Raw genomic sequence first — 53,610 nt, 5'->3', positions numbered from 1 at the left:
GTTTGTTGAGGCCACAAACGGCTCAAAACAGCAAGCTATTTGTAATGAGCCGAAAGCACATTGTAGTTGGAAGTGATTGTTTTATAAGGATCGACCCGATGAAAGATTTCCACCTTATTATAATTTTGAGCTTGCTTTCCGTTTCGATGGCACTGTGGAATATTGCCGACAAAAAACCAAGCCAAGACGAAGTAGTTGCCGCCAAAGTCCAAGTCATTCAAGCAGCTGAAAATAGCAACTCAAGCGAGGTGCAAGCAGCTGCTAAACAAGCCAAAATGGAATTGCAGAAAATCCAGCAAGAAAAGCAATACAAGCAGGAAAATAAAAATAAAGACATTAAGGTTGGCTTTTTTGTTTTTGGTGCGTTGGTGCTGGTTTTGGTGCCATTGATTCACAGTTGGCATACTGGCAGACAGCGACGCTTTTAAAGATTATTTGGAATTAGCAGGAAAAATTTGATTTGCCACAGTGACCCAAAATGAAACCAAGTAAAAAACAAGTCAAAAAAGCAGGCGAGACATTGGCAGCTGATCCGAAAGACAGCACCGCAATGGAAGTGCTATCGCAGTGGCGCAGCTTGCACGCCTACCCAATTAATGCTTTTCAGCCACTGATTCGCAAGCACATCAGCAAACTTGGCTTGAAAGAAACGACTGTTGCCCAACGCCTCAAACGCACGCCATCAATCATTAAAAAAATCCAACGATTTGATGGCATGAACTTGGCAAGAATGCAAGACATTGGCGGGCTTCGGGTCATCGTTAAAACCATAGATGATGTTTATCGACTGCACAACAGTCTAATATCTGGCAAACATCAGCACAAGCCACTTTTGCCACCAAAAGATTACATTAAGCAGCCCAAAGCCGATGGCTACCGTAGTTTGCACCAAGTTTTCAAATACAGTGCCACCACGCACAGTGAGTCAGACGAGCTAAATATTGAACTGCAAATTCGCACGCAGTTGCAGCACTATTGGGCTACTGCCGTGGAAATCTTAGGTTTAATTGAAAATGCATCAATCAAAACTGGCGGTGGCAGTGATGAACATAAACGCTTTTTTAAGCTTGCCAGCGTGCTGTTTGCTAAGCAAGAATGCACCGTCATTGACGATGATTTTACCGATGTGCCAACCGAAACCATCATTCAAGAAATTAAAACAATAGAACAAAAATTGCAAGTTTTTCAAAAGCTGCAAAGTTGGGTTGTTTCTTCTAAGCACATCACCAGCACCAAAACCACTGGCGAGAACTATTATTTAATGCAGCTCGACACTGTCAATAAAACCCTAAGCTTGACGCCATTTAGCAAGATGCAAGCTGATCAAGCCGAAAACATCTACAAGCTGTTGGAAATTCAAAACGTTGATCGGCCACATATTGAATTGGTTTTGATTTCAACCAAAGACCTTAAGGAAATCAAAAAAGCTTACCCAAACTATTTCTTGGATAGCCATAAATTTATTAAACATTTAAAGCAACTTTTGTAAATTAAGTGAATTAATCATGACATTAGAAGTTTTTAGCACCTATAAAAACGGCTTTAGCTTTTGTTGCAATGCCGAAAGCCTAGCCATCAAAGAACCATTACCGCTGGTTGTTAGTGATGATACAGGCGATCTTTGCACGGTTTATTTGGACCTAAAAAACAGCAAATATCTGCGGTGGGCAGAAGTTTTTTCAGAAACCTTTGCCGAAGATGAAAAATTTCGCCAAAGAATTATCAAGCGCTGTAACAAAAGCAAAGTGGTGCATACCAAAATCTACCTACCCGCCACCGATGATGAAAAATACGAAAGGGCCTGCAAGCTAGAAGAAGACATTGAGCGGCTGATTGATCTTGGTGATAATGCCAGATTTTCAGATTATGCCAATCTAAGATCGGGTCATGATGAGTTTTCTAAAATGAAAACTGTGGAAGAATTGGAATGGCATATCGACAGCCTGCCCTGCTTTGTTTCTTTGCTCAAAGATGAATTTGAAGACGAAAAAGACATTGTCAAGGTTTTGCGTTGGTTGGCTCGTGGTCTGCCCGAAGATATGGCAATTTCCAAAGTAAGAATTGATAACATGGCCGCTGATTATGCCAGAAATCGCTATAAAGAGCTGGAAGAATCTCGCAAGAATAAGCCAGTAGAAAGCCATGATCCTAATGATTGGGCTTTGCCTTGGTGAGTTTGGTAAGTCGGCACTTGCCATATCAAATATGCTATAATGGTAAAAACAACCTAAACAGGAGTTTTTATGCCAAAAAATAACATGCAACTTATTTACAAAAAACTCATCGCTTTAGGTTTTAGCAAAAACCAAATCAAAAAACAGCTACCAGACTGGTGGTGCGATGAGATTGCCACCACGCCTGCTGGTTTGCAACAAGCCGAGCTAATTACTGCTCGCACTTTTGGCTTGGAATTTTCAAGTTTGCACGACAGTCTTCAAGATGACAGTTTGCCCAAGTTTCGCGTAAGCCAGCACCAATTCAAGCACAGCAAAAACTTGCAAAAAGACAGGTTACAACCTGCTGTCGCAACAGCGATGTTTGCAGCTGATATTACCTTATCGGCTTTTGACCAACCTGTCGGCAATCTACCTAAAACAGCCATGCAAGTTCGACAAACAGTATTGACAAACCATCAATGGGTGGATTTTTATGCCTTGGCGGATTTTTGTTGGTCTGTTGGTATTCCTGTTATTCATCTGGCAAATCTGCCAACGCCCAAGATGGACGGCTTGGCGTTTATTAAGCAAAATCGCCCTGTCATCGTGCTAACCAAAAAGAACAAGCATGGTGCATTGGTTTTTGACTTGGCACATGAGCTTGGTCACATCTTGCTTGGCCATGTTCAAGAAAAACAAATCATTTTAGATAAAAAGATTGATAAAACTGATGACAGCGACTTGGAACAGCAAGCTGATGCTTTCGCTTTAGAATTGCTGACAGGCGATCCAAAGGCACAATTTGCCACCAGTAAATCCTACTCACCACAAGGTTTGGCGCAAGCAATGATTGCCAAAGGCCTAGAAATGCAAATTGATCCTTTGCATATGGTGCTTAACTATGCCTACGTCAATCAAAAATTTGCTTTGGCACAAACTGCTCTAAAAATTATGACCAAAAAATTGGTCAATCAACAAACAGACCAGCAGATCGCTCAATCGTTATATCTGCATTACGTGGATATGCAAAGCATTGACGATGACGAAATTGTTAAATATTTGATCGGCGTTGAATAATGATATTGATTTGTGACAACGATATTGTGATCAAATTGGTTGGCTGCGAACTGTTTGATCATATGCTGATGATGCTATCTGCCACAAGAAAAGACATTTTGATTACGCCAACAGCTCGGTTTTCAATCCAAAAATATGCCAAAAAACAAATCACCAATGAAACAGTGCGTGATTCGTTGGTTGCTTTGGTTAATGGCCTTGCCACCGTGTCAGACCAAGACCACCAACAGCTTGCTCACCTATCCAGTTTTGATGGCTTAGATGGTGGCGAAAACCAGTTGATTTTAGCAGCTGTCAATATGCCACATTCTACTTTCTTAACAGGTGATAAGCGCTGTCTTTCTGCTTTGGTTGATAATAGCGATGACAAGCAGATTAGCACTATCACCAAACAACTGGCAAATCGCATTTACTGTTTTGAACATATCTTATTGCAGCTGATTGATTGTTTTGGCTTTGATGTGGTGAAGAACAAGGTTTTGAACAGGTGCGTCAAAGATGGCATGCTGGATATTGTTTTTCGTGTTGGTAAGACCGAGAACGATGTCAAAGATGGTTTGTGGTCTTTTGGCCAGTTATCCAAGTTTTCACCACTATTGGCACAGCCAAACAAGCCAGCCAAAGCACACGCAGTCTTAACGACATTGATGGCAAACTACTCACAAGAACAACTGCAAGCACTGGCTGATATTGAAATTTAATGGCTTACCACAACAAATGCAACTTGCCATTGAAACTTTTGCCATATATTGTAAAAGTTTAAAGTATGGTTGAAACTTTTTCTCGGCTGCAAACAAGCTTATGGCGCAGCGACAGCAAAACATGGGCTAACGCCCTGCCAGTAAGGGCTTAAGGTGACGTTTTGCGTCTGCTTCGCTTTTTTACACTATCCTATTCCTACCACTACCAATCGGAGGAATAGATATGAACCTAACCAACATTCAAATAGATGAAACTGGCATCGTCTGCTACCACAATGGCGATAAGCTGTTTTTGGAACTACCAGATATGCCAAACAGCCAGCATTTCATCAACCACGAACCACTAAAAGATGTCACCTATATCAAGCAACTGCAAGCACAGCTTGATGAGTATTTTGGCAACGGTGATAAAGTGCTGGCTCGCTTGTGCTATGCTGGTGGTAAAACCTACCACAGCTACGAAGAAAGTAACGGCATTTTTACCACCGACAATGGCGATACTTTCATTGAGGGCTCTGCCAGCGATTACTACAATGTGCTTTACTTCCAGCCATTTGATAACATTGATGAGCTTGACGAGAAGTCAATGTAAATCTAAGTAAAGATGGTTGCCAGCTCACCTGCTTTTTCATACAATATCTACATCAAAGATTAAATATCTTTGTAGGAATTGTTTAATAACAAGCAGGAGCAAAAAAAATGAAATTAGCCATCAAAATCGCACTGGCAATCATCACAGTTGTCATCGAACATTACCTTGATGAATAGGTAAAAATGGTAAATTCTGCCCATATTGGCAAAGATGTGGGCAGAAAATTAAAAAAAATCACCCACATTGGAAGCAAAAAATGCCAAAAGTTTACCAAGCAATGGACGTCGCCAATTACATCGTGGTCAAAGCCGCCGAGCGACACAATCCAGTTACCAGCCTAACACTACAAAAATTGCTCTACTATGTTGTAGCAAAATATGTCAAACTGTTCAATGCCAAGTTGATTGATGAAGATATTGTCAAATGGCAATATGGACCTGTGGTCAAATCGGTTTATGGTTACTTTAAAATCTACTGGGAGCCAATCAGTGAACCTGTGGCTTACTTAACATCAAGAGGCATCGGCAATATCCGATTTGCTGATGTTGATGATATTGTCTTTCAAATGAGACAAGATGCTAAGCTTACCAAGGTGGTAAAACAAGTCCTTGATGAATTAGGTTCGTTTTCTAATAATGAGCTATCTAAACGGACGCAACAAGAAGCTGCGTGGGCAGATAACGAGTTTTTGATTTTGTATGGCCCTGAACAAAGCTATTCAATATCAGAACTGCGAGCCGCTAACATATAGCTTGTGGTAAAGCCGGGCATGTATGGCTAACGCCCTATTCATAAAGGCTTCGGACAATATTTTGTTTCTTGTCCCTTCTTATGCCTATAATAAACCCATCAAATCAATCAACAAGGAATTGACTATGCTACCTACATATTCAGCAATCGAATTAAATTTTTGGCTGAGCGAAGATTGCACACAAGCCATTACAGTGCCAAAATGCCAAATGCTCTACAAAGCCGACAATCGATTTTTGATGTTGGTGACAAATCAGATCTTTGCTGATGGCGAAAAATGGTATAATAATGCTTTTGCAGATGTCATTGAAAAATACGATGCAGGCGAGCCGCTTTTTATTGATGTTGCACCATTTTTTGATAATGCTGATTTGCGAGCAATCGAACAAATCAGTTTTGTTCCAGCAGTTGATTGTGGCTTGTACATTGAACCGTACCGCGCCAACCCAAATGATATTTATGATATGATTTTTGTAGAAATTGAATTTTCAAGTAAATCATAACCTAACGAACCAACCTTTACCTATGGAGAATTAATGAGATGATAAACCGTGTAACCCTTGTAGGCAACCTAGGTGCCGATCCTGATGTTCGTGCAACCCCAAATGGCGGTAAAATCGTCGCCCTATCACTGGCCACTTCTGAACACTGGCGTGACAGTAAAAGCGGTGAATGGCGTGAGCGTACCGAATGGCATCGTGTCAAAGTGTTTGGCAAGCAAGCGGATATTGCCGAGCAAACGCTGGTCAAAGGCTCTATGGTTTATGTCGAGGGTAGTTTGCACCAAAACACCTACACCGACAAAAATGGTATTGAACGCCAATCTTGGGAAGTGCAAGCTGGCATGATTAAGCTGATTGGCGGCAATCGTCGCGAGCAAAACAATGGTTACAAACGTAATCCAAATGCTCAATACCAAGGTCAGCCACAACAGCAATATCAAGGCCAACAATATGGCAACCGTGGTCAAGCACCACAGCAACAGTACCAAAGACAAGGTGGCTATCAAGGACAACCACAGCAGTACCAAAATCAGCAATACGGCCAACAGTTTTCCCAGCCAAGCCAGTTCCAGCAAGGACAGAATTTTGGCGGTCAGCAGGCGCGCCAGCCACAGCAAAAGCCACAACCACAACCGATTAACGCTCAACAAGCAGGCATTGGCAAAGAAGAAATTCCATTTTGATTACATTTTTTCCTAGGGAAAATTTGGTAAAAATCGCATTTTTTCTAAGGAATGCGATTTTCTTAACTGACAATAGGATTGAACCATGACTACTCAAAACTTACTTGCAAAAATGCAGCACCTTGAAACCGAACAACCAAGCATTACTCGACTGTTCAACAATGCCGAGCTTGGCCAACTGTTAGCACAAGTGCAAGCTGCCGCCATTGCTGATAACGACCAAGCAGTTGATGATGAAACTGCCAATGAAAACCTGTCTCACTTTCTTGATCGCTTGCTAAGCATTGAAACAGTTCGCAAGCAGCTGTTGGAAAAATTGGATATTGTCGAAGTTGATTACTACGAATCGCTGGAAGATCTGGCTAAAGCTCAAGGCTTGGGCAAGCTTAAATATGAACATGAGCAGTGATTAGCAGGCTGGTTGGAACAAATATGGAAAACTTTCTAAACAAGAAAAACAAAATGAATGGCTTGGATTTGCTCAAGCAACTGCCAAGCGAAAGCATTAAAATTGCTTTTTTTGACCCACAATATCGTGGCGTGCTAGACAAACTGTCTTACGGTAACGAGGGCGTGTCTCGTGGTAAAGAACGCTCTGCTCTACCACAAATGGACGAACAAACCATTCGTGATTTTATCATTGGCATTGAAAAAGCCCTTAAACCAAATGGCTACCTATTTCTATGGGTGGACAAATTTCATTTGGTTGAGGGGGTCAAAGGCTGGTTTACACAAACGCCAAGCTTATCAGTGGTTGATATGATCACTTGGGACAAAATGAAGATTGGCATGGGGTATCGTAGCCGACGTCGCAGTGAATACCTTGTTGTCGTTCAAAAACACCCTAAAAAAGCCAAAACCACTTGGGTACTGCACAATATCCCTGATGTTTGGGCGGAAAAAATTGGCAAAAAGAACCACACGCATTCAAAACCTGTTGGATTACAAAAACAATTGATTTTGGCGACGACAGTAGATGGCGATATTGTTCTTGATCCTGCTTCGGGTGGGTGGTCTGTTTTTGAAGCGTGCCAGCAAGTAGGGCGTGATTTTGTTGGTGCAGACTTGGTTCATGGAGAAGATTGAATGAGCAAAATTTCAGCAGCCAAAGGCCGCAAAGATGGTAACTCTGGCTATGTTCGCGTGATTGGTAATGTCAAGCTAGGACAGTTGTTGTCTCGTGTGCAAGCGACAGTGATTTCCAATGGCAGCGAGCTTGAGCGCATGATTGCCGATCGGTCCCAAGTGATTGAGGATTTGGACCTGTTCATAGACGATACAACAGCAAATAAAGTGCCAAGCGGTGCTTATTTGTGCTTGAAAAAGACCTTGAAAAAGTCTCGCTATGCTCAATTGGTCAAAAAGATAGAACCTGATATGTTGATTTTTGTGGTTGAGCAGAATAGAATTTGTAAAATCATTGAATTGAAAGATGGCGATGCGTTCGACACCAAAAAGTCAGCAGCTGAACGAAAAAATCTTGAAACCTTTGCCACTGTGTTTGGCGCAAAAATTCCTTTTGTCACAGATTTCTTTATTTGCAGCTTCAATCAAGAATCTAAAGAAAAGATTTTTGAGGGCTTTAAAGGTTGTTTTGACCTCGATCATATTCTGACTGGCAGTGAATTATGTGCTATTTTAAACATTGATTATAATGAAATCAAAAATATTCGCACCGCTGATGCTAAAGAAAATTTTTCTTACTTTATTGATGAGTTGTTGGCAATTCCTGAGGCGAAAGAACAAATTGAGCGAAAATTACAAGGAACAGATAAACAGCCAAATTTGTAATTTCACCACAAAACAAAAAGCCTCAGTTTTACGCTGAGGCTTTTTGCTAAGGAAAACTCTCTGTGAATACATCTACAAAGTCGTTGTGCTGGTTATTCTAGCACAACCAAAACTTTTGTCAAGCAAAAATTGAAAATATTTTTCAAACATATATCAAACAAACCGACTGTACGGTTTTTATCAAAATTGCAGGCTAAAAGTGGCAAATTCATTGGATTGGCTGACTTTCGCTACCATGCTTTGACAATTGTCAATAACAAGACTTATCGAGTTTTTGAGCAAAAAGTCCTGTTTGTGGGCAGGATTTTAATATTTTGGTTAGTGGTTTGAGCTTGACTTTTTACGACTTAATGGCATAATAAAAAGCGACTGGTACTCGCCTTAGGTGGTTATTATTACCAAACCTGTTGGCTTAATAGTAGCAAAGTGATGAAAATGTAGGTTGTTTTGAAGTCACCTTGATGACATAACCACAGCGTGGTGGAATCCATGCTGTGGTTTTTATTTGCCAAAATTTTAAATGCTTTTTTTTGGCAAATCCTCAGCAATCGCAAAAAAACGATCTCGGTGGTGCTAAATATCCACCGCCTAAAGTTGGTTGTTGATAAATATTCATAAATCAAGCCGCTGTTTAGCAACCTGAAACCATGTTTTATCTTGCTCGATGCCAATAAACTGTCTGCCCAATCGGTGGCAAGCCACACCTGTACTGCCAACGCCCATGAATGGGTCTAAAATCAACTCATTTTCGTTTGTGTGAATTTGTATAATTTCACTCATGAGAGCGACTGGTTTTTGAGTTGGGTGCTTGGTGCGTTCCTTGCCAAGCAAAGTTGGTGTTTGAAAAAATCCACGCTGATAAGGTTTGTCAGTAGGTTTGTTAAAAATCCATTTGCTAGTTTTGCTTTTGACTGCCCAAATCATAAATTCCATATCCTGCACATACCTACGGTGGATATTTCGAGGCATGGGGTTTTGTTTTTGCCAAATCATCACATCTTTGACCACTCCACCCAATTGTTCAATTTTTTGGGTGATTTGGGATATAAAGCGATAAGAACAAAAGATAACCAAAGAGCCATTTTTGTGTAGAAGTGGAAAGGCAAAATCCAGCCATCTTGCAACATCAAAATCTTTGTCCCACTCGCCAAAATCCACACCTGCTCGAGGATTATTCATACTATGAAAATTATTTTCACTGGAAATATTATAAGGCGGATCAGTGATGATGTGATTAACCACAATGTTTTGTTGTTGCAAGCCTTGCATGGTTTCAATGCAATTATTATTGAATATTTTAAAATCGCACATTTGTCAATTCCTGAATTTCAGCAAGTAGCCACTAAATGAGCAGCTAATTACTACTGTTTCATTAACTTGATATTTTACTATAACTAAAATATAATGTGCAATAAAAATTAAATAACTGCATTCAAAACCAGTAAGATTGTTTTGGTGGCGCGCCTGCAAGGTGCGGTAGAAGATTAGTAAGGCTAACGCCCTATCATAAGGAACATGGGTAATGCTTGTTTGCGTCTTTCTCTCTCCGCTTTATAATGTTCCCATCAACTTAACCAACCAACAGGAATTTAAAAATGGCAATATTTAGAGTGGGCGATAAGGTGTATGCACCGTCTTGTTCCAATAAAGTCTATGTTTTGACAGAAACAAACGGCAGAAAATATTCGTTACGTGCATGCCGCAGCGACGCTGGGACTGATGCTGGTTGCAGAGCGTTCTCTCACGGCAATATGCCAAAGCTTTTTCACGCAACAGATGAAAATTGCGAGTTGCTCAGTAAACTGTACGGCATAGAATTTGAAAAACCAGGACCAAGTCCATTAACCAGTTTTGAGATTGTCAGGCACTTATTAATAACAGGCAAACAAAAATTTGTACCCTGTTATGTAAGTGACAGCGAAGAAAACCCAACCAATGCCACAGCAAACACCGACACCGTTTGCATCATGCACTGTGATAGAGATAGCGACGACGAACCTGTCTTTTTCTCGTTTCTTGGTGGCTGGAATTACGCCACGCCGTTTGATGTGGTAACTGGTGAACCGATTACTAAGATTGATGGTGATGATAATGCTTGAAGAAATTACAGCAATCTGGCATCGTAAACAGCTGTTGGTGCCGACAGTGACTGATGAAATCATTAAAATCAATGAGCAAATCGCACATAAGAAAAAGCTTTTAGATGTAATGTGCTTCGTCTCTTGTTCTAGGGCGGAGAAGATAGGCAACCGCAGTGGCGCCTATCTTTTGGGCGGATTGTTTATCTTTTTTTTCAGCTTGGTTGCAGCAGGAGAACTGGAGAAAGCGTGGCCGAACCCTCCCAAAGAATTTATTTTGGTTTGGTTAGGTTTTGTTATTTTAGTTTTTGGCTTTGGCTGGTGGTTGAGTGATCGATGCGAAAAAGCAATGAAAAGATCTCCATTGCCTGACAAAGTTGTCCTGCCATTGCTTGACATTGCACCGCAATATAGCGACCACCCACTGATTAAAAAGCTGAAAACTGAGCAAATTAGTTATAATGAATTACGCTCTGCCATAGATTCTATCGAAAGTGAAATTGATGCTTTGGAATATGACTTGATTGCTTTAAAAAAGCAAGCGATTGGTGAATAAAAAGGTGAAGCTATGAGAGTTTTTGTTAGAACATTGTCCGACAAAACAGAACAGCAAGGCTAACGCCCTATCGATAAGGATTTAAGGTAATGGTTGGTTGTGCTGTTTCTCTCCTTGTCTATAATAACCCCATCAACCAAACAACACAGGAAACCATCATGCAACGCCAAACCTTACCAGTCTTATCACTCATCGGCTTTGCTGGACGAGTTGCCAACGCCACCACTAAGGCTCACAATAACCCCGATTTTAGCAGCGACAGCACCGCCAAGCTGTGCATTAACGCTGTTTACAAGCTATATCATGAGCAAATCGAGCTACTAAACAGCCATGCCGATGATAGCAAGCTGGTTGCCAGTAAGATGGTTCAGCATTACAAAAACTTTGCTGGTGGTGAAATGTCCGAATGGCTTGGCGATTATTCTTACATCACCACCGAAATGCGTCATTTTTGGTTTGATGAGTTGCCAACCCAAATCCGCCAACAAATCGACAATGCAGGCGAGTTTGGCTATGCTTTGATTACCGTCATGGACGAATTGTTTTTTGATATGGGATATTTTCAAGGCATGCAAAACAAGCCAGCATAAACCAATATTTAACTTATCACAGTAACCAAAAGGAAAAACCAATGCCTAACATTTTTGAACTTAAAAGCGAATTTCTTGGCAAAATCGGCACTATTGAAACTACCAACCAAACCATATTCAGCGAAGTTAGTGAAATCTATAGTTCATGGTTAAAGTTTGAGCAACTGAAGAACGCCAGTGAACAACAGAAAATAGCTTTTGCTGAAGCATTGTATGGCGTGATTTCTCATGCTTATTACAGCTACGAATATGAAGATATGGATATTATGGGTTTGTTGATGACCGATATAGCCTTTGATAACACGATACCAGCCGATACGCCGCTTTATGAAATTGATTGGGATGTCCATTGCAACTTTGCCCACGACCAAACCAATTTCCAAAAACAGCTTAGAAAAATCTTTGCTTGATGTTGTTGGTTGATAAGCCTTGCCGATTGGTGGGGCTTTTTAATGCCACGCCTGCAGGCGAGATGGTGGGCAGAGAATAGGTTAGTAAGGCTAACGCCCTGCCATAAAGGCTTTAGATAATATTTCTTTTAGTCCCCGTCTTGCTTTATAATAGCCTGTCAACTCAATAAGGACAATCCTATGGCTAACTATGTAGAAACTATTATCTATTTTCAAGGTGAAACCGAGAATATTCAAAGAATGCTGGGTGACCTAGACCCACACGGTTTTGGCACTTTTAGAATCGACAAAATTAACCCTATGCCTGATGAGCTGGTCAAGTTTGATGGTTTTGATTTGGGAGTCTCAATCGTGCAAGAAAACATTTTCGCAGCTTTGATGGTTTGTTCTGATAACAGTTTAACCATTGGCAATGAGGAGAACGCAACCATTTGCAGTGAGGACAGTTCGCCCATCGACTACTTACAAAAATATGGATTAGAGGAATTGTCAGAATTAGGCATCACCCCACAAACCACCATTGGTGAAGCCAAAAAGCAAATTAGAGCCGTGCCTAAGTTCGCTGAACATGTTGCACTTTTTGACAAATACGGTGCTTGCAATTATCTTGCATGGGCATCAAAAAACCTTGGTACATCAAGCTGGGATGCTAAGTTTGAAATTAGCAAAGTTAACCAAAATTGCATTTGCATTAATGGCGCCACACAGTGGTCTAGCCCTGAGATTGTCATTAAACAAATGGCAAAACGCTACGATGTGCAAGCTCATGGCTGTGCTGTCGAGGAAACATTGCAGTTTATTGGGGATATTGAAACCGTAGATGGCGAAGTCAAATTCACTTATTATGAGGACGAAGCTGATGTTGTCGCTGTTTTGAAAAAACATGGCATCGCTGAAAAATACAAGGCCTACTTTGATTGATGTTGTGTTGTTGGTTGATGCTCCACTACGGTGGGGCATTTTTTTCATATTCGCAATTTCGCAATGGTTTTTGTGGCTCGCCTGCACTATGCCAACAATGGACTGTGACGGCTAACGCCTTATCTTAAAGGGCTTAAGATAACAAACACTTTCTGTTCGCTTTTGCTGTTTATAATAACCCCATCAACCACAACAACAAAGGTGATTATTATGGCAAAATACATTAGTATTGAACAAAGCGAAAAACGCTTGCAAGATTTGGCGGATTTGTTCGTTGGCGGCGTGTCGGTTTTAGTTCTTGTTTTTTTGGTAGGCTTGCACTATTACGAAAAACAAACCGCCGAAAAATCAAAGGCTGAATTTTCTACTTGGTTGGCTCAACATGAAGCCAAAAAAGAATTAGCCCAGCTTAAAATCAATGAGCAAAACGAACAAATCAAGGTGGCAAACTATGAAAACTAATATCAAAAAATGGCTTATCATTGGCGGTGCTGGTGTACTGTCATTGGCGAACCTTACAGGCGGTTTATTGGCTTACGGATTTTATGGCGTGGCTCAAGAACAAAAACAGCAAATCAAGTTTATGCGGTTAATCAATGAGCAAACAAACGCCCAGCTAGAACAAGGGCAAGATGAACTAAACCGCATTAAACAAGTGATTGAACATGGCATCACAACCGAAAAACTGATTTTTAAGCAGCAACCACAGCCGCAACCACAACAGCCAACACAGATTGAAATTTAGGGGGTTAAAATGATTGTTTGGAATAAGACAGCGGCGATGGTTTGGGAAGCGTCAGTTAATGAGCGAAGTTTTACCATTCTACCTATTAATGATGTAACTTACTTATTTATCGACGCCAACAGCGATAAAGAGCAAATCAAAACCTTTAAGGATTGCCCCAGTGCTATCCGATTTGTTGAAGCTCTAGCCAGTTTTGACAAGCACCAGCAACAAGACTAAATTAGATTTAAAAAAGCCCTGCCGATTGGTGGGGCTTTTTGTTGTGGGGTGCAGGCGTGGGCTTGTGGGTGGCAAACAAACTGATAAGGCTAACGCCTTGTTAAAGGTTGGGGGTAATGTTTGTTTTCTTATTTTTCTCCGCTCTATAATAACCCCATCAAGTCAATCAACCCAGCCACAACACGAGGATTTTGCTATGGCTAACTGGATAGATGTGCAAGTTACTGTTACAGCACCAAAAACGAACATTAAGAACTTTATTGCATCATTGGGCGACAAGCAAGAAAATGGGCATAAGTTTTTCAATCTTAGCGATATTATCCCAATGCCAAGCGATATTCAAGCCACAGAGGGCATGGAATTTCCAACCGCCATTCATGCCATTTTAAGCAGTAAAGACGATAACCGCCCTGTTGAAATGCTGGGCTTGTCTGCTAAACGCTTGCAAGAGCTGAAAAAAGCGGGCATCAGTGGTTACACGACTACCCACCAAGCCAAACAACGCTTGCAAAATAGTAATGATGAAACCATCAAATATTTTGTGGATTTATTTAATAAGTATGGTGCGGTGCATATTGAAGATTGGGGGTTTGAGCATTGGGGAACTCTTGTTGATGTGCCGATTTACTATCAAGAAAACGAGTTGGACAATGGCGAAATTTCAGTGGCTTTGGGTGCGGACACGGCATACACACCGCCAACCGCCCTGTTGCTACACCTTGCCAACAAGTTTGGTTTAGCGATGAATGGCTGTGCGGTTGATGATGGTGCAGATTATGGCGTCAGAATTGAGACTGTAGATGGCGAAGTTTGCTTTACTTATTATGACTGTTTGAGCCAGTGGAATGAGTTGAAAAAACTACTGGTAGAATATGACATTTACGAAAACTACTTTGAGGACTGATGTTGTGTTGTTGGTTGATGCCCTACCTACTACGGTGGGGCATTTTTTTCCACGCCTGTGGCGGCATGGGAAACAGATTAATAAGGCTAACGCCTTATCGTAAAGGGCTATTGCGGATTGTTTTCTTGCGTGTTTGGTTTCCGTCCTATAATAGCCACATCAACCAAACAACACAGGAACTCAAATCATGAATATCCAAACAATCAAAGCCCAAGCCCTAGCCAATTTTAACCAAGTGGCAATCAATAGCCAAACCGCTCAAAAATTACACCAAACCCGCAGCCGTAACAGTGCTTACGATTTGTTGGGCTTTGACCCAGTGAGCTTGTCAGCGGTTTATATCACCGAGCGTGGCGATGCCAGTTCTGTTTTGATGTACTCACGCAAGACCATCAAAAACCCGCAAATTCACACAGTGCGTGGCGATAATAGCAAGCTGTTGCAAATTGCCAATGATTTTATCAATAAGCACAAAGAACTTGCCACTGCTAAAAAAGCAGCCAAAACCTCCGCCCCATCAGCAGATGCAATGTTTAAAATTGGGGATGTTTTTGCCTACTTTTACGGTTACGAATGCACCAAATGGGACTTTTTCCAAGTTGTTGGCTTTAGTGGCAAGCAAACAATTCAATTGCGTGAAATTCATGCAAAATTGATTAAGCAAGAACGCCACGGCGATTATATCGCCCCCGCTGTAAACGATTTTAAAAGTGATAAAATCATCAGCAAAAAAGCCCAAAAATTGGAATTTGGCAACCGCTCGCATGTTTACCTTAAGATGGATAACCATTTTGCCAGAGTGGTAGATGCAAACGATACTTTTTTAGAAACACCCTACTAAGAACCGCCAAACCCAAGCCCCACCAAGTGTGGGGCTTTTTTTCACGCCTGCGATGGTGCAGTAGGGTGCAGTAGATAGATTAATAAGGCTAACGCCTTATCGCAAAGGTTAAAGGAGCTGTTTGCTTTGTTTTCTGTTCCTGTTGTTACAATAACCCCATCAACCACAACATAGGTAAATTGCTATGAAAACCAAACAAACTGTTCTATTCTCTTTTGAATGCTCACTCTATCACTCTACTGATTTGATGGATATTGAATGTCAAGCTTTCGAGAACAACGCCAGTGGCTACAGTGCTAATCTGATTTTTTGCAACCGCCGTGGCGTCGATTATCTTGTTTTGTTTGAAAACGAACAACAAAAAAGTGAACCTTATTTCAAAAAATCGCATTTGCAAAAAATGCGAAAAGAGCCCCAACTAGACCTTGATTTCCTAACAATTCCTTGCTATAATTAGCCATTATAGTTAAGAAAAGAGCAAACATGAACCACTATCGCCCTCATCAATTCGCTAAGATTATTGGCGTTTCTGTCTCAACCTTACGCCGTTGGGATAATGAGGGTGTTTTACCTGCCAAACGCACAGGTTTTAATCAGCGTTATTATACTGATGATGATATTGCCTTGGTGCGTCAAAGAAATGGCGTTGTCCCTGAAGATAAAAAGATTGTGGTTTATTGTCGTGTGTCTTCAAAAGCCCAAAAAGACGACTTAGCCTCCCAATTGTCTGCCATGCAACAGTTTTGTTTGGCTCGTGGCATTGCCGTTGATGAATGGCATGAAGAGATTGGCGGTGGCTTAAACTTTAAACGCAAGGTCTTTTTATCCTTGATGTATCGCATTATTGATGGTGAGATTAAACAACTGTATGTAGCCCATAAAGACAGACTGGCTCGTTTTGGTTTTGATTTTTTTGAAGAGATGGCACAAAGACAAGGTTGTCAAATCATTGTTGCCAATCAAGAACAGTTATCTCCCCAACAAGAAATGGTTGAAGACATGCTAGCCATTGTTCACAGCTTTAGCTCAAGACTGTATGGCTTAAGAAAATACAAAAGCAAAATCAAAAATCTGATTGAAGATAAACCATGACCCAAATCACCACCCACACCATCTATTCTCTGCCTTTGAGCCAAGCAAAACTGGCTCAAATTCAGCAGTTATGTGCGTTGTTGGGTGCTTTACGCGCCAGTATTTGGCATGAGTTTGGCTCAAAACCTAAAAAGCTTAATCACAGACAAATCCGTGATAACTGGCTGGCTTGTCAAGACGAGCGAATTAAAGGCATTCCTGCCAGATTATGGAAAGCCACGCTACAAGATGTGATTGGTGATATTAATGCCAGAAATGAGGCTTGTAAGACATTACTGGTTAAAAAACTGTATCAAACACTGGGTGTAGAATCTGCCAAATCTTTGCTTAAACAATACCCGTTTGACAAACAAGCTTATCTTGACCACCCCTTATTACACAGATTGGTCAGAAAGCTAATGCCACGTGGCAGAACCAAAGTCAATAACCAAATTGTGGTTGATACAGGTTGCTATCGTTATTTTGAGCATAACGGCAGAAGTTATCTTGCCTTACAAGGTTTAGTCAAAGGCAAACGCATTGTTATTCCCCTAAATTGCCTGCACCCAACAGCGATTGACAGCACCATTCGTTTAATCTTGGTTCGACAAAAAGGTAAAGCGGTGCTAAAAGTTTGTTTATGCAAACAGGTAGCAAGCAAACAAGATGAGTTTGTGAGTGCAAATAAACCCAATCAGATTATCGGTATAGACAAAGGATACAGCGAAGTTTTTACCGACAGTAACGGCAATCGCTATGGTGAGAATTTGGGCGAGTTGTTATCTGCCCACTCTGACAAATTAAAACCCAAGTATCAAAGACGCAATAAGCTTAGAGCTTTAGCGGAAAAATACGAAATCAGCAATCCTGCCAAATCCCAACGCATTAAAGACAACAATTTGGGCAGACAAAAACTTGATGCTCAAAAACAAAGACATCAACAACAGGTGCAAACAGTGGTTTATACTGCTTGTCATCAGTTGGCAGGGCAAAGCAATGTTATTGTGGCAGAAGATTTGTCCGCACCCATCAAATCAAAAAATTATGGTAAAAACCAAAACAGAAGATTGTCTGCTTGGGTAAAAGGTACAATCCAAGCAGCATTACAAAAGACATCTCAGCAGTACGGTGTACTGCTTAGTTTGGTCAATGCCGCCTACACTTCGCAAGGTGATAGCCAAAACAATGGTCTGTTAACAGGCAAGCGTGTTGGTGATCGCTTTTACCGTGAAAACGGGGAAGTGTTGGATGCAGACACAAACGCAGCAAAGAACATCTTAGCAAGACATTATGACGATGAGATTAAGTTGTGGCATAGCAAATATAAAGTGAAAGCCATCTTGCAAGATAGACTTCGCCAATCGGTTGAGACTGTCCAACCCGTGCTCCAGTTGCACCAGTCAACGGAGCGTGAATTACTAAACAACTGCTCATTGGTTAACAATAGGTAGGGAATTTGGAACAGGAATTGTGGGGGCTTTGTCGGTTTTACGGGGGTTGGTATCCACACGACGCCGACGCCTACACAAAAGCACAGCTTATCGATGACTTGCTAACAGTGGATTTTGAACAGCATTACACTACTGTTTACAAAGAAAATGACTGGTGCGAGTTGGAATACGATTATACTGTGCGTGGCTATTGTCAAGGCGATGCTATTCAGGTTAAGGATTTATCTACGCATAAAGTTTGGGATAAGCAAAGCTTACAAAATCTGTTTTTTGATGTACCTTTGACTGGTTCGGTAACAGTTTACAAAGACAATCAAGCGATTGCAGATATTTATTTTGATGAGTTTTTAGACCCATATTGCTATTGGGACGCTGATGAAAAAGCCAAGCTGATTGAAAAAATTGGCAACAGTTGCCAAGGCGAGGAATATCAAAGCCCACTGATTGCGTTTTTGGAACAAGCATTGACAACTGATTGTGTGGATGTGGCCGCCTAATTTGAAATAAGCCAACCAATCCTCCGCTAAGTGCGGGGGATTTTTTTTGGAGATTGGGGAGGCGTGAACAGATTAGTAAGGCTAACGCCTTATCATAAGGATTAAAGGTAGTATGTGATTCCGTCGTTTCTCTTTACCCTATAATAACCCCATCAACCAACACAGGAGATTTACCATGAACAACAATATTCCACCACTGTTTCAACATGCCTATCAGCTTGTCCCAGTCGCCAAAGCATGGATTGCCGAAAAAGGAAGATGCGTTGATTACTTCTTGGCTCAAGCGTTCTTTGAAGTTGATAAGATGGAACAAAAGAATATTGTCAATTATGACGATAAGAACAATTTAGAAATTGTTCTAACAACTAAAGTGCTAGATAAGTTAAATGTAGATTGGTTCCACGACTTTGGCGAATTTTTGAGCCCAAGATTGATGGATTTGCACAACTACGATGAATGGAATAACCAAAACAATCTAAGAATTGCCGCTAGAAATGCATTGTTTGATATGGTAACTGATTTTGTTACCACTGATGATGATATTGATGATTTTGAAAACAGCGAATTGCGAGATTTTAGTGGCTGTTACCAAAATCAACGCTTTGAAAATATTTTTCAGTTACATGATTTGGTTTGTTCTTAATTAGTAACCAACAAGTCAATGCACAAGCTGCGGTTTGTGCATTGACTGGCAAAATCGATAATTTATTTTTCAATCAATAAGGAGTTTTTATGTGCTTAGTAAAACAGCAACAAATTGAAATGGCAGTTGAGTTGGCAGACAAAATTTTGCCTCTGCCCCACTTACGCCACGATACTGAAAAAAATGTGGTGCGTTATGGTTTTGTTGAAAATGGCGAAAAATACGAGTTCGATTTGAACAATTTCACCACCACCATCAATCTGTTAAAAACCATTGTTAAAACCAATCCCGAAGTGGCCGATGTTCGGGTGCTTTTGACCTATCGAGTTGCCGACAACCAACGCTCAACCATCAGCGTCAATGGTAAAACTAAAACAATCAAGCGAGAATTGGCAGATTTTTTGTACCAGCAAATCATGCAAGCAAAAACCTTGGAAATGCTGTCTTATAGCTTGCACAAGCAAGATGTTGATATAGCGTTTCGGTTTATTTGAAAAAGGAGCGGATTGTGAACGGTGTTAAAGCAGCGTCGATTATTGGCTTGTTGCTTACGACGATCTTTTGTTTTTACTTAGCAACAGTAATGAATTGGCATGCAGATGTGGCATGCCGAGTGATAAAGGGCATGCTAAAGCTTTTAGGCTTGGTGACTTTCATAATAGCAAGCGTTGTGACGTACTCCCCTTGCTAAACTGCGGGGCTTCCTACAACTAGCGTATCACGTCCGATACGGAGAATGTTCTTGGCTGCATTGACATCTCTGTCATGCGTGGTGTTACAAGCACCACAAGTCCATTCTCTTATTCCTAAACCTATTCTACCTTTCGGACTACTGGACATATCGCCACAGCACGAACAGGTTTGGGTTGTAAATTGTTCATTAACTTCTGTAAAAAGACAGCCTGCATGCTTGCACTTATATTCCAACTGTTTTTTGAGTTCAAACCAGCTTGCGTCATAGACAGACTTAGCCAGTTTGGTTGAAGTGAATGCGGTGGACTTTAGTTTGCCAATCACAATCAAAGCATGGTCTTTGATTAATTTGCTGGTGAATTGATGAATGGCATTAAGTCTTGAATTTTTGATTTTGGCATGAATGTTTTTAACTTGCTTTTTCTTATTGGCTCGTTGAGCTTTGGCAAGTTTTTGGGCATATTTGGCAGTGAACTTCATGCTAAGTTTATCACCATTGCTGGCAGTGACGCTGTCTTTTAAGCCCAAATCCAAGCCAACAGATTGTGTGCCACAGTTTGTTTTGGGATAGTTTTTCACGGTAACGCAGGCATACCAATGCCCACGACTGTCTTGTACAATTTCACAAGTGTTGATGTCGTATTGTGACAAGTTGTATTGGTCAAAGACAGTGATAATAAGTTTTTCACCACCGCCAAGTGATAATTGTAATTTTGATTTTAGTGCGGTTTTGTTTGTTTGATAGGTTTCAATAAGCTTAATGGCAGAATGTTTAAATGGAATCCAACCTAAGGATTTTGTTTTTGCAGTTTTGTTATTTGTTCGCCATTTTAATTTGGCTTTTTTAAATTGCTTACGGTTTTTGGCATGCGTTTCATTAATGGCTTGAATGGTTTGAGAATGCAAACCAAGTAATGCACCACTACCTGTGGTATATTCGTTTAAGTCATAGGCAGATAAAAATTTACCTTTGCGTTGCAGATAGTTATAACTCAACTCATTCACATAATTCCACACAAAATTCACCGAACTTGAGAGCTTTGCAAGTTGGTGTTTGTGTTTATCGTAAATGCGTAACTTGAGTGTTTTCATGGGTTATGGTATGATATTTATAGCTTAATTATACATTGGTCTAATTATATGTCAAGTCAAAAACCCGAAATAAGACGAGGCCGTCATGTGGTTTACAATCTTCATGTGCATTTGGTCTTTGTTACCAAATACAGAAGAAAAGTCTTTACCAAAGAAATTTTAGATGACATGCAAAGTATCTTTGAGCGGGTTTGCTTTGAATTTGACAGCACTTTGGTTGAATTTGATGGTGAAGAAGACCATGTACATTTGCTTGTACATTATCCACCAAAGGTGAGCATATCCAAATTGGTAAACAGCCTTAAGGGAGTGTCCAGTCGCAAACTCAGGCAAAAGCAATATGCAAATATTACCAAAAATCTTTGGGGCGATGCCCTGTGGTCCCCAAGTTATTTTGCAGGCAGTTGTGGCGGTGCGCCAATTGAAATCATTCGACAATATATTGAACAGCAAAACACACCACAGTAGTAAAAGCCACCTTATATCCACCACCTGAAGTTGGTGGTTTTACGGTGGCGGGGATAATCATTAAGTAAACAGCAGCCTGCATTCAAAGAATGCAGGCTACTACAACCAACAACTGGTAAGGTGATTACCAGCGACTTTATTATAGTGGATTTTTAGTGCTAAGACAAGGCATAGCCATATCATAAGTTTGAATAAACATTGTCCCTTTTGCCAACAGTAATGACAATGATAACAATTTCATCGTCAAAAACTTGGTAAAGTAAGCGATAGCCATCACTTCTCAACTTGATTTTGTAAAGGTCTTTACTACCACTACCTCTGAGCTTGTTTTTGGCTATCCTTGGGTTTTCCAAGACGTTCGCCAACTTTTTGCGGAATTTGTCTTTAATGTCTGGACCAAGTTTATCAAATTCTTTTTTGGCGCTTTCTTTAAATTCCAACTTATAAGTCATTTAAATCTACTCTTATTGTTGGTTCGTTTTTACGCTCTTCTGCGATTTGTGCAAGTTCGTAATCTTCAATAAGATCAAGCATTTTTTCATACAGTGCCGCTGGGACACAGTAAAAAGCTGGCTCATTTCGGTTTAGCACGGCAACGGCTTGACCGTCAGCAGTATTTAAAGCGTCCATTGGGCTTTTTTTGAAATCGCTAATACTGGAAATATATCGGCTATGGATAACACTCAACATGTACACTCCTTACTTTTGATTTATGGTGCTATTAATAGTACCATTAAAAGTACTATTTGGCAACCATTTAATGTACAAAACAGCACCCCGATAACAAAGACGACCAAGCACGGCTAACGCCCTGTTAATAAGGGGCTAAAGATAGTAATTGGTTTTGTGTTTTCTGCTGCGGTCTATAATACCCCTATCCACTTAACCACTACAATGTGTGTGAGTAACCAAGTCAAAACACCACATATTGTACTTTTGCTTAATATCGTTTATGATATTATCAATAAATAGTAAACAAGGGGGTAGAAATGACAACCTTAGCCCAAAACCAAGACTTACTAAGCCAAATCGCTGAGCTTGCCAAAGCCTGCTTGCAAGACAAACAAGATGATATGGACACCCTGCAAGGCTCTTACAAGCAAAAGAAATGGGCTGTTGAAATTCGCCAGCGTTACTTAAAAGCGGTGGGCATTATGGCTGCCGATAAAAAACGCAAAGCCTATGAGTTGCCACTTGCCAAACAAGCCAGCTTTTGGATTGAGCTGCGAGATTGTACGCCTAAGCAAATCAGTGCTGTGCTTGATGGCAAAATAACTTTTGAATCGCTACTAAACAACCAGTAAACCGCAACCAACAAGGTGAAACCTATGAACTTAATCGACATTATCAAACAAAAGAACCCAAATTTTGAGCAGTTCACGCCTGCCGTGCAAGATAAAATCCATGCGATTGTCAAAGCCTATGAACAAGCTGGCAAGAATGGCTACCGACAATTGCCATCAGCTTGGTGGCCTTGCGATAAAGACCAACTCAATATTGAAATCATCGGTGATGATGTTGTTCTTGGTGTTGGTTTGGGTGGTGATGAGCCACGCCATTTACTAGGGCTTTATGACTATGGCGTTGATTATTTGCACCATTTGCCATTTGCCAATAAATTGGGCAACCTGCCAGAATATGCCAAGGATTTTATCAGTTGTGCGGTACAAGATGGCGAGCTGTTGCCATACAATCAAATCCCAGCTTATAATAGCCGTGATTTTGATGTTTTGTTTTACTATCTAAACTATGGCATTTCAGATTACTTGATGGAGCCTGCCAGTCCACAAGCTGATATTGACTTGATGTACCGTGCCAAAGAATTGATTTGGCAAGTTTATATTAACTGGAACATGCCACAAATCGTAGCTTTGTTTAGAAATAAAAAGTTTGCCTATGCTTTTGACCAATACGATTTTGTAGATAGTGCTGAGTTTAGCGATTTATTCAATGTTGCTTTTCAAAACATGGACGAGCCAAAAGAGTCAGGCGTTGCCGACTTAGATTATGATTTAGATGATGACGACTGCCTAAAGTTGGTAGAAATCATCGAACAAAAGTTGCCTGATTATTCTTACTGGCTGGATGCATTCGACACAACCAACGAGGACAAAACAGTGAGCGGATACCCCCACCACGCCTGCCAACTTGTACCAATTGCCAAAGTATGGATCGCCGAAAAAGGACGCTGTGCCTATTACTTCTTGGGTGAGGCGTTTTTTGAAGTTGACAAAATAGCACAAAACACCTCTATCAATGGCATTGATAAAATAAATTTGGAAATTGTTTTGGCTGCTAAAATACTAGAAAAGTTAAATATAGAGTGGACCTATGGTTTCGGCAAAGCCATTAAACCGTTACTGGTAGATTTATACCGATATGATGAATGGAAAAATGAGATTAACTTAAAAATAACCACTCGCAATGCACTGTTCAACATGATAACTGGTTTTGTGGTTGTCGATGATGATATTAATGAATTTGAGAATGAGATTTGGCGGTCTTTCAGTGGTTGCTACCAAAATCAACGCTTTGAAAATATTTTTCAGTTGCATGATTTGGTTTGTGCTTGATTGTCTGTCTGAGTGCAACGATAGCCCACCGAAATGGTGGGCTTTTGCTGTGGCTGGTTTGCGGTTTTGGTGGTTTGCAATCGTTTGCAAACCGTAACTGTTAGCTCATAGGCTTGTTTGAGTTTTTGAGTTTTGGCATTGATTTGGTCTTGCTCACCCTGTGGTAGGCGTGCCATATACTCGTTAAGGGTTGTTAGTTTTTTCATGGTCTAGGCTTTCCAAAAGGTCTTGTGGTTAATGCATCTAATTATAACAATATAAGTAATATTCTGACAACCTGTCATAGCTTTGCGGCGGTGGTTGATAGATTAATAAGGCTAACGCCTGATTGCAAAGGCTTTGGGTGATAATTTGTCTCTTTGCTTCTTCTTTTCCTATAATAAACCCATCAACCTAACCAACCAACACGAGGATTTAACTATGCCACACTATGTAGAAACCATTGTTTATTTTCAAGGTTCAAATGAAAACATTCAAAGAATGCTGGACGATTTAGACCCACAAAAAACAGGCAAATTTACGCTGGATAAAGTGATTGCTATGCCTGCTGAGTTGTTAGACGTTGATAGTTCTATGGTAGGATATGTTGTTGATGGTTTGCTATCTAGCACCGATGACGATTTAACCATTGAAAGTGATGACAACAACCTGCATGCAGGCGAGAAAACAAAGCTATACAAATTAGGCATCACCCCACAAACCACCATTGGTGAAGCCAAAAAGCAAATTAGAGAAATACCAGAGCTTGCTGAATACATTGCACTTTTTGACAAATATGGTGCTTGTGATTGGTACGAGTGGGCGATTAGAAATGTTGGCACAAAATCTTTCAATGCTGAATTTTGTATCAGTCAAGTTGAAGAGTGCGTTTGCATCACTGGTGATACTGCTTGGTCTGTTCCTGAACCAATAATCAAAGAACTGGTAAAACGCTATGATTTGCCAGTCCACGGCTGTGCTATCGAACAGTGCCAGTTGTATGTATCGGATATTGACACAATCGACGGCGAAGTCTATTTCATTTACTATGAAAACGAAGCTGATATGCAAACTGTCTTAGAAAACCACGGCATGGGCGATTATTTCTATGATGATGAGTTGGCTGATTAATATTATAACAGGCAAAGTGATTACTGAGATTGATGGTGATGATAATGAATTGTTCTAACAAAACTGAACTTATCGGCAAATTGGCAGGCATTATTGAAGATTTAGCAGATGAAATCTCATCTGCTAAAACTGAAAAATTCAATGCCGAGTTTTTTGGTGATGATAAGTTGTTCTTGCAATATTATTATTACTTAGAGGGCTTGCAATTTGTTGAAAGCCGATTGCAAGATTTGGTAGATGAGATGGAGAATGGCGATGAGTGCTGATAAAAGGTACAATGAAGACCTGGTAATATTTTTAGCTCCGCTTGTGGCTTTCGCTTTCTTAGTTATTCTCGCGTTTTCGTCGCTACTGTGGGTGTCGGCAGACAGGCAGTTCCCAATAGTGGGCGATAAAAGTCAAAAAATCCAAAAAATGCTTGACGATTTTCGCGTAGAAAGATATGAATATTCAACCGCCTGCAATCCCGATACTTGGGCAAATCAAGAGTATAGGGAATATGGGGATCTTTTCAAAGGAACCACAGGCATTACACCTTTGTGGTGGTGGGTTTCAAATGACAGTATAGGTGTCCACCCTGACCTAGAAGCTCAGTGCAATGAGTCACTAGAAAAGATGAAAACCACCTACAAAGAAATGCTAGACACCAACGGCGTTGATGTTGGCATTACTTATGGCAACTTACTTCGATTGCAGCGAATCCATGATGAAGAACGCCAAAAAGTGCTTGCAGTGATTGATCAAATTCGTGATACGATTGATGAACAATATAAGAATAGTCAAAGTAAAGGATTAAATGTTTCTCTTGATGATTGACTTGTGATGGTTGGAAAAAGCCGATGGTATGGTTAAGCTGTCGGCTTTTTTATGGTTTGGATTTGGACTGCTGTGGTGGGCGAAGAATAGATATGTAAGGCTAACGCCCTATTGATAAAGACTTAAGACAATAGCTGGTTTCGTCTTCCTATTGTGTCTTACAATACCTACATCAACCAAACAACATAGGAAACAAACCATGTTAAACCAAGCACAAACCACGCCAAACCTTGTAGCCATCGCCAACACACTAGGCATTCCTACCACACCGCAACAAGTAGATTTGGTAGCTATCGCCCAAATGTCTAACCGTGAAATGTTGGATTTTCTTGAAGTAAAATGCAATGGCTCATTTTGGCATCATGTGAGCATTAGAACCCAATATTACGATTTGTTGGATTTGCTGTATGAGCTAGAACAAAAATGGGCGGATATGAGCTATTACAACAAACATTTAGCCATCACCCAAGAATTAATTTGCCGCTTTGAACTTGGCGATGATGAATAATCATCGCTAAACCACCAATTAACCACAAGGAATAAACCATGAATCTTGAGCATTACAAAAAACTGTTGCCAACAATCAAAGAATGGATAAATGAATATGCACAAATGCCATTTTTTCTGGCATCGGCGGCTATTGATGTGGCGAAAATCCAAAGCGATAATGATATTTTGCAATGTGTTCTATCTTTAAAAATCGCTCTACTGGATAAAATCCTTACCAAGCTAGATGAAAACTACTTTTTGCGGTTAGGTTCGGAACTCAAACCAATTCTTGATAATCTTTACTACTATGATGAATGGGTAAATGACCAGAATTTGAACACCGCTGTTCAAAATGCCCATTTGGCTGTTTTGCGCAGTTATGTGAATTTAGATGATGATGTTGTTTTTGAAAATGAGCATGATTTGGCAATCAAAGGCGAATATCAAGGAAAACGCTTTACAGACTTGCCACAGTTGCATGATTTGGTTTTTGGCGATATTGAGTTAGATAATTGATATTGTGTTGTTGGTTGATGCCCCACCGTAATAGATGGGGCATTTTTTATGACTTGGTTGCAGGCGTGGCGGTGGGCTTGGTAGATAGATATGTAAGGCTAACGCCTTGTCATAAGGGATATGGGCAATGCTTTGTTGTGTGTTGGTTCTCTGCCCTATAATAAACCCATCAACCACAACCATTCACAAGGTGAATTTTATGCTTATCCGCACTGTTAAATTGAAAAACATGGTCAAAGCCGCCAACACCGAAAATGTAAATTTGGAATATAAGGTGACAGGTATCAAACGAAATGACCGGCAAATTGGTTGTAGTGGCTTTGTTATTAATAAAGATAATGGCCGCATTTGTTATGTCAATACAGACCCAAATTGGAATGATGAGCCAGTGAGATGCTTAGTCAGACGAGCACCTAATAGCACAAGCTACAGTAACCACGAAATCAACAATTTTGTTAAACCTGAAAATACTGGCAAGGCGGTAATCGCACTAATAACTGGCGACTACGACAGAACCATTTATGATGATGGTGTAAGCCGTCTTGACGGACCTGTTTGGGTTTATTAAATAACAAAAAGTGGCTTGCACTCAAAGAATGCAAGCCACTACAACCAACTGACAAAGGTGATTGCCAGCAGCGTTATTATAGAGAATTTTTGGCGGCAGAGCAAGACCACCACGGCTAACGCCTTATCATAAGGGCTATTGCGGATTGTTGGTTTGGTGTCTGTTTCTTACCTTATACTAATCCCATCAATCAACAACACGAGGAATTTATCATGGGTTCTCCAACGCAAATGGTCATCAGCTTTACAGGCATCAACACAGACGGCGAAAAAGCCCATCAGTTGTTTTACAGCTACCATCATTGGGGGCATGGCAAAGTTATGCCAAGCAATGTTATGCAAATTGTCCATACATATGTTTACGGTAGCCCATTTTGGCAATGCCAAAGCGGCGACCAGCAAAATTTGCCCTTTGCCGAGCAATACAAATATCGCATTGATGAGTTAAACATCCCATCTTGCATTTTGGCTGGCGATTTGCCCCATCACAGTCTAAAAGAAAGGAATATCGCAACCGATAAAGAATTAGACTTGCAAACTTTGGTGGATATTTTCAACACCTATGGCAACGATGATGGTTATTGTTTTATGCAGATTGTGGAAAACGACAAACAACGAGAAATCGGCATCGCCTTTGTTCGCAATGAGTATCAGATTAAAAACAATCCGCCACAGATTAATTTTTGTAGCGTGGAAAAATACCTACAAGCCAACGCCGCCGATTTGCCAGATGGCTATATTGAAATGTTCACCAGCTTTTTAAAAATTTATGGCATTGATGACATTTCGGACAAGTTGAACCAAACGCAAAAAATCGATACAGATTTTGGCTTTAGTGGCGAATAAACCCAAACCCAACCCATGCCATGCTTGCCAACTGGCGGCATGGCTTAATCAAAATAAGGATTAAATATGAAACGCATTGTTGAAGTCAAAACCCAAGAAGTAATTACTAGTAGCTTTTTCGTAGAAGTTCCAATTGACGCAAGCGATAGCGACATTGAACAACTGATTTGGCAAGCAGCAGATGACGGTGTTATCAGCTTTGGCGATGGTAGAATTGAACAAACAATTGATGTAAACGCAACCGATGTTAGCTTTGCCGATTATGCAATTAATAATGGCGAAATGGTGAGGCTGCAATTTTAAACGGCAATTTACCCAACCAAGCCAACCTATTATAGTTGGCTTTTTGTTGCCACGCCTGCAGGCGGACGATGAGCAGAGAATAGACCAATAAGGCTAACGCCCTACCACAAGGGATACTGCGGTTTATTGTTTTGTATTCTCCCGTTCATCATATAATAACCCCATCAAGTTAATCAACGCAACACAAGGAAATCATTATGAGCCTTTTTATCAACAAAGAACATTTGTTCACTTGCAACAACCAAAGCAATGCTAATGTTAGCGTTAAAGTCTGTGATAAAGATAACGAGCTTTTAATCACTTTTAACACTGATAATGAAAACGATGTCAAAGCCGTGTATCTACTGCAGTTTGACGATGCTGACGATGACAGCGGTAATGTAGAAATCTTTATCAACGGCATGGACGAGCAGTTACTAAAAGACATTGTAACGCCGTTAAAATCTATCAATCCAGAGATTGAATTTTTAAACGATGACGGCAAGGCGTTTTTTAACCAAGACAACACGCCAAAACTGCTAGAAAACGCCAATTTTTCTGATTTGCTCAATGCAATGGAAAAACTGGGATATTTTGCGGTGAGTGCGTGGAATGTGGATGACATTGCTTGTAGCTTGTCTATCATCTATGATTTAGATATTGCTGATGATATTGAACTGGTTGCCGAGAGATTGCAAGGCATACACGATTTGGCGGAGTTTGTGGAGTTTGTACAATCAAAGCTAGACCGCTGGTTTTATAAAAGTGATATTTGCTATGACCGTGATAGTTTTACCGAACATTTAGAAATGGCGATTTCGCATTATGAACAAGAGTTCAACACCACAATTAGCGTCATTGAATAGTAAACCAAGCCCTGCCAAGTGTGGGGCTTTTTTTCGCCCTGCCCTGCTTGGCAGGCAAGATGGGCAGAGAATAGACATGTAAGGCTAACGCCTTATCATAAGGGTTCAAGGTAGTATGTGATTTGTTGTTCTGTTTTCTTCCTATAATAACCACATCAACCAACCAACACAAGGATTTTATTATGGCTACTATCAACCACCAAAAAAGCAATGTGTTTTTTATTAGCATTCCGTGCTCATGGGCTCGCAAGCACCTTGAGAAAGGCGGAGCTATTCTAGAATTTAGCAAAAACCACTTTAAAACAAAACTTACAGAATTTATCGCCACCACAGGTGAAAGTCCTTGTGTGCTAACCTATGACATATGGGAAAAAGAATTTACATTGGCTGATTATTTTCAACCTGAACATGAAACAATTCTTTGTAGTGCTGTTGATGAGTTTATCGCTTGCATTTCTAAAATCCGTGAAAATCAAGCCTAAATTATAAAACTATGGAGAGCAAACCATGACCAAGCAAATCCCAACCCAACTGGCAAATACCAACGCCGATATGCTGATTAACCTAGTAGCCAACCTACTGGAACTGGACAAGCAAGAAGCCATTAATACTATTTTTGATGGTATTTTTGAAGATGAAGTTTGCACGCCTGCTCGGTTTTATGCTGAAATTTGCGAATGCTTGCGGTGCTGTTTTATTGAGTACTTCCGCTTTGCCGAGTCTGAATGGAAATGGGAAGTCTTTGCTGATGAGTACAAATGTAAGCTGACCTATGGCGGGCAAGTGGTAGATTTGGCAAAGTTGAATATTGAAGAAATCAGCTTTTTGATTGGTGAATGATTGTGAGATATAAAATAAAGCCCTGCCGATTGGTGGGGTTTTTTCGTGTTTGTTTGGCGGTGTTGGTGCAGGCGTGATGGCGGAGAATGGACTAGTAAGGCTAACGCCCTATCATAAGGGCTTTTGAGAACGGTTAATTTTTGTGACCTGTTGTTGTTCTATAATAAACCCATCGCAACAAGCGATATATCAACCAACAGGAGCTAAAAAATGAGCAATCAAGTTCAAACCACCAAGGCTACCAAAGCCACCACACCAACCCAAGGCAAGCAAGTCAAACCTTTACCAAAAGATTTGCGTGATATTGAAAAAGCCATGCCAAATCATTTTCAAATCTGTATTGTTCGCTAAGTAAAAATAGCACAATATGTGGTAAACCTGATATAAATACACCATATATTGTGCTTTTTAACCAAAATTGTATTTATATTAATAGCCCATCAATCAACCAAACAACACGAGAATTTTATTATGGCTGACTATGTAAAAACCATTGTTTATTTTCAAGGTTCAAATGAAAACATTCAAAGAATGCTCAATGACCTAAACCCACAAAAGACAGGCTTTTTCACGCTTGACAAGGCAATTCCCATGCCTGCTGAGCTGCGTGACAGAGGTTTGGGTATGACCAATGCTGTGGTTGTTAAGCTACTATCTAGCACCGATGACGATTTAACCATTGAAAGCACTAAGAATAGACTGAACTTCTATCAGAAACAAAAATTGTATGATTTGGGCATTGACCCACAAACCACCATTGGCGATGCTAAAAAGCAAATTAGAGAAATCCCAGAACTTGCTGAACATGTTGCACTTTTTGATAAATACGGTGCTTGCGATTGGTACGAATGGGCGAAACAGAATATCGGTACGGAGTCTTTTGATGCTAAGTTCAGCATTAGCACCGATGGTAAAGAAAAAGATTGCATTTGTATCAAAGGAGAAACTAAATATAAGGTTCCTGAACCGCTGATTAAAGAGCTGGCAAAACGCTACGATGTGCAAGCTGATGGTTATACTATCGATGACCCTTTCTTCCATGTTGGACGCATTAGAACCATTGATAATGAAGTCAAGTTCGCCTATTATCACGATGTCCGAGCTAAAAAAGATATTTTGAAAGAGTATGGCGTCGCTGAAAAATACAGTGCCTACTTTGATTAATGTTGTGTTGTTGGTTGATGCCCTACCTACTACGGTGGGGCATTTTTATGATACGTCTGCTGTGGCGTGGAAAACAGATTAGTAAGGCTAACGCCTTATGGTAAAGGCGTTAGATGATGTTGTGTTCTTGTTCTCTCCTTTTTTTTTATAATGTCCTTATCAACCAACCAACACAGGAACTCAAACCATGAACATTCAAGCCATCAAAGCCCAAGCAAATGCCACTTTTGAACAAGCGGCACAACAAAATGCCAATATCGCCAAATTGCATGCCACTCGCAAAGTCTGGGGCTTGGGTATGGAACTTATCGGCTTTGACCCATTGAGCAAATCTGCCGCTTTTATCAGCCAAAGAGAAGCAGGCAACCGCCTTTATCTGTTCAGCAACAAGACCACCAAAAACCCAGTTACTTTTTGGGACGATGATATTAGCAAATTATTAAAAATGGCTGACCAGTTTATCACCGAAAAAACCCGAGTAGCCCAAGCCAAAAAAGACGCCAAAGACAACGCCCCAGCCGTTAGCGATGTTTTCAATATTGGCGATGTACTGTTTTACACATGGGGCTGGGATTGCACCCGAGCGACATTCTTTCAAGTCGTGGGCTTTAGTGGTAAAAAAGGCATTTTACTGCGTGAAATTCATTCAAAATTGGTTAGCGAAAATTATTACACTCGTGAAGTCGCTCCATTTATCGATGACTTCAAAGATGAAACGGTAATTAAAAAACAAGTCAAATCTCTAGAATGTGGCAAATCCGCCGCTTATGTGGGCATTGATGGCTATCTTGCCAAGGCATTCATAGATAATAAAACAATCACCGAAACAGCTTACTAAAAGCCGCCAAGCCCTGCCGATTGGTAGGGCTTGGAAAAATTAGACTTTTGTTTGAACAGGTGCTATTATGAATATCAATGACATCGATTTGAATGAACTCAACCAGCAACAGTTAGAAAAGGTGAAATTTATGCTAAATTTATATAAACTACAAGAAGATATTACTAGATCCCAAGAAATCACCGCCCAAACTCGCGCTACGGTTGAGCAAATGAAAATTCAGAATGAAAAACACTTGGCTGAGATTGAGCAGATGCGAATCCAAAATAACAAACTTTTGGCTGAAATAAACAAAACCACAAAAGAAACCAAGTGGTTTCCATGGTTGCAACTTATTATCGCCTTGGCAACAAGTTCTGTGATAGGTGGTATAATTGGTTCTTTGGCAACTCGGTTTTTCCCATAGTAACAGACAGAACAAAACTGGCTTTAAAATCCACTCTTATGGGTGGATTTTTGTTTGTGGCTCGCCTGCAGGGTTGAGCTTAGAAAATAGATTAGTAAGGCTAACGCCCTGTCGTAAAGGCTTTAGATGATATGTTTTTTGTTGTTTGTTTTCTTGTCTATAATATCCCTATCAAGTTAATCAATCAACAAGAGAGGTTAAAAATGGGACAACGCACACAAATGGTAGTTTGCTTTACTGGTGTCAACCAAGACGGTGAAAAAGCCCAACAAGTCTATTTTTCGCACCACCAATGGGGCTTTGCCAAAGTCATGCCAATAAACATCATGCAAATTTGTAATAACCTTATCTACAGTGATAAACATTATGGGGCGGCATTTAGACCATCGGCAAGTTACACAGAAAAAGCAACATTTCAACAACGCTATCAAGAGCGACTTGATGAATTGAATATTGAGAGTTGTTTTTTAGGTTCAATGCCAGCAGGCGATAATTACGAAAAATACATCGTTACTATGAATGGTGAATTGAACATGCAAAAACTGGCGGAGATGTTCAAGCAAGCAGATAATGATGATGGTTATTGCTTTGTGCAGATTGTGGATAATGGGCGTGAGTTTGAAGTCGGTTTTGCCTTTGTTCACGGCTACCAAGATGTAAAAATTAACCAAGCCAGCGGCAAAGCTAAAATTAACTTTTGCAGTGCTAAGGAATATGTATTGAAATATGAGAATAGTTACGGTGTCAGCGAATTTATGCCGATTTTTGAGCAATATTGTGAACTGTTTGAGATTGTGGATATTTCCGAGCAACTGAACGCCACGCAGACGATTACAAATGAATTTGGGTTTACCAAAGCCAAAGGATAAACCGCCTAAGCCTCGAATGAAAACAAAAAGCCTTGCCGATTGGTGGGGCTTTTTGCTTGGGTTGGTGGTGGGGATTGGCAGGTGGGCAGAGAATAGGTTAGTAAGGCTAACGCCCTATCAAGGCTTGTAGGTAAAAGTTTGTGGTTTTGTTTTCTTTGTGCTATTCTTTGCGGATAACGTGTATAAAAAATCGCAAATTTTATACATGACAGTTTGAACGTGTATAAAAAATCGCAAATTTTGTACACGACTTTACGCCCAATGTTTACAGTCATAAGCTGATCAACAACCTGTTTAAATAGCTCGTCCAAGCCCTGCCAAGTGTGGGGCTTTTTCGTGGGGGTGCAGGCAAAGAATAGACATGTAAGGCTAACGCCCTATCATAAGGGCTTTGGGTAATGTTTGGTTGTTGTTCGCTTTCTTGTTGCATAATGTTCTCATCAAGTTAAGCACCAACACAAGGAACTTTAACCATGCCACACATCATCAACGCCCTAAAAATGCTAGATGACACCAACATTCATGCTGTGCTTGAAGCTTCAGCCAGCTTGGTTAGCAAAAACAAGCAAGAAATGATTGAATTTGTCGCTGAGGGCTTGCAAGACCAAGCCGTAACGCCAACCAGTTATTACAATGAAGCTTGTTGGGTCTTAGAACAATGTCTAATTACCTATCTTCACAGTCCAAACCATAGCAAATGGCATTTTGAATACAGTGATTTTGACTGTCAATTAGCCGTTAATGGCGAGCTTGTGGATATTGCCACCATTAACCCAGAGACCGCCAAAGAACTAAGAAAACAAATGCAAATGCTAAAATTTAAAGTTCATGATTGGGTTTTTTGTCCTGATATTGGAAAAAGCTATTATAGCTTAGAAGATAGCGGCGATGAGAATTACCCACTGGCAATCTTTGAGACCGATGCAAACCACAACAAAATTTCACTGCTTGCACGCTTTACCGAAGATGGCAAAAGCCAAGCTAGCGATGTTTTGCCAAAGATATTTTTTGCCACCGAAGAAAATTGGGCGAAGTTGCAAAACCTTTATGGGGCGTGGTTCGTCAAGCCTTATGGTCCGCCAAGATGTCCATTTTGAAAATTAACCACCAACCAATAGGAATTTGCCATGAGCCATACAAACAAAGAAAATGAATTGTTAGACACTGTGAACCTGTCGGGTTTTACCAATTCAATAGCCAAGATTGCTGTTAATGTGTTCACCGCTCCCAAGCCATTCAATATCAGCAAGCAAGATATGCAACATGTGCAAGCTGTTTATCACGTTTACCATGCTCAAAATGAAGCAGTAAAAAATGGCAAGGCGACTACAACGCGCATTCCAAGCAAGCTATTTCAACGATATATCAAAAATAGCAAAGAGCCAATAAAATGGTCTTATGATTTGGACACTATCAAAAAGTATTGGGGTTTTTGGGTGGCGTGTTTGCCCGTTGAGACCCAACGCCGACTAGGTCTAGCAGTTAAGCAGATTGACCATGTTTATTTTTGCTTTGACAACAAAGAATCAAAAAGGGACAGTTTTGCTTCGGCTTTGATTTGCATAATGAATGAATTGTTTTTAAAGTGGTGCAACCCATCTATGGCTTAAGCAAAGCATGGTTAAACCACCAAGCCAACTGTAACAAGTTGGCTTTTTTACGCCATGCCTGTAGGCGAGATTTTGGATTTTGCGTGTGATGAATGGACATGTAAGGCTAACGCCCTATCATAAAGGGTTATTGCGGATTGTTGGTTTGGTGTTTTGTCTTTGCCCTATAATAAACCCATCAAGTTAATCAACGCAACAACACAGGAAAATGTACCATGACCACCAGCCGCCTTGAAATCCTACAAAATTCACTGGCTAAAAAACAAGCCATCTTGGATAGCAAAATTAGCAACCATTTTGACGATGTCCGCCAAGCCAATGGGCAACCACTCAATGACAAACGAAATGGACAAAGCACCATGAACCGCTGGGATAGACAATCAAGCTCAATCAGAAGCCAGCTAGACAGCATTGAGCGTACTCAACAAGCCATTGAGCGTGAACAGGATAAAATTGCCAACTGCGAAGCGGTCAAGCAAGAATTACCACAAATCATTTTGGACTTGTTGGCTGATGGCAAAATCACCCAATGGCGTAAATATCCTAACCGCTTTTTTGTGGTAGGTGTGCAAAAAGCCCGCTTGGTGGTGGATATGAAAACCAAAAAAGTCAGCCACTCACATTTGAACCAAGTAACCGACAAAGCACAGTTTGATATTTTCAAAGAGCTATACAACCATATCAACAAAGTGAACAACTAACAAAATATCTTAAAAAATCCCTGCTAGATAGTGGGGATTTTTTTGGCTTGGTTACAGGCGAGTGCGGAGCGGTGAACAGACCAGTAAGGCTAACGCCCTATTCGAATTTTGGGGAATTATTTGTTGTCTGTCAAACAAAACGCCCCAACCGAAGTTAGAGCGTTTGCCAACTGGGAATTACAACACCAACCTGTGGTGCGACCCTGTCCAAAAACAAAACGGTTAACCGAAGTCAGAGCGTTTTGCCGATTAGGAATTACTGCACCAACCTGCGGTGCAACCCAATCCAAGTGCATACTATAGCGTCTTTCTTGTGCTAATGCAATAGTTAGTAAAAAACTATTGACTCTTGCTTAGAATGTGGGTAAGATAGCACCCACAATGATGATGAGTTTAGCGAGAGTTTCGTTTAATCTCCTAGGAACCGCCACTAGCCTTGTGCAGTGGCGGTAACTTTTTGGGGATTATTTGTTGACTTTTTTCTGTGCATTTGTTAAGATTAAAGTTAAGGAGTTGGCTAGGCGTTTCCACCTAACCGTACCTTAGCGATCGCAACTCGCCTTAGGTATCCTCATATCAGTAAGCGGAAGTGCTCACCAATATAAGGACGATGAGGATCAATGCTTTCACTACAAAGTTCATCGTTCGCTCCTTACACTTTTGGCACTAGCACTGGTTAGTGCCGTCCCAGTCTGACAAGCCTTGTCAGACCCATATATTATAAACTTTACTATACAAAAAGTCAAGATTTTACAGTTTTTACTGGGGTCTTGGCTTTTTTTTGTTGGTCAAGTTTGAGGTGCTTAAAGTGCTAGACACGCACAGCTAAAAAGACTAACCAACGCCATCACCTACATGGCTGAGGCGTTGGTTTGAGCTGTGATTAGGAGTGTTCCTTGACATAAGCTCGAACTGCATTGATGATGAGTTGGTTTTGCGGAATACCTAAGCGTTCGGCATACTCTTTGATCAGTGCAACATCGTCTTGATGTAGTTTATAAGTCTTGCTGATGATGCCGCGCTTTGCGTCCGATTTTGCTTGAATTTCAGATCTTGACTTTGCCATATTTTGAACCTATAATGGTTTTAAGGATCAGGTTGATGGGCGATTTTGCGGACCTCCCACCAACCCCCAGCCAAGGTTATTGTTGTTTGGCTGGCTTGTTATCTAAAACGCATTATTACTAATGCACATTAGGATAACAAGGACAATGAGCTTTACTAGGGCAATCATTGTCGTCTCCTTAAAATTTACTGGTGCTAGTCACCAGCACCTACCTAGCGAAACCAACAGCTAGGCAGTACCTATTATAAGGGTACTTATATAAAAAGTCAAGTAATTTCTAGCTTTTGGGCTGAAATCTTGGCTTTTTTATTACCCAAAAAATTAAGTTTTTCTTTGACATTGCTTGCCATCTTTTCTGATGATATAATGCGTCAAACACGCCCGCCATGCCTCTCAATTGACGCACAAACTGGCGGGTTTTTTGTTTTTGACACCAGCCGCATTTCCCGCCTGTGCCTTTTCCATTTCAACCAATCTATTGTGAACGATCAGCTTGTTATGGCTAACGCCCTGCCATAGTTTTCGGAGATTGGTTTGTCTTGCTGTTTTACTTTCCAGTTATCATAACTACATCACCAACATAACTGGAGAAAAAAACCATGTTTCAAGCTGGCGACAAAGTTCACTTCATAGCCAAAGCAAATAAAAGCCCAATTAAGGTTTTCACTTTACAAGCAACCAACAATCCAGACTACCCACTGGCGATTGTAACAGGTGCTGACTGTTGGGTGTTTCGTGCCGATGGGCGAATGACCACCAGTGATAAAAACCCTGCCATTTGCCATGCCACACCTGCCAGTGCGACTCGGATTTTAAAACAGATGTTCGGCTATCGTGCTGGGCTGATGGGGGTTTTTGCATAAGGAGAATGTGATGAGCTTATTTATTCATGCCGATGATTTAGCACTGCTTGATGGCAAAGATTATGGCTATATGACAGTGCAGGTTTTGCAAAATGGCTACTTCATGGTTCGCTATTTACCAACCCAAGATGTTGATGTTGAATGCACTTACAAGTTTCCTTATCGCATTCATGCTGATGGTGAGAATGCAGGATATACTGAGCTGATGACCAATGGATTTGATTTGGACGAGCTAAAACATATTCGCTTTTCATTGATGTTTGAGTGCCGACAGCTAAGGTCTTATATTTTGATTGATGATTGCGTTTTTTAAGCGTTTTAACAGTGGTCTGAGTGGTGGGTGGTAGGGTTATACTAGGTTGCCATTCAAAAGCGATTAGAGCGTTTTTAGCGTTGTTGGTTGCCCCTGCTAAGTGCGGGGGATTTTTTTGGTTGGGAGATGGGGGGGAGCAGATGGGATTGAGGAATGCTAACGCAAGATAAAAGTGCGTCAGATAGGTTTTCGCTCCCCTGAAATTTCTTATCCTACACTTGATTTGTGTTTAACTATCGGAGTAAAAACATGAATCAAGAAACCATTGACCTGTTGGTCCACCACTTCAATTTTAGTCTTGCCAAGCGGACTTTTTTGTCGTCCGTCAAAGCAGTTTACAAAGAATGCGGTCTAAATTTGAACCTAAGAAAGGGTCAGAAAAAAGACAGCTTCACCCTATCGATTACCGATGAGCAAACAGGTATCACCATCAAAGCCACCGCTGAAAAGTTTGAGACTTTTGGCATACCTGTGGTGACAGACCATGAGGCTGCTTTGTCATTTAAACAACGCCTAGCAGCTGCTCACAGCGTGTTAAGTCAGTTAAGATTTGCCCAAAGACTCAAAGACCAAATCAAGATTGCCTATGGCGACGCTGTGGTTAAATTCCTGTTCACAAATCCATTCGTTGATAATCAGTAAGGGAGGTTGGGGAATTAAACCTGTTTCGTCCAAGGTGGTTATCTTAGCCCAGTAATAATTTAGAAACATGAAAATTGAAGATTGATGTTCTTTTATTTTTATAAATTTTTATTTTATTTTAGGGCCTCCGCTAGGCCTTGTGTGGCAAGGGATAGCGAAGAAATAAGACGACGGATAGTGTGCAATAAGACGACGGATAGTGTGCAATAAGACGACGGATAGTGTGCAAGCCATTTTGAGTTATCCACAGGAAATTGCCGTCAATTGTAAACGGTTTGTTGCATGAAAAAGTTCGTCAGCCAGTGGTGCAATTCCCCAAAAAATACACTATGAAAAAAATCAAAACAACAAAAGACGTGTCATTAACAACCAGCTTTGATGAACGCCAACTGATGGTGGTCAAACACAACAGTTTGATTGAGGCAGCGTTTCGTTTAAGCGAAGCAAAACAGCGACTGATCCTATTGGCCATCTTAAAAGCACGGGCGGTGACAGACAGTGAAGAAGTTCTCAAACGAAAGGTGCTGATGGTCTATGCGTCCGACTACATGGCAGTGTTTGATGTCAAAAGAAATGCCGCTTACCAAGCTCTTAAAGCCGCTTGTGATGGCATGATGGAGGATCGTTTCCAATACAACTACATCAACGAAAGGGGCAAGCCTGCTATCGGCCACGGCAGCTTTGTTCAGCACATCAATTATGAAGAAAGCGTGGGCATGATTAAGCTAAAATTCTCAGAAGACATCATTCCATTTTTAGTGGCACTGGATCGCAATTTCACACAATATGACATTCGCTTGGTCTCACAGCTTGAGGGCATTTACGCCATTCGTTTGTATGAAACTTTGGCAAAGTATAAAAATTTTGGCAAGTTTTTTATCTCAACCGAAGAGCTAAGACGGCGCATGGGTTTGCAAGATTTTGAATATCCACGCATGTTTGATTTTAAAAAACGGGTGCTTGATTTTGCTTTAAACCAAGTCAATGAGTTCACCGATTTGGCAGCACAATATACCGATAAAAAGTCAGGCAGAGCCATTGAGGGGTTCTGGTTCACTGTCAAATTTCAAGGAACGGGTTTGGCCAAAGGACGCAGCGAAGAGTCGTTAAGAGCGCTTGAGATTGCCACCGCCCCTGTCGATGTTGATGAAGAAGAAGTGGCGATTATTGAGGCACAGATTGACGACTATGTGGCATTTTTAAACGCCACAGGCAGACAGATCACTGCTCGCCATAAAGAGAATATCACCAAAAAAGCGATGATGGAAAAATGGGGTGTGGCGGCCGCCAAAGAACAAGAAGAACGCAAAAGACAGAACAAACAAAAGCGACAACAAACGCAGATGGTTTTGGATTTGCTTGAAGAAGAAGATGAGAAAATCCGTGCCAGTGAACAAAGCAAAAACCAAATGTTTGTGCTGAATTTTGAGGTTATGTCAGAAGACATTCAAAGACAAATCTTTGATGAAGTGGACAGGCTTGTGCCAGGTTCGGTGCTTGCCAATTACCGAGCAGCACGACAAGCAGGTACGGCTCATCGTGACTTGATGTTCCGCTTACATTTTCGTCAAGCGATGACAAAATTGGGATACGCTTAGGTGAGTTTTTGGGTTAAGATAGGGCGTTGATTTTAATTTTTTAAGAGCAAATTTTATGAGCGTGATTGTCAATAAGGTGATGCTGACTGCCACCATCAAACAGGTTTTTACCAAGGCAAGCAACAAACATGTGCTGACAGTTTTGCACGGCAATGCAGAACACAAAGTGCTGTCCAGTGAGTCGTTTTTGGTGGGTGAGCCTGTGATGATTGAGGGCAGACTTGGTACGCACACCAAACATTTTAATGACCCAGAAAGTGGTCAAGTTGTGGTTAATTACACCATCATTGTGGCGGATAAAGTACAGCGATTATCGGCACAAGACAGTGAAGTTTTGACAGAAAAAAGCCATCAACAGAGTGCTCCTGATGAGCCAATGCCCAAAGAAAAACAGCTTATCCGCACATCAAGTGATGAGCAAAAAACTGGGCAGACTGCAGGTGAAACTGGTGGTAAAACTGCTGACAAAGTGGCTGACACCACCGCCAATCAGCAGAGTAAACCAACGCCTAAAGCACCCAAAACTGATGCGGCAAACAGACCAAAAAACTGTTGGGAGTTTGTGCAGACCCACATGGCTGACCAAGACAATGAGGATAAACAGGGGGAATTTTAACAGGCAAACTGGCTTATTTATCGTGCAAAAAGCAGGTGGAGTGATTGGGGGAAAGTGGTACTAAAGCCCCTGTTACATGGAACATCAATCCGCCTGTTTTTTTATGCAAAATTGGTGGTTTTAAACAAATGTCGTAAAACGCCACTTATCTGTCATAAAAAGCCATCTTCATGTCGTAAAACACCACCTTAGTGTTAAAAAACGCCATGTTTGCGTCGTAAAAAGCCACTTTAGTGTTAAAAAAAGCCACCAATATGTCGTAAAACGCCACACTTGCGTTGAAAAAAGCCATTGGCATGTCGTAAAACGCCGCTTGTCTGTCGTAAAACGCCATGTTTGCGTTAAAAAACACCACCTTAGTGTTAAAAAACGCCATCAATGTGTTATAAAACACCATCTTTGCGTTGAAAAAAGCCATGTTTACGCCATAAAACGCCGCTTGTCTGTCGTAAAACGCCATGTTTGCGTTAAAAAACACCACCTTAGTGTTAAAAAACGCCATCAATGTGTTATAAAACACCATCTTTGCGTTGAAAAAAGCCATGTTTACGCCATAAAACGCCGCTTGTCTGTCGTAAAACGCCACACTTGCGTTAAAAAACACCAATTTCATGTCATAAAAAGCCACACTTGCGTTATAAAACACCATTCTTGGGTTGCAAAACGCCACTTGTCTGTCGCAAAAAGCCAACTGCATGTCGAAAAACACCGTGCTTGCGTTAAAAAACGCCATCAATATGTCATAAAACACCATCTTTGCGTTGAAAAAAGCCATTGGTGTGTCATAAAACGCACTGTCCCAGTCATAAAACGCCACAAAACTGCCAAAACCATCAAAAAATAACACTGGATTATATATTTTAGCTATGCTAATATATATCATGAAAGTGGAGTAACATATCGCGAATTGTTTTCCACTGGATTTGGTTAAATTTTTATCGGAAACTTAAGTTATGAATCAAAAATTTTTACTCGCTGCCGCTGTCATTTCATCGGCTGCTTTGGCAGGTTGTGCCAGCACACCAAGCCACATCACCACCAAAAATTTGCAGTCGTATTCGGCACTTGACATCGTCGCCCAAGAGTCACAAAAAGCATCGAATGCCATGCAAGTTTTGACCAAATATCGTCAAGCACAAAACATGACTTTGGATCAAAGACAAGCCAATTTTGAAAGCGATCGCATCGTGATTGACTACATTGGTAAGCCACGACAAATTCTTGCCAGCATGGCAATTAAGTACGGTTATCGCTTTATTGAGATGGGCAATGTGCGTGATTTGCCAACCGTCAATTTCACCAAAGTGCATGGCACGCCAGAAGATATTTTGATCAATCTAAACGCAAAACTTGTCAATCAAGCCAGCATTGCGATCAATAAAAATGACAAAACCATCACCTTGATTTATTGATTGGACAAGGGGAATTTTTTGATGAAAACGCAAAAATTTTTAACGGTATTGGCGTGTTGTCTTGGGGCGGTTTTTGCCAGTCAAGCACAAGCAAAATACCAAATTGATGATCAAAATGATGGGTACTTTGCCACTGCTGATGACTTTTTAAAGGCACAAAGTCGCATTCACCGCTCGGGCAAATTGACTGGTGGCATGGAAGATGCTGTGCGTTTAAAAGCGGTTGAAGATTACGCAAAAAGTGTCGCAATGCAAGCGTCAATTCGCAATCATATGCGTGAAGTTAGCCAAACCATTTCGGCAAATTCTCGCAATTTGGACGCCATTTATGACTTCTCACCGCTGATGATTCAGGGCAAAGTTGTACCGCCTGTTGTCGTTGAGGCGGTGGATTTGTACAACCAAAGTGGTAAGATGCAAGTGCGTTTGACTGACCGTGTTTATGAAATTTATAAGCAAGCACACATCGCATCAACTGCACCAAACTGGCGAGATTATTTAAGTTTTTCCAATGAAGCTGATGCTTATCAAGATTATGTTTTTGCCACCGCTGGTCTAAAACCAAAAGGTCCACTTGAGAAAAAAGTGTGGGACAAAGCCACTCGTGAGGGTTGGGAGATTGGCAAAAAACAAGCCAACACCATCTTACTTGAATCGATGGATCGATTGAACCGTGACTATATTGGTATGGTGCGTTTCCATCAATTGGCAGCTGAGGGTAAGCTACAAATGCCTGCCATGTCCAGCTACGATTTGTCGGACAGTACCGATGGCATTCGCCTACTTATGGGTGAAAAACTTTTGCAAATTACTTCTTTGCCACAGTTTAAAACCGCACCATCTGCCATTCAAAAACAATTCAATCGTGATGTTTCGTACAAAGGTTATCTAAGCAGTGAAGACAAAGTTGCTGCCACAGATACACCATTAGAAGTGCGAAATCCCCCTGCTGTTTTGACGCAAGTTTTTAAAGCACAAAACGACATTCCAGTGATTGATGAACCACGAAAACAAATTCTTAACCAGTTTGAAACGATACAAAGCACCGACTATTCAATCACCAAAATTACCACCAAGGTGATTGGTGAAGTGCTGCCAACTGTCGTTCCAGACAAGTCAGAATCTGAAAATAGTGAGCAGTAAACTGGTGTCTTTTTATGTCAGATTTTGATTTACAAAGAGAGGATATTTTAGGTGGAGACGGTGAAGAAAAGCGCTTTTTTTCACCGCTTTCACTCAAGATAAAAAAGCTACCGTGGGTGACAGATTACACTGATCCGCAGCGGTTTTCTGCACATCGCAGACAATCAATCTACGAACTTTTTAACGAAATCAGTCATCAAAAAAACATCTCAGATGTGATCATTTCCCCTGGCTTGCCTGTACTTGTCAAGGTGAAACGCAAAGGGCTTTTTGCCGTCACCCACCGTCCTCTTGAGATTAACGAGGCGGCAGAAATGGTTACGGCAATTACCAATATGCCCAACGCCCTAACCCTAGTCAGTCGTGGTTTGCCTGTCAGTGGATTGGCTCGATTGCTACAAGGCGATCAGGTAGATATGCACAACGCTACTGAGTATATCGAGTTTGAATTTCAGAGAAAAACTCGATACCGCTATGAGATTGTCGGTGCATCAGGCTTGCTTGGTGACAACGCTTATTCGATGGTGATGCGCCCCCTACCCGCTGAGCCACCACTATATTCTGATTTAAAAATCCCAATGGATTTTATTAATGAGTGCATCGTTCCGCAAGGCATGGTGATTATTGCAGGAGCAACTGGTGAGGGTAAAACCACTACCCTATCGTCAGTCATTCGCTACATCATGGAGAACGACACTTTAATTAAAGGTAACATCATCACCCACGAAGACCCTATCGAAATCCCGTACGACTTGATCAAAAGTGAACACTCGTATGTGACCCAATCAGCGATTGGACCGCACATTCAAACCTTTGATGCTGCCAACCGTGCAGCCATGCGTCGTTCATCGGATTTGATTTTGGTGGGTGAGCTTCGCGATGATGAATCCGTGGATAAAGCAGTGGAGTTGTCGCTCACAGGACACCCTGTTTTTGCCACCACCCACTCAAGTAATGTCAGTGCGATTATGCCTCGTTTGCTCTCTCGTTTCCCTAAAGAAATGCAAACGCAAAAGTGCTTTGACATCTTAGAGGCAGCTCGTTTGTTTGCTTCACAAAAGTTGATTTGGCGAACAGATGGCACGCTAATGGCAGTTAGAGAATACCTGCCCTTTAGTTCATCTCTTCGCTCATACTTAAAACAATATTCTGAAACCCCATCAGTCGTTTCTCGCAAAATTGCGGGCATTATGAAAGAGGGTTTATTCGGTGTGGATAGTTTTGAGGCGCAAGGTAAACGGTTCTTAGAAGATGGCATTATTAGCGAAGAAAGCTATCGCCACCTCACCAGTAAGGACGAACCTTTTACTGATGAAGTCCAAGAAAAATTAGATTCTTTTTAAAGGAGCAGTTAGATGCGATACGATCATTGGTCACACAGCAGTCGTGAATTTAAGATATTTGGCATACCTGCAGGTCCTGTAATTTTGACATTCCCAATGGCGTTTTTAATCTCTAAAGGGGTGTCAATCATGTGGTTGTTTTTGATTGCCATGTGGATGTTTTACATCATTTTTGTGGGGTTTTTTCGCCTACACCCACGCCATAGCTGGTTTTTAATCCGTACTTGGCTGACAGGTAAAAACAAGGGGGCGAAAAACGAAAACAGCCCATTGCAGTACTGATTTTTAGGTTATTGGTTGGAGTTTTTTAAGATGGTTGATGAGATTGATACAGAAAACCCAAGTGATGTTGATGTGCAAAATGATGAGCAAATCGTGGACACAGAGGACACTTGCGACGAACAAACACCAACCAAACTTGGTGCATCTGTTGTCGTTCGAGATGGTTTTGTGGAGGTGGCGATTTGTGGTGAAGACGGCTTTTTTCTAGAAAAAGTTTGCGATCCTTGCGTTACTGATGATGAAAAGGTTTTGGGATTTTTGCCTTTTGGTCATACCGATTACGCCAAAGTGCTAGTGCCAAAAGATGCCAATCAACCATCAAGTTTTGAGAAATTTGTCGTACACCCTGCTGTGCCAGAGAGCCATTACACCGCGTTTGATAGCTATGAAAGAGTGTTGTTTGACGAAAAACAAAGCATGGCTTTGGTTGCCTTGCTCTCTTTTTGGCTACCTGTGTTATTAAAAAGAGACGACCAAAAACCCACCAATTTAGATATTAATCTTTATTATGGTTTGGCAGCTTTAAGGGGTAATGCGGAAGAAAATGTGGTTCAAAAAACGGAAACTGAGCTAAAAACACGCTTAAACCAAGTGTTGGAATTATTGTCTTTGATTTTGAAAGGCAAAGGGCTGGATTACCGTTTCTCTCCTGTTTTTGGCTATGTGGAAACAGCGGCAACCTACGAGCTGATCAGTTCTGAAAAACAAGCTGATCGTGAAATTTCTGTGATGGGGGGTATTTTTGTGGATATGGGTTATGCCCAAACCAAAGCCATGCCCATTAGCAAAGATGGAGCACTTAAAGCCATGCCGATCTTATTAGACGGTCTGGCATACAAAGATATTTTGCAAAGCGTCAAAGAAATTGCCTGCCAAAAACTCAATAAACCTGTCAATTTCAGCCAAGCGTCATTAAAAGATATTTTCAAAAAAGGTGGCATTGGGGAAGCGGGCAGCGCTCGTTTTGTCTCTTTGGCAGATGAAATCAACAGTTTTTGCACGGGCTATCGTGATAGGTTGATTGATAGCCTGTCCTATTATGAAAATGAAGAAGTCTATATGGGGTCTGTTTATTTATCAGGCAATAATGCGTTCATTACCGAGTTAGACAATACAAATTCAGCACTGGAATTTAAACACCATGACAGAACAGCTGCGGGTGCTTTACTTCTTGCTGCTAAAGCGAATGGAGCGTTTAAATAGCGATGGACACTTTTACCCAAAAAAGCGTAAAACTAAAAATCCCAGCGGCACACCATAAGCCCTACCCCTCTTGCTACCTGTTCAGCGTGCAGAGTGATAAAATCCCTACGTCGCTTTTACATGAGCATGAAAAGTTTTTATATAATTGTTTATATAAGGTAAATAATAGAAGTGAACATTACCAGTCCATAGATGGGTATGGGTTTGCTTTATTGGGTGTTAGTATTGAAAGTGACTGTTCGTCTGTTTGGAAAAAACACAGTGAATCTCACTTACAGGCTCATTTGAAGCTTGTGGAAATTGTTCGTTCTATAAAAGCACACCATGGCAAAAAATCAAGAGTTCGTACACATAAGGCACTGACACTACACACCAAAACAGGGCAAAAAACACCTGTATTTTATATGATTATGGGTATTAAATGGTTGGCGTCTTTACTGCACCATCAAGAGCAAGCCAAGCAAAATGGAGATCTTTACGCCACCAGCTCTTATACGCATCTATTGCAAAACCTTGGTTTACATAAAAAAGGCAATGCTTTTAATAACCGACTGTTGGCAGTTTGTCATCAAATGGCAAAAGCCAGTGATTACCAACCCTCTTTTTGTTTTGAATTTAAAGACGGCAAAGTGATGAGTGCCTATACTCCTGTTGCTTTGCCAATGGGGGAAGATGAACACTTGCCAGTTGCCGCAAGCAAGCAAAAAGCCAAGCCACAAACACCCGTGGGTGAAAAAGCTGTATCTGATAAAGCAGAGAAACCCACAACTACCGAAAGACCAAAAGTTCAACAGCCCGCTTCAGCAAAAACCAACGAAGTGAAAGCTGAACCTGTTGTGCCTGCAACCAAAGTTGAGCCTAAAGTCGCAACCAAAGTAGAGAACCCAAAACCAGCAGTGGCAACCAATACACAAGCAGAGAAGAAAAAGGATAATCAGACAAGTTTCCCGAACATTCCTCATTTCTTCTAAAAACATTCATAGCCAAGAACCAAATAAGTAGGACAAACCATGGCTCAACATCAAAGACACGCTTCAACACCCAAACCACCAGCATCAGGTGGTGGTGATAATGACCTTGTGCATTGGGCGCTCGGTGGTGCAGGTGTTATCGTGGCGTATTTCATCAACGCCGCCATGTCTGCCGCCACCTTGTATGTGTATTCGATATTCACCTATGTGCCTTGGATCATGAACCATTACATGGGGCGTATGGGCTTGGTTGTCACTTTGTTAGCCTACGCGTTTATTTCTGTAGCGGTAGAATCGTTATTTGTACTTCGCGATAAAAAGAAAAAGAAAGCAGGCCGAGTGGTTGGCAGCGAGACTGCTCATGCAGGATATTTTTTGGCGATTTACTGGTTGATTTTGGCAGCATGGCACGCAGTTACTATCCACACAGACCCAACACAAACTGGACTATTATGGCATGTCTCGGTGGTATGTAATCCAAGTGACGCAGCCAATCCGTACGGCAGCTGCCAGAATGGCTTTACCTCATTTTTTTCTGTCAGCTATGTTGTTGTGCTATTTTCTATGCTTGTGCCAAACATGGTGATTGCTTTGATGTTTTTGCCGACAATCATTCGTGGGGCATTTGATTTAAACAACCACCCTGAATTGTTGATGTCTAAAAAGATTGATACTTACGACAAGCTGTTTAAAGAAGTTTACACCAGCCACCCACATTTGGCGTTTTTTACAAAGATCAACCCAAACAGATACCCTTTGTACGAGGGAGTATTTTCTCGCCTGCTTAAAAGCCGAACATTTGTCGCCAAAGAGGGTTTGATTAAAGACTTTGTTCAAAGACCCACAGATGTTAAAGAAATTCGCCAAGTCGGTGCTAAACAAAGTGGCAGTACATTAACAGACGCAGGCGGTGAGTCTGCTCGTGTTGATGATTTAATCCCCCTACTTGATGAGAACAAATTTAATCGTGTTATGCTCAAGCAGTTGGGTCAGCCATTTACAGGCATTAAATCACTGACAGAAGAGCAAACACTCATCATGGGTATTATCATCGGTCAATGTGCTGCTGCGGGTTCTGTGCCATCAGACATTCGTAAAGAGGCGAAAAAGTGGGTTGAGGTTCACACCGAGCGGTTGTGGTTGTGGTTGGCAAGCGAGGCTTTAGAAAAGGTAAAAATCCCTAAAAACAAACTTACGGCAGCAAAAAAGGAAAAGTGGCCAGATGGTTATGATTTGAGCCAACTCAAAGAAAAAGCCCCAATCAGTGGCTACCCTGGTTATGATGAGTGTGTTCGTTATATTCGCTATTGGTTCAATGACCCTGAAATTCAAAAGATATTCAAAAAGCATGCTTATACACACACCATTTTACATGCAATGCTCATTCAAGCTCGGATCGTGGGTACACTCCAACCAAGTAATTTTCGTTGGCTACGGCTATATGATCGCAACCTATGGGCATTAATTCAGAACATTGGGCGTGATTCTGTTTTTTCGGAAAACCTGGCTTCTATCAGCCATTATCATGCCGAAGTGAAAGCAGGTCATAAAGTAAACCGTCCGCAGTTTACAGCGGCGTATGTGGGTTTAAATGAGCGTTTGACCAACTACCTGTACACGCAAGAAGACAAAGAAATGTTTGAAAAAGGTGAATTGACTTACCTGTTTACTATCCGTGATGGTATCACACCTTATGACACATATAAAAATGGCAAGCCAAAAAATGATAAAGGCGAAATCATCGACGATGATGTTGGTGATGTTTACCTTGAATTGGATTGATTTTTTTTTTTTGAAAGGTGATGTGTCCATATTTGGACACATTGGTTAAAACCAGTTGGCACAGGAAAAGTGTCCATATTTGGACACTTGCAAAAATGCAGACAATGAAAATTGTGTTTTTGGTGCTTTGATGACATGTGTCCATATTTGGACACGCCAAAATCCAAATTTCGATTTTAGTTGCTTGATGCAATGAATTGAAAAAGTGTCCATATTTGGACACGAAACTTAAAACAAAAAAATGTGTCCATATTTGGACACTTTAACAAGGTTTCAAAATGCTGGAAATTTACCGTTTTTTACCCAATGACATTAATGGGGCAGTGAGTACTTTACAAAGCAATGCAGAGAGACTGGAACAAAAGTCTCATTTGTTTTTGCATTTATCCAAACTCAAGGTGGTTGCAGAGTCTGGTTTGTATGCCACAGACATTCGGTTTAATCTTATTGAAACAGAACAGGCAGGAGCTGTCCCTGCTGGGTTTTGTGTGCAATCGGTATCTTTGCTGGAAGCTCAAGAGCGAATGAATCGGCTCATCAGCGAGGCGTTTTTCACCAACCACCTGCTAAAAAGTATGGTGTTTGCTTACAGCAAGACTTTGGAGATTTTTACAGACCGCTTCCAAGATGTAGATTCGCTTAAAAGCCCGCGTCATTTTTTACTGCTACGCCTGCTTGATGGCTATTTAAGAGCAGTGGACGAACACCGACAAGTAAACACCACAAACACCATCTACTCGCTTGAGCCAAATTGCCAAGCAATCAGTGCTTTTGAAAAAATGATTAAAGGGGCGCAAGACCTTAATAACAAACAACGTGTTGGTCAGTTGAGCTACTACGATTTTCAAAATGAACCGCGCCCCACTCTGTTCTTAGGGGGTAAGGTGCATGCGTTTTCTGAAGAAGTGCAAGAAGAGTACTGTGCGGCATTGGTTTCTCGTATCGGGCTGATGGTGCAACAAGCATTGGAGGAAGCAAGTGCTGTTGATGATGCTATCGCTGCCGTAGCCCTAGAGCGTACAAAAAACCCTTTACTCGCCACTGCCCTATTGTCGGCTTGGGTATCAAATCTAGAGAATAAAGCAGCTCATCTGATTATGAGTAAAGCAAGACAAGTGGCAAGCTTGCGAGAAAGAAACCGAGCTTTATATTTTGCCCTGCAAGCATTAGGGCCGATGGTGGTTTGGTGTCGTTCTCACATTCGTGGTGCATTGACTTCCACAACGCACAATGTGCTTTTGCATAATGAAATATATATCAAGCAGTGTTGCCAGCAATTAGCACCATACCAAGACCCACCACTGGCATTGATTGAAGAAGTGTCCGCTTGTTTTGAGCAAGTAAAAAGTGGTGAGAGAAAGAACAACCCTTATGGGTTTTTGGTGAGCAATATTTCGTTGTTTGATAACGAAGAACAACTGCCCCTACTGCTCAAAGAGTTTGCATTGATTGTTGATACCTATGTTGAGATTGAAAAACAAGCAGAGAGCTTAGGTAAGAATGTGCCCATTATTGATTTGGTCAAAAGACAACGCTTGCCAATGCTCCACAAACAAGATGGCAATGTTGATTACAGAACTCACCGTCAAAAGCTGAGAGAGTTAATCACAAGTAATGTACTTGACGAAGAAGACGGCGGTCAGCGGTTCCATACCAAGTTGGCAGAATCAATCAATATTAATTTAGGATAGACGATGTGTCCATATTTGGACACATTAAAGATTTATAGTTTTGATTTTAGTTGCTCGGCAAAAGTGTCCATATTTGGACACACTGCAAATTTAAAATCCATCATCAAAACCAAACTTACTTTTCAAACCAATGTGTCCATATTTGGACACTCAATAACAAAACCAAAAAGTGTCCATATTTGGACACGGGGAGAAAATCAATGTCCAAAACATTAGTGATCGTTGAAAGCTCAAAAAAAGCCAAAACGATTGGCAATATCTTAGGGGACGACTATAAGGTTATCTCATGTGGTGGGCATATCCGCAACATGACCAAAAAGAATTTGGGGTTTAATAAAGATACCTTGCAAATTGAATATGAAAAATCCGCTTCTAATCAAGAGTGGGTAAACAAGGTAAAAAATGTCATCAACAAAGGCACATTTGGTCATGTGATATTGGCTGCTGACCCTGACCGTGAGGGAGAGGCAATCGCCCAGTCTTTAAAAGAAGAACTGGGATTAACCGATGCAAATTCTAATCGGGCAACCTTTCATGAGATTACCGAAACTGCCATTAAAAACGCCATTCAAAATGGTGCAGATGGTAAGATTGACACCCACTTGGTGAATGCCCAAGAAGCTCGCCGTATTCTTGACCGTTATGTTGGCTGGGAGTGTACAGACGCTGTTAGTAGTCGCACAGGGCGTAAAATGCCTGTTGGCCGTGTGCAGTCGCAAGCGGTGCTGTTTGTCGTTGAGCGCGAGCGGGAGATTGTCAATTTTACAGCTCAACCTTATTTTAATGTCAAAGCCATTTCTAAAGACGGCATAACTGGTGAGACGCCATGGTTCGCCACTTTGGACTTAAAAGCGTCTGAGCTGGGTGTGGAAGTTGCGCACCGTACAGGCACAAAATTAATCTGGACAGATGAGAACGCCGTAAAAGCGCTAAAAACACTGGTGGAAAGTAATGGCTTGATGTTCCAGCAAAGAGAGCAAAAAGAAGCACACAGCAGCCCTAGACCGCCGTTTATCACCAGTACCTTGCAACAAGCTGCTATGCGTAAGCTGAAATTGAGTGGTAAAAAGATTGATGAGATTGCTCAGTCGCTTTATCAAGACGGTTATATCACCTATCCCCGTACAGACAACGCCAATATCTCCGATGAAAAGTTCGAGATGATCAAAGCATACTGTCTTAAAGAGAGCTGGCCTGTTAGCCCAACCAAGCGTTCTTATTCTAATAAAAAGAATGCTCAAGAAGCACACGAGGCAATCCTACCCACCTTTTTAGATCATGAACCGCCGCTCGAGGGTGATCATAAGGCACTGTATGAAATGATTAAATCTCGTGCGATTGTCAGTCAGCTTATTGATAAGCAGTTTATCAAGGATACGGCGACATTCCATGTGCAGGATGACACTGGCAAGACTTTTGTGTTTAAAGCTGTTGCTAATAAGGTAACAGATCCAGGGTTTTCTGGTTACTTTGACAGCACTGCCGATGAATCTATTGATGACGATGATGATAAAGAATTGGAATCAACGCCTATTCCTGAGTTTAGCACAGGGCAGACGGTCAAGGTTGAAAGCTGTGAGATTGAGAGCAAGGAAACCACGCCACCACCACGCTACACCCAAGCCAGCTTAAATAAAAAGCTTGACGACACAGGCATTGGCCGCCCATCGACTTATTCAACGGTCTATGAAAAAATCAAAGAGCATGGTTATATCACTGAAGAAAAGGACCGAAAAATCGCACCAACCCCCAATGCCAACCTTTTGGTGGAAAATACCGAAAAAACCTATTCAATCATGCAACATGATTTTACCAGCAAAATGGAAAAAGAGTTGGATCAAATTGCTTGCAATGAAATCAGCAAAGAAGATGTGCTTCGTCCATTTTTTGCAGAAGTGGATAAGAACAACAATAACCTTAAGAGTATGCCACCGCTGGAGGGTGTATATAAATGCCAAAAACAAGATTGTGACGGCACTTTGATTCGTTACCAGTACAAGGATAAGAAAGGCAAAGCAAAAGAGTACTTGCGTTGCCAAGCTTGCCAAGAAGCCTATGCCATCACTGAGAAAGGTCCTTACAGCTTTACGATGGCACTGGCGCCGTTTTTAAACGAGGACGGCACACCAAAACACCCTTGTCCTAATTGTGGCAGTGCAATGTGGAAGAGAAACAAAAAAGACGATCCCAATTCGTACTTTTGGGCTTGCAGTAATAGTAACAAGCCCAAAGAGAGATGCGAGAAGCTTGCAGACGATAATAATGGTGTGCCTGATTTTTCAGAAAAAACCGAGAAGTGGTGGCGAGATTATTACTTCGACAAGTTTGTCAAAGCTGGCAATAAAGCAAAAGTTTGCCCTATCTGCAATGAGCATTCTTTGTACCTTGTAGAACCAAAAAATGGTGATAAGTTTTGGAAGTGCAAAAACTGTTGTGCTCGTTACTATCTTCCAAAAGATGATTCTGAACCAAACTTTGAGTACTGGGGAGAAACCTACAAAAATATTCTCAAAGACGATAAACAAACACCAAAATACGCTTGTCCTGATTGTGGTGGTGCCTTGCGGGTGCTTAATGCCAATAAAGATGAGAGCGAATGGAAAATCCATTGTTCTGGTATTTACCCGTCTGAAGATAAAAGATGTTCTTTCAATGCAGATGGTTATAAAAAATACACCCAGTTCACAGCGGAGCAAATCCGAGAAGACACTTACGGTGGCATATAAGTGCCATCAAGTCCGTAAAAGCAGTTCTATTTTT

General features: G+C 41.1%; 74 protein-coding genes (1 of these 74 running past the window's edge). 66 read left to right on the top strand and 8 right to left on the bottom strand.

Annotation, left to right across the window (positions count from 1 at the left end):
* The 13 genes from ACFBZI_RS11880 to ACFBZI_RS11820 all read left to right on the top strand — a co-directional run.
* Positions 1–76: the 3' portion of a hypothetical protein gene (locus ACFBZI_RS11880; protein WP_375716401.1), read on the top strand. 179 nt of this gene lie to the left of the window's left edge; only the last 76 of its 255 coding nucleotides appear in the window; its start codon lies off the left edge, out of view; the stop codon is at positions 74–76.
* Positions 77–98: 22 nt separating this feature from the next.
* The gene (locus ACFBZI_RS11875; RefSeq protein ID WP_375716400.1) at positions 99–428 is read left to right on the top strand and encodes a hypothetical protein; all 330 of its coding nucleotides are present in this window, start codon (positions 99–101) and stop codon (positions 426–428) included.
* Between the two features lie 50 nt (positions 429–478).
* Positions 479–1,489 carry a RelA/SpoT domain-containing protein gene (locus ACFBZI_RS11870; protein ID WP_375716399.1) on the top strand — a complete coding sequence of 337 codons (1,011 nt, stop codon included), beginning with the start codon at positions 479–481 and terminating at the stop codon, positions 1,487–1,489.
* A gap of 16 nt (positions 1,490–1,505) precedes the next feature.
* The gene (locus ACFBZI_RS11865; RefSeq protein ID WP_375716398.1) at positions 1,506–2,174 is read left to right on the top strand and encodes a hypothetical protein; all 669 of its coding nucleotides are present in this window, start codon (positions 1,506–1,508) and stop codon (positions 2,172–2,174) included.
* Positions 2,175–2,243: 69 nt separating this feature from the next.
* On the top strand, positions 2,244–3,233 hold the full coding sequence (locus tag ACFBZI_RS11860) for an ImmA/IrrE family metallo-endopeptidase (protein WP_375716397.1): 990 nt from the start codon (positions 2,244–2,246) through the stop codon (positions 3,231–3,233).
* A complete protein-coding gene (locus tag ACFBZI_RS11855; protein WP_375716396.1) occupies positions 3,233–3,934 on the top strand; it encodes a hypothetical protein in 702 nt (233 codons plus the stop codon). The genes ACFBZI_RS11860 and ACFBZI_RS11855 overlap by 1 nt, the downstream gene beginning before the upstream one ends.
* A 223-nt stretch (positions 3,935–4,157) precedes the next feature.
* Positions 4,158–4,526, top strand: a complete 369-nt coding sequence (locus tag ACFBZI_RS11850; protein WP_375716395.1) for a hypothetical protein — start codon at positions 4,158–4,160, stop codon at positions 4,524–4,526.
* Positions 4,527–4,782: 256 nt separating this feature from the next.
* On the top strand, positions 4,783–5,277 hold the full coding sequence (locus ACFBZI_RS11845) for a Panacea domain-containing protein (RefSeq protein ID WP_375716394.1): 495 nt from the start codon (positions 4,783–4,785) through the stop codon (positions 5,275–5,277).
* 22 nt (positions 5,278–5,299) lie between these two features.
* Positions 5,300–5,779, top strand: coding sequence for a hypothetical protein (locus tag ACFBZI_RS11840; RefSeq protein WP_375716393.1), 480 nt, complete (start codon positions 5,300–5,302; stop codon positions 5,777–5,779).
* A gap of 38 nt (positions 5,780–5,817) precedes the next feature.
* Positions 5,818–6,462, top strand: coding sequence for a single-stranded DNA-binding protein (locus tag ACFBZI_RS11835; RefSeq protein ID WP_375716392.1), 645 nt, complete (start codon positions 5,818–5,820; stop codon positions 6,460–6,462).
* Between the two features lie 85 nt (positions 6,463–6,547).
* Complete coding sequence (locus ACFBZI_RS11830) at positions 6,548–6,871, top strand: hypothetical protein (protein ID WP_375716391.1); 324 nt, start codon at positions 6,548–6,550, stop codon at positions 6,869–6,871.
* A 23-nt stretch (positions 6,872–6,894) separates the two neighbouring features.
* Positions 6,895–7,548, top strand: a complete 654-nt coding sequence (locus tag ACFBZI_RS11825; protein WP_375716390.1) for a DNA methyltransferase — start codon at positions 6,895–6,897, stop codon at positions 7,546–7,548.
* Positions 7,549–8,253, top strand: a complete 705-nt coding sequence (locus ACFBZI_RS11820; protein ID WP_375716389.1) for a hypothetical protein — start codon at positions 7,549–7,551, stop codon at positions 8,251–8,253.
* A gap of 612 nt (positions 8,254–8,865) precedes the next feature.
* Here the strand turns inward: ACFBZI_RS11820 and ACFBZI_RS11815 are convergent.
* Positions 8,866–9,564, bottom strand: coding sequence for a DNA-methyltransferase (locus tag ACFBZI_RS11815; RefSeq protein WP_375716388.1), 699 nt, complete (start codon positions 9,562–9,564; stop codon positions 8,866–8,868).
* Positions 9,565–9,848: 284 nt separating this feature from the next.
* Between ACFBZI_RS11815 and ACFBZI_RS11810 the strand changes: the two genes are divergently transcribed.
* From ACFBZI_RS11810 to ACFBZI_RS11735, 16 genes are all read left to right on the top strand, one after another.
* Positions 9,849–10,352 (top strand): hypothetical protein, encoded by a 504-nt coding sequence (locus ACFBZI_RS11810; RefSeq protein ID WP_375716387.1) that lies wholly within the window; start codon positions 9,849–9,851, stop codon positions 10,350–10,352.
* Positions 10,345–10,887, top strand: coding sequence for a hypothetical protein (locus ACFBZI_RS11805; protein ID WP_375716386.1), 543 nt, complete (start codon positions 10,345–10,347; stop codon positions 10,885–10,887). Before ACFBZI_RS11810 ends, ACFBZI_RS11805 begins: the two co-directional genes overlap by 8 nt.
* A gap of 89 nt (positions 10,888–10,976) precedes the next feature.
* Positions 10,977–11,477, top strand: coding sequence for a hypothetical protein (locus tag ACFBZI_RS11800; protein ID WP_375716385.1), 501 nt, complete (start codon positions 10,977–10,979; stop codon positions 11,475–11,477).
* A 41-nt stretch (positions 11,478–11,518) separates the two neighbouring features.
* A complete protein-coding gene (locus ACFBZI_RS11795) occupies positions 11,519–11,887 on the top strand; it encodes a hypothetical protein (protein WP_375716384.1) in 369 nt (122 codons plus the stop codon).
* 180 nt (positions 11,888–12,067) lie between these two features.
* On the top strand, positions 12,068–12,808 hold the full coding sequence (locus ACFBZI_RS11790; RefSeq protein ID WP_375716383.1) for a DUF1281 family ferredoxin-like fold protein: 741 nt from the start codon (positions 12,068–12,070) through the stop codon (positions 12,806–12,808).
* A gap of 210 nt (positions 12,809–13,018) precedes the next feature.
* Positions 13,019–13,270, top strand: coding sequence for a hypothetical protein (locus ACFBZI_RS11785; RefSeq protein ID WP_375716382.1), 252 nt, complete (start codon positions 13,019–13,021; stop codon positions 13,268–13,270).
* Positions 13,260–13,553, top strand: coding sequence for a hypothetical protein (locus tag ACFBZI_RS11780; protein ID WP_375716381.1), 294 nt, complete (start codon positions 13,260–13,262; stop codon positions 13,551–13,553). Before ACFBZI_RS11785 ends, ACFBZI_RS11780 begins: the two co-directional genes overlap by 11 nt.
* Positions 13,554–13,562: 9 nt before the next feature.
* Positions 13,563–13,772 carry a hypothetical protein gene (locus ACFBZI_RS11775; RefSeq protein ID WP_375716380.1) on the top strand — a complete coding sequence of 70 codons (210 nt, stop codon included), beginning with the start codon at positions 13,563–13,565 and terminating at the stop codon, positions 13,770–13,772.
* A gap of 196 nt (positions 13,773–13,968) precedes the next feature.
* Positions 13,969–14,676 carry a hypothetical protein gene (locus ACFBZI_RS11770; protein WP_375716379.1) on the top strand — a complete coding sequence of 236 codons (708 nt, stop codon included), beginning with the start codon at positions 13,969–13,971 and terminating at the stop codon, positions 14,674–14,676.
* 187 nt (positions 14,677–14,863) lie between these two features.
* Positions 14,864–15,517: a hypothetical protein gene (locus tag ACFBZI_RS11765; RefSeq protein ID WP_375716378.1), complete on the top strand. Its 654-nt coding sequence runs from the start codon at positions 14,864–14,866 to the stop codon at positions 15,515–15,517.
* Between the two features lie 184 nt (positions 15,518–15,701).
* The gene (locus ACFBZI_RS11760) at positions 15,702–15,974 is read left to right on the top strand and encodes a hypothetical protein (protein WP_375716377.1); all 273 of its coding nucleotides are present in this window, start codon (positions 15,702–15,704) and stop codon (positions 15,972–15,974) included.
* A gap of 26 nt (positions 15,975–16,000) precedes the next feature.
* Positions 16,001–16,609: an IS607 family transposase gene (locus tag ACFBZI_RS11755; protein ID WP_375716376.1), complete on the top strand. Its 609-nt coding sequence runs from the start codon at positions 16,001–16,003 to the stop codon at positions 16,607–16,609.
* Positions 16,606–18,039 (top strand): zinc ribbon domain-containing protein, encoded by a 1,434-nt coding sequence (locus tag ACFBZI_RS11750; RefSeq protein WP_375716375.1) that lies wholly within the window; start codon positions 16,606–16,608, stop codon positions 18,037–18,039. The genes ACFBZI_RS11755 and ACFBZI_RS11750 overlap by 4 nt, the downstream gene beginning before the upstream one ends.
* 5 nt (positions 18,040–18,044) lie before the next feature.
* Positions 18,045–18,536 carry a hypothetical protein gene (locus tag ACFBZI_RS11745; RefSeq protein WP_375716374.1) on the top strand — a complete coding sequence of 164 codons (492 nt, stop codon included), beginning with the start codon at positions 18,045–18,047 and terminating at the stop codon, positions 18,534–18,536.
* A 175-nt stretch (positions 18,537–18,711) separates the two neighbouring features.
* Positions 18,712–19,179 carry a hypothetical protein gene (locus ACFBZI_RS11740; RefSeq protein WP_375716373.1) on the top strand — a complete coding sequence of 156 codons (468 nt, stop codon included), beginning with the start codon at positions 18,712–18,714 and terminating at the stop codon, positions 19,177–19,179.
* A gap of 89 nt (positions 19,180–19,268) precedes the next feature.
* Positions 19,269–19,673 carry a hypothetical protein gene (locus tag ACFBZI_RS11735; RefSeq protein WP_375716372.1) on the top strand — a complete coding sequence of 135 codons (405 nt, stop codon included), beginning with the start codon at positions 19,269–19,271 and terminating at the stop codon, positions 19,671–19,673.
* Positions 19,674–19,866: 193 nt separating this feature from the next.
* Here ACFBZI_RS11735 and ACFBZI_RS11730 read toward each other — a convergent pair whose 3' ends face one another.
* Positions 19,867–20,964 (bottom strand): RNA-guided endonuclease InsQ/TnpB family protein, encoded by a 1,098-nt coding sequence (locus ACFBZI_RS11730; RefSeq protein WP_375716371.1) that lies wholly within the window; start codon positions 20,962–20,964, stop codon positions 19,867–19,869.
* 48 nt (positions 20,965–21,012) lie between these two features.
* Here ACFBZI_RS11730 and tnpA point away from each other — a divergent pair, with 48 nt between their 5' ends.
* Positions 21,013–21,432 (top strand): IS200/IS605 family transposase, encoded by a 420-nt coding sequence (gene tnpA, locus ACFBZI_RS11725; protein ID WP_375716370.1) that lies wholly within the window; start codon positions 21,013–21,015, stop codon positions 21,430–21,432.
* 179 nt (positions 21,433–21,611) lie between these two features.
* On the opposite strand, the gene ACFBZI_RS11720 is transcribed toward tnpA, so the two are convergent.
* Together ACFBZI_RS11720 and ACFBZI_RS11715 are read right to left on the bottom strand one after the other, a co-directional pair.
* A complete protein-coding gene (locus ACFBZI_RS11720) occupies positions 21,612–21,884 on the bottom strand; it encodes a type II toxin-antitoxin system RelE family toxin (RefSeq protein ID WP_375716369.1) in 273 nt (90 codons plus the stop codon).
* Entirely contained in the window at positions 21,874–22,122 is a 249-nt protein-coding gene (locus tag ACFBZI_RS11715; protein WP_375716368.1) for a plasmid stabilization protein, read from the bottom strand. Before ACFBZI_RS11715 ends, ACFBZI_RS11720 begins: the two co-directional genes overlap by 11 nt.
* 299 nt (positions 22,123–22,421) lie before the next feature.
* On the opposite strand from ACFBZI_RS11715, the gene ACFBZI_RS11710 reads away from it, so the two are divergent.
* On the top strand, positions 22,422–22,736 hold the full coding sequence (locus ACFBZI_RS11710; RefSeq protein ID WP_375716367.1) for a hypothetical protein: 315 nt from the start codon (positions 22,422–22,424) through the stop codon (positions 22,734–22,736).
* A 24-nt stretch (positions 22,737–22,760) separates the two neighbouring features.
* Positions 22,761–24,005, top strand: coding sequence for a hypothetical protein (locus tag ACFBZI_RS11705; protein WP_375716366.1), 1,245 nt, complete (start codon positions 22,761–22,763; stop codon positions 24,003–24,005).
* Here the strand turns inward: ACFBZI_RS11705 and ACFBZI_RS11700 are convergent.
* Positions 23,978–24,211 (bottom strand): hypothetical protein, encoded by a 234-nt coding sequence (locus tag ACFBZI_RS11700; protein ID WP_375716365.1) that lies wholly within the window; start codon positions 24,209–24,211, stop codon positions 23,978–23,980. The two genes, ACFBZI_RS11705 and ACFBZI_RS11700, sit on opposite strands and share 28 nt — an antisense overlap.
* A gap of 214 nt (positions 24,212–24,425) precedes the next feature.
* Between ACFBZI_RS11700 and ACFBZI_RS11695 the strand changes: the two genes are divergently transcribed.
* The 20 genes from ACFBZI_RS11695 to ACFBZI_RS11600 all read left to right on the top strand — a co-directional run bounded on the left by ACFBZI_RS11695 (position 24,426) and on the right by ACFBZI_RS11600 (position 35,925).
* Complete coding sequence (locus ACFBZI_RS11695; protein WP_375716364.1) at positions 24,426–25,115, top strand: hypothetical protein; 690 nt, start codon at positions 24,426–24,428, stop codon at positions 25,113–25,115.
* Positions 25,116–25,159: 44 nt separating this feature from the next.
* Positions 25,160–25,381, top strand: coding sequence for a hypothetical protein (locus tag ACFBZI_RS11690; protein ID WP_375716363.1), 222 nt, complete (start codon positions 25,160–25,162; stop codon positions 25,379–25,381).
* Positions 25,371–25,931 carry a hypothetical protein gene (locus ACFBZI_RS11685; protein WP_375716362.1) on the top strand — a complete coding sequence of 187 codons (561 nt, stop codon included), beginning with the start codon at positions 25,371–25,373 and terminating at the stop codon, positions 25,929–25,931. The genes ACFBZI_RS11690 and ACFBZI_RS11685 overlap by 11 nt, the downstream gene beginning before the upstream one ends.
* Before the next feature lie 199 nt (positions 25,932–26,130).
* Positions 26,131–26,439, top strand: a complete 309-nt coding sequence (locus ACFBZI_RS11680; protein ID WP_375716361.1) for a hypothetical protein — start codon at positions 26,131–26,133, stop codon at positions 26,437–26,439.
* Positions 26,440–26,477: 38 nt separating this feature from the next.
* Positions 26,478–26,936, top strand: a complete 459-nt coding sequence (locus tag ACFBZI_RS11675) for a hypothetical protein (protein ID WP_375716360.1) — start codon at positions 26,478–26,480, stop codon at positions 26,934–26,936.
* Positions 26,937–27,135: 199 nt separating this feature from the next.
* Positions 27,136–27,504 carry a hypothetical protein gene (locus ACFBZI_RS11670; protein ID WP_375716359.1) on the top strand — a complete coding sequence of 123 codons (369 nt, stop codon included), beginning with the start codon at positions 27,136–27,138 and terminating at the stop codon, positions 27,502–27,504.
* Complete coding sequence (locus tag ACFBZI_RS11665) at positions 27,492–27,623, top strand: hypothetical protein (protein ID WP_375716358.1); 132 nt, start codon at positions 27,492–27,494, stop codon at positions 27,621–27,623. The genes ACFBZI_RS11670 and ACFBZI_RS11665 overlap by 13 nt, the downstream gene beginning before the upstream one ends.
* A 93-nt stretch (positions 27,624–27,716) precedes the next feature.
* Positions 27,717–28,349, top strand: coding sequence for a hypothetical protein (locus ACFBZI_RS11660; protein WP_375716357.1), 633 nt, complete (start codon positions 27,717–27,719; stop codon positions 28,347–28,349).
* A 66-nt stretch (positions 28,350–28,415) separates the two neighbouring features.
* Complete coding sequence (locus ACFBZI_RS11655; RefSeq protein WP_375716542.1) at positions 28,416–28,652, top strand: hypothetical protein; 237 nt, start codon at positions 28,416–28,418, stop codon at positions 28,650–28,652.
* Between the two features lie 197 nt (positions 28,653–28,849).
* Complete coding sequence (locus ACFBZI_RS11650; RefSeq protein ID WP_375716541.1) at positions 28,850–29,497, top strand: hypothetical protein; 648 nt, start codon at positions 28,850–28,852, stop codon at positions 29,495–29,497.
* 182 nt (positions 29,498–29,679) lie between these two features.
* Positions 29,680–29,979, top strand: coding sequence for a hypothetical protein (locus ACFBZI_RS11645; RefSeq protein ID WP_375716540.1), 300 nt, complete (start codon positions 29,680–29,682; stop codon positions 29,977–29,979).
* Between the two features lie 25 nt (positions 29,980–30,004).
* Entirely contained in the window at positions 30,005–30,337 is a 333-nt protein-coding gene (locus ACFBZI_RS11640; RefSeq protein ID WP_375716539.1) for a hypothetical protein, read from the top strand.
* Positions 30,338–30,547: 210 nt separating this feature from the next.
* On the top strand, positions 30,548–30,688 hold the full coding sequence (locus ACFBZI_RS11635; RefSeq protein WP_375716538.1) for a hypothetical protein: 141 nt from the start codon (positions 30,548–30,550) through the stop codon (positions 30,686–30,688).
* A 120-nt stretch (positions 30,689–30,808) separates the two neighbouring features.
* The gene (locus ACFBZI_RS11630) at positions 30,809–31,501 is read left to right on the top strand and encodes a hypothetical protein (protein WP_375716537.1); all 693 of its coding nucleotides are present in this window, start codon (positions 30,809–30,811) and stop codon (positions 31,499–31,501) included.
* Between the two features lie 187 nt (positions 31,502–31,688).
* The gene (locus ACFBZI_RS11625) at positions 31,689–32,339 is read left to right on the top strand and encodes a hypothetical protein (protein WP_375716536.1); all 651 of its coding nucleotides are present in this window, start codon (positions 31,689–31,691) and stop codon (positions 32,337–32,339) included.
* A 67-nt stretch (positions 32,340–32,406) separates the two neighbouring features.
* Complete coding sequence (locus ACFBZI_RS11620; RefSeq protein WP_375716535.1) at positions 32,407–32,745, top strand: hypothetical protein; 339 nt, start codon at positions 32,407–32,409, stop codon at positions 32,743–32,745.
* Between the two features lie 203 nt (positions 32,746–32,948).
* Positions 32,949–33,614: a hypothetical protein gene (locus tag ACFBZI_RS11615; protein WP_375716534.1), complete on the top strand. Its 666-nt coding sequence runs from the start codon at positions 32,949–32,951 to the stop codon at positions 33,612–33,614.
* A 473-nt stretch (positions 33,615–34,087) separates the two neighbouring features.
* Positions 34,088–34,711 (top strand): hypothetical protein, encoded by a 624-nt coding sequence (locus ACFBZI_RS11610; protein ID WP_375716533.1) that lies wholly within the window; start codon positions 34,088–34,090, stop codon positions 34,709–34,711.
* Positions 34,712–34,741: 30 nt separating this feature from the next.
* Positions 34,742–35,224, top strand: a complete 483-nt coding sequence (locus ACFBZI_RS11605) for a hypothetical protein (RefSeq protein ID WP_375716532.1) — start codon at positions 34,742–34,744, stop codon at positions 35,222–35,224.
* A gap of 215 nt (positions 35,225–35,439) precedes the next feature.
* Positions 35,440–35,925 (top strand): hypothetical protein, encoded by a 486-nt coding sequence (locus tag ACFBZI_RS11600; RefSeq protein ID WP_375716531.1) that lies wholly within the window; start codon positions 35,440–35,442, stop codon positions 35,923–35,925.
* 116 nt (positions 35,926–36,041) lie between these two features.
* Here ACFBZI_RS11600 and ACFBZI_RS11595 read toward each other — a convergent pair whose 3' ends face one another.
* Both ACFBZI_RS11595 and ACFBZI_RS11590 read right to left on the bottom strand, forming a co-directional pair.
* Complete coding sequence (locus tag ACFBZI_RS11595; protein ID WP_375716530.1) at positions 36,042–36,221, bottom strand: hypothetical protein; 180 nt, start codon at positions 36,219–36,221, stop codon at positions 36,042–36,044.
* 587 nt (positions 36,222–36,808) lie between these two features.
* Positions 36,809–36,991 (bottom strand): hypothetical protein, encoded by a 183-nt coding sequence (locus tag ACFBZI_RS11590; RefSeq protein ID WP_375716529.1) that lies wholly within the window; start codon positions 36,989–36,991, stop codon positions 36,809–36,811.
* A gap of 599 nt (positions 36,992–37,590) precedes the next feature.
* Between ACFBZI_RS11590 and ACFBZI_RS11585 the strand changes: the two genes are divergently transcribed.
* From ACFBZI_RS11585 to ACFBZI_RS11565, 5 genes are all read left to right on the top strand, one after another.
* Positions 37,591–37,854, top strand: a complete 264-nt coding sequence (locus ACFBZI_RS11585; RefSeq protein ID WP_375716528.1) for a hypothetical protein — start codon at positions 37,591–37,593, stop codon at positions 37,852–37,854.
* Between the two features lie 10 nt (positions 37,855–37,864).
* A complete protein-coding gene (locus ACFBZI_RS11580; protein WP_375716527.1) occupies positions 37,865–38,167 on the top strand; it encodes a hypothetical protein in 303 nt (100 codons plus the stop codon).
* Positions 38,168–38,416: 249 nt separating this feature from the next.
* Complete coding sequence (locus tag ACFBZI_RS11575) at positions 38,417–38,809, top strand: hypothetical protein (protein ID WP_375716526.1); 393 nt, start codon at positions 38,417–38,419, stop codon at positions 38,807–38,809.
* 329 nt (positions 38,810–39,138) lie between these two features.
* Positions 39,139–40,407: a RepB family plasmid replication initiator protein gene (locus ACFBZI_RS11570; protein ID WP_375716525.1), complete on the top strand. Its 1,269-nt coding sequence runs from the start codon at positions 39,139–39,141 to the stop codon at positions 40,405–40,407.
* A 55-nt stretch (positions 40,408–40,462) separates the two neighbouring features.
* Complete coding sequence (locus ACFBZI_RS11565; RefSeq protein WP_375716524.1) at positions 40,463–41,023, top strand: hypothetical protein; 561 nt, start codon at positions 40,463–40,465, stop codon at positions 41,021–41,023.
* 145 nt (positions 41,024–41,168) lie between these two features.
* Here the strand turns inward: ACFBZI_RS11565 and ACFBZI_RS11560 are convergent, their stop codons facing one another.
* Positions 41,169–41,840, bottom strand: coding sequence for a hypothetical protein (locus tag ACFBZI_RS11560; RefSeq protein ID WP_375716523.1), 672 nt, complete (start codon positions 41,838–41,840; stop codon positions 41,169–41,171).
* A gap of 136 nt (positions 41,841–41,976) precedes the next feature.
* Here ACFBZI_RS11560 and ACFBZI_RS11555 point away from each other — a divergent pair, with 136 nt between their 5' ends.
* From ACFBZI_RS11555 to ACFBZI_RS11515, 9 genes are all read left to right on the top strand, one after another.
* Positions 41,977–42,435 (top strand): hypothetical protein, encoded by a 459-nt coding sequence (locus ACFBZI_RS11555; protein WP_375716522.1) that lies wholly within the window; start codon positions 41,977–41,979, stop codon positions 42,433–42,435.
* A gap of 21 nt (positions 42,436–42,456) precedes the next feature.
* On the top strand, positions 42,457–43,578 hold the full coding sequence (locus ACFBZI_RS11550; RefSeq protein WP_375716521.1) for a type IV secretory system conjugative DNA transfer family protein: 1,122 nt from the start codon (positions 42,457–42,459) through the stop codon (positions 43,576–43,578).
* A gap of 314 nt (positions 43,579–43,892) precedes the next feature.
* On the top strand, positions 43,893–44,921 hold the full coding sequence (locus tag ACFBZI_RS11545) for an ATPase, T2SS/T4P/T4SS family (RefSeq protein WP_375716520.1): 1,029 nt from the start codon (positions 43,893–43,895) through the stop codon (positions 44,919–44,921).
* A gap of 12 nt (positions 44,922–44,933) precedes the next feature.
* Entirely contained in the window at positions 44,934–45,203 is a 270-nt protein-coding gene (locus tag ACFBZI_RS11540; protein WP_375716519.1) for a hypothetical protein, read from the top strand.
* Between the two features lie 72 nt (positions 45,204–45,275).
* Positions 45,276–46,406, top strand: coding sequence for a hypothetical protein (locus ACFBZI_RS11535; protein ID WP_375716518.1), 1,131 nt, complete (start codon positions 45,276–45,278; stop codon positions 46,404–46,406).
* A gap of 2 nt (positions 46,407–46,408) precedes the next feature.
* Positions 46,409–47,377: a hypothetical protein gene (locus tag ACFBZI_RS11530; protein WP_375716517.1), complete on the top strand. Its 969-nt coding sequence runs from the start codon at positions 46,409–46,411 to the stop codon at positions 47,375–47,377.
* Positions 47,378–47,416: 39 nt separating this feature from the next.
* Positions 47,417–49,159, top strand: coding sequence for a secretion/conjugation apparatus DotM-related subunit (locus ACFBZI_RS11525; protein ID WP_375716516.1), 1,743 nt, complete (start codon positions 47,417–47,419; stop codon positions 49,157–49,159).
* 278 nt (positions 49,160–49,437) lie between these two features.
* Complete coding sequence (locus ACFBZI_RS11520) at positions 49,438–50,850, top strand: hypothetical protein (protein ID WP_375716515.1); 1,413 nt, start codon at positions 49,438–49,440, stop codon at positions 50,848–50,850.
* Between the two features lie 200 nt (positions 50,851–51,050).
* Positions 51,051–53,576, top strand: a complete 2,526-nt coding sequence (locus tag ACFBZI_RS11515) for a type IA DNA topoisomerase (RefSeq protein ID WP_375716514.1) — start codon at positions 51,051–51,053, stop codon at positions 53,574–53,576.
* Positions 53,577–53,610 lie beyond the last annotated feature (34 nt).

This window comes from Moraxella marmotae (genome assembly GCF_042219885.1).
GTDB lineage: Bacteria > Pseudomonadota > Gammaproteobacteria > Pseudomonadales > Moraxellaceae > Moraxella > Moraxella marmotae.
The sequence above is the reverse complement of the archived record's forward strand: the minus strand, read 5'-3'. Positions and strand labels throughout refer to the sequence as shown.

What these genes read in the sequence shown, in the direction of transcription:
- ACFBZI_RS11875 (WP_375716400.1), top strand. Translation starts at nt 99, where the DNA reads ATGAAAGATTTCCACCTTATTATAATTTTGAGCTTGCTTTCCGTTTCG.
- ACFBZI_RS11870 (WP_375716399.1), top strand. Translation starts at nt 479, where the DNA reads ATGAAACCAAGTAAAAAACAAGTCAAAAAAGCAGGCGAGACATTGGCA.
- ACFBZI_RS11865 (WP_375716398.1), top strand. Translation starts at nt 1,506, where the DNA reads ATGACATTAGAAGTTTTTAGCACCTATAAAAACGGCTTTAGCTTTTGT.
- ACFBZI_RS11860 (WP_375716397.1), top strand. Translation starts at nt 2,244, where the DNA reads ATGCCAAAAAATAACATGCAACTTATTTACAAAAAACTCATCGCTTTA.
- ACFBZI_RS11855 (WP_375716396.1), top strand. Translation starts at nt 3,233, where the DNA reads ATGATATTGATTTGTGACAACGATATTGTGATCAAATTGGTTGGCTGC.
- ACFBZI_RS11850 (WP_375716395.1), top strand. Translation starts at nt 4,158, where the DNA reads ATGAACCTAACCAACATTCAAATAGATGAAACTGGCATCGTCTGCTAC.
- ACFBZI_RS11845 (WP_375716394.1), top strand. Translation starts at nt 4,783, where the DNA reads ATGCCAAAAGTTTACCAAGCAATGGACGTCGCCAATTACATCGTGGTC.
- ACFBZI_RS11840 (WP_375716393.1), top strand. Translation starts at nt 5,300, where the DNA reads ATGGCTAACGCCCTATTCATAAAGGCTTCGGACAATATTTTGTTTCTT.
- ACFBZI_RS11835 (WP_375716392.1), top strand. Translation starts at nt 5,818, where the DNA reads ATGATAAACCGTGTAACCCTTGTAGGCAACCTAGGTGCCGATCCTGAT.
- ACFBZI_RS11830 (WP_375716391.1), top strand. Translation starts at nt 6,548, where the DNA reads ATGACTACTCAAAACTTACTTGCAAAAATGCAGCACCTTGAAACCGAA.
- ACFBZI_RS11825 (WP_375716390.1), top strand. Translation starts at nt 6,895, where the DNA reads ATGGAAAACTTTCTAAACAAGAAAAACAAAATGAATGGCTTGGATTTG.
- ACFBZI_RS11820 (WP_375716389.1), top strand. Translation starts at nt 7,549, where the DNA reads ATGAGCAAAATTTCAGCAGCCAAAGGCCGCAAAGATGGTAACTCTGGC.
- ACFBZI_RS11815 (WP_375716388.1), bottom strand. Translation starts at nt 9,564, where the DNA reads ATGTGCGATTTTAAAATATTCAATAATAATTGCATTGAAACCATGCAA.
- ACFBZI_RS11810 (WP_375716387.1), top strand. Translation starts at nt 9,849, where the DNA reads ATGGCAATATTTAGAGTGGGCGATAAGGTGTATGCACCGTCTTGTTCC.
- ACFBZI_RS11805 (WP_375716386.1), top strand. Translation starts at nt 10,345, where the DNA reads ATGCTTGAAGAAATTACAGCAATCTGGCATCGTAAACAGCTGTTGGTG.
- ACFBZI_RS11800 (WP_375716385.1), top strand. Translation starts at nt 10,977, where the DNA reads ATGGTTGGTTGTGCTGTTTCTCTCCTTGTCTATAATAACCCCATCAAC.
- ACFBZI_RS11795 (WP_375716384.1), top strand. Translation starts at nt 11,519, where the DNA reads ATGCCTAACATTTTTGAACTTAAAAGCGAATTTCTTGGCAAAATCGGC.
- ACFBZI_RS11790 (WP_375716383.1), top strand. Translation starts at nt 12,068, where the DNA reads ATGGCTAACTATGTAGAAACTATTATCTATTTTCAAGGTGAAACCGAG.
- ACFBZI_RS11785 (WP_375716382.1), top strand. Translation starts at nt 13,019, where the DNA reads ATGGCAAAATACATTAGTATTGAACAAAGCGAAAAACGCTTGCAAGAT.
- ACFBZI_RS11780 (WP_375716381.1), top strand. Translation starts at nt 13,260, where the DNA reads ATGAAAACTAATATCAAAAAATGGCTTATCATTGGCGGTGCTGGTGTA.
- ACFBZI_RS11775 (WP_375716380.1), top strand. Translation starts at nt 13,563, where the DNA reads ATGATTGTTTGGAATAAGACAGCGGCGATGGTTTGGGAAGCGTCAGTT.
- ACFBZI_RS11770 (WP_375716379.1), top strand. Translation starts at nt 13,969, where the DNA reads ATGGCTAACTGGATAGATGTGCAAGTTACTGTTACAGCACCAAAAACG.
- ACFBZI_RS11765 (WP_375716378.1), top strand. Translation starts at nt 14,864, where the DNA reads ATGAATATCCAAACAATCAAAGCCCAAGCCCTAGCCAATTTTAACCAA.
- ACFBZI_RS11760 (WP_375716377.1), top strand. Translation starts at nt 15,702, where the DNA reads ATGAAAACCAAACAAACTGTTCTATTCTCTTTTGAATGCTCACTCTAT.
- ACFBZI_RS11755 (WP_375716376.1), top strand. Translation starts at nt 16,001, where the DNA reads ATGAACCACTATCGCCCTCATCAATTCGCTAAGATTATTGGCGTTTCT.
- ACFBZI_RS11750 (WP_375716375.1), top strand. Translation starts at nt 16,606, where the DNA reads ATGACCCAAATCACCACCCACACCATCTATTCTCTGCCTTTGAGCCAA.
- ACFBZI_RS11740 (WP_375716373.1), top strand. Translation starts at nt 18,712, where the DNA reads ATGAACAACAATATTCCACCACTGTTTCAACATGCCTATCAGCTTGTC.
- ACFBZI_RS11735 (WP_375716372.1), top strand. Translation starts at nt 19,269, where the DNA reads ATGTGCTTAGTAAAACAGCAACAAATTGAAATGGCAGTTGAGTTGGCA.
- ACFBZI_RS11730 (WP_375716371.1), bottom strand. Translation starts at nt 20,964, where the DNA reads ATGAAAACACTCAAGTTACGCATTTACGATAAACACAAACACCAACTT.
- tnpA (WP_375716370.1), top strand. Translation starts at nt 21,013, where the DNA reads ATGTCAAGTCAAAAACCCGAAATAAGACGAGGCCGTCATGTGGTTTAC.
- ACFBZI_RS11720 (WP_375716369.1), bottom strand. Translation starts at nt 21,884, where the DNA reads ATGACTTATAAGTTGGAATTTAAAGAAAGCGCCAAAAAAGAATTTGAT.
- ACFBZI_RS11715 (WP_375716368.1), bottom strand. Translation starts at nt 22,122, where the DNA reads ATGTTGAGTGTTATCCATAGCCGATATATTTCCAGTATTAGCGATTTC.
- ACFBZI_RS11710 (WP_375716367.1), top strand. Translation starts at nt 22,422, where the DNA reads ATGACAACCTTAGCCCAAAACCAAGACTTACTAAGCCAAATCGCTGAG.
- ACFBZI_RS11705 (WP_375716366.1), top strand. Translation starts at nt 22,761, where the DNA reads ATGAACTTAATCGACATTATCAAACAAAAGAACCCAAATTTTGAGCAG.
- ACFBZI_RS11700 (WP_375716365.1), bottom strand. Translation starts at nt 24,211, where the DNA reads ATGAAAAAACTAACAACCCTTAACGAGTATATGGCACGCCTACCACAG.
- ACFBZI_RS11695 (WP_375716364.1), top strand. Translation starts at nt 24,426, where the DNA reads ATGCCACACTATGTAGAAACCATTGTTTATTTTCAAGGTTCAAATGAA.
- ACFBZI_RS11690 (WP_375716363.1), top strand. Translation starts at nt 25,160, where the DNA reads ATGAATTGTTCTAACAAAACTGAACTTATCGGCAAATTGGCAGGCATT.
- ACFBZI_RS11685 (WP_375716362.1), top strand. Translation starts at nt 25,371, where the DNA reads ATGAGTGCTGATAAAAGGTACAATGAAGACCTGGTAATATTTTTAGCT.
- ACFBZI_RS11680 (WP_375716361.1), top strand. Translation starts at nt 26,131, where the DNA reads ATGTTAAACCAAGCACAAACCACGCCAAACCTTGTAGCCATCGCCAAC.
- ACFBZI_RS11675 (WP_375716360.1), top strand. Translation starts at nt 26,478, where the DNA reads ATGAATCTTGAGCATTACAAAAAACTGTTGCCAACAATCAAAGAATGG.
- ACFBZI_RS11670 (WP_375716359.1), top strand. Translation starts at nt 27,136, where the DNA reads ATGCTTATCCGCACTGTTAAATTGAAAAACATGGTCAAAGCCGCCAAC.
- ACFBZI_RS11660 (WP_375716357.1), top strand. Translation starts at nt 27,717, where the DNA reads ATGGGTTCTCCAACGCAAATGGTCATCAGCTTTACAGGCATCAACACA.
- ACFBZI_RS11655 (WP_375716542.1), top strand. Translation starts at nt 28,416, where the DNA reads ATGAAACGCATTGTTGAAGTCAAAACCCAAGAAGTAATTACTAGTAGC.
- ACFBZI_RS11650 (WP_375716541.1), top strand. Translation starts at nt 28,850, where the DNA reads ATGAGCCTTTTTATCAACAAAGAACATTTGTTCACTTGCAACAACCAA.
- ACFBZI_RS11645 (WP_375716540.1), top strand. Translation starts at nt 29,680, where the DNA reads ATGGCTACTATCAACCACCAAAAAAGCAATGTGTTTTTTATTAGCATT.
- ACFBZI_RS11640 (WP_375716539.1), top strand. Translation starts at nt 30,005, where the DNA reads ATGACCAAGCAAATCCCAACCCAACTGGCAAATACCAACGCCGATATG.
- ACFBZI_RS11635 (WP_375716538.1), top strand. Translation starts at nt 30,548, where the DNA reads ATGAGCAATCAAGTTCAAACCACCAAGGCTACCAAAGCCACCACACCA.
- ACFBZI_RS11630 (WP_375716537.1), top strand. Translation starts at nt 30,809, where the DNA reads ATGGCTGACTATGTAAAAACCATTGTTTATTTTCAAGGTTCAAATGAA.
- ACFBZI_RS11625 (WP_375716536.1), top strand. Translation starts at nt 31,689, where the DNA reads ATGAACATTCAAGCCATCAAAGCCCAAGCAAATGCCACTTTTGAACAA.
- ACFBZI_RS11620 (WP_375716535.1), top strand. Translation starts at nt 32,407, where the DNA reads ATGAATATCAATGACATCGATTTGAATGAACTCAACCAGCAACAGTTA.
- ACFBZI_RS11615 (WP_375716534.1), top strand. Translation starts at nt 32,949, where the DNA reads ATGGGACAACGCACACAAATGGTAGTTTGCTTTACTGGTGTCAACCAA.
- ACFBZI_RS11610 (WP_375716533.1), top strand. Translation starts at nt 34,088, where the DNA reads ATGCCACACATCATCAACGCCCTAAAAATGCTAGATGACACCAACATT.
- ACFBZI_RS11605 (WP_375716532.1), top strand. Translation starts at nt 34,742, where the DNA reads ATGAGCCATACAAACAAAGAAAATGAATTGTTAGACACTGTGAACCTG.
- ACFBZI_RS11600 (WP_375716531.1), top strand. Translation starts at nt 35,440, where the DNA reads ATGACCACCAGCCGCCTTGAAATCCTACAAAATTCACTGGCTAAAAAA.
- ACFBZI_RS11595 (WP_375716530.1), bottom strand. Translation starts at nt 36,221, where the DNA reads ATGCACTTGGATTGGGTTGCACCGCAGGTTGGTGCAGTAATTCCTAAT.
- ACFBZI_RS11590 (WP_375716529.1), bottom strand. Translation starts at nt 36,991, where the DNA reads ATGGCAAAGTCAAGATCTGAAATTCAAGCAAAATCGGACGCAAAGCGC.
- ACFBZI_RS11585 (WP_375716528.1), top strand. Translation starts at nt 37,591, where the DNA reads ATGTTTCAAGCTGGCGACAAAGTTCACTTCATAGCCAAAGCAAATAAA.
- ACFBZI_RS11580 (WP_375716527.1), top strand. Translation starts at nt 37,865, where the DNA reads ATGAGCTTATTTATTCATGCCGATGATTTAGCACTGCTTGATGGCAAA.
- ACFBZI_RS11575 (WP_375716526.1), top strand. Translation starts at nt 38,417, where the DNA reads ATGAATCAAGAAACCATTGACCTGTTGGTCCACCACTTCAATTTTAGT.
- ACFBZI_RS11570 (WP_375716525.1), top strand. Translation starts at nt 39,139, where the DNA reads ATGAAAAAAATCAAAACAACAAAAGACGTGTCATTAACAACCAGCTTT.
- ACFBZI_RS11565 (WP_375716524.1), top strand. Translation starts at nt 40,463, where the DNA reads ATGAGCGTGATTGTCAATAAGGTGATGCTGACTGCCACCATCAAACAG.
- ACFBZI_RS11555 (WP_375716522.1), top strand. Translation starts at nt 41,977, where the DNA reads ATGAATCAAAAATTTTTACTCGCTGCCGCTGTCATTTCATCGGCTGCT.
- ACFBZI_RS11550 (WP_375716521.1), top strand. Translation starts at nt 42,457, where the DNA reads ATGAAAACGCAAAAATTTTTAACGGTATTGGCGTGTTGTCTTGGGGCG.
- ACFBZI_RS11545 (WP_375716520.1), top strand. Translation starts at nt 43,893, where the DNA reads ATGGTTACGGCAATTACCAATATGCCCAACGCCCTAACCCTAGTCAGT.
- ACFBZI_RS11540 (WP_375716519.1), top strand. Translation starts at nt 44,934, where the DNA reads ATGCGATACGATCATTGGTCACACAGCAGTCGTGAATTTAAGATATTT.
- ACFBZI_RS11530 (WP_375716517.1), top strand. Translation starts at nt 46,409, where the DNA reads ATGGACACTTTTACCCAAAAAAGCGTAAAACTAAAAATCCCAGCGGCA.
- ACFBZI_RS11525 (WP_375716516.1), top strand. Translation starts at nt 47,417, where the DNA reads ATGGCTCAACATCAAAGACACGCTTCAACACCCAAACCACCAGCATCA.
- ACFBZI_RS11520 (WP_375716515.1), top strand. Translation starts at nt 49,438, where the DNA reads ATGCTGGAAATTTACCGTTTTTTACCCAATGACATTAATGGGGCAGTG.
- ACFBZI_RS11515 (WP_375716514.1), top strand. Translation starts at nt 51,051, where the DNA reads ATGTCCAAAACATTAGTGATCGTTGAAAGCTCAAAAAAAGCCAAAACG.